This is a genomic window from Bradyrhizobium sp. BR 1432, assembly GCF_051547705.1.
Taxonomy (GTDB): Bacteria; Pseudomonadota; Alphaproteobacteria; order Rhizobiales; family Xanthobacteraceae; genus Bradyrhizobium; species Bradyrhizobium zhanjiangense.
In genome coordinates, this window is record NZ_JBPUGF010000003.1 from 2,075,247 (window position 1) to 2,132,917 (window position 57,671).

At 65.1% G+C, this 57,671-nt stretch carries 42 protein-coding genes and 12 pseudogenes (1 of these 54 only partly in view); 10 read left to right on the forward strand and 44 right to left on the reverse strand.

All coding sequences use genetic code 11. From position 1 onward, the window contains the following. From addB to ubiE, 12 genes and pseudogenes are all read right to left on the reverse strand, one after another. A protein-coding gene (gene addB / locus ACSKB8_RS09910; RefSeq protein WP_438103817.1) for a double-strand break repair protein AddB crosses the window boundary here: on the reverse strand, positions 1–705 show its 5' portion. Its footprint begins 2,442 nt before the window's first position; the window shows 705 of its 3,147 coding nt (coding positions 1–705); it begins with the start codon at positions 703–705; its stop codon lies off the left edge, out of view. A gap of 45 nt (positions 706–750) precedes the next feature. Continuing rightward, positions 751–1,590: a transposase gene (locus ACSKB8_RS09915; protein ID WP_438110479.1), complete on the reverse strand. Its 840-nt coding sequence runs from the start codon at positions 1,588–1,590 to the stop codon at positions 751–753. Between the two features lie 3 nt (positions 1,591–1,593). Then, positions 1,594–1,863 (reverse strand): annotated as a pseudogene (locus ACSKB8_RS09920) (IS110 family transposase); the annotation flags it as partial. Next, positions 1,857–1,982: a hypothetical protein gene (locus tag ACSKB8_RS09925; protein ID WP_438103818.1), complete on the reverse strand. Its 126-nt coding sequence runs from the start codon at positions 1,980–1,982 to the stop codon at positions 1,857–1,859. The pseudogene ACSKB8_RS09920 and the gene ACSKB8_RS09925, both read right to left, overlap by 7 nt. A 331-nt stretch (positions 1,983–2,313) precedes the next feature. Beyond that, on the reverse strand, positions 2,314–3,036 hold the full coding sequence (locus ACSKB8_RS09930; protein ID WP_091882291.1) for a nucleotidyltransferase family protein: 723 nt from the start codon (positions 3,034–3,036) through the stop codon (positions 2,314–2,316). Between the two features lie 124 nt (positions 3,037–3,160). After that, positions 3,161–3,478, reverse strand: a complete 318-nt coding sequence (locus ACSKB8_RS09935) for a PilZ domain-containing protein (RefSeq protein WP_438103820.1) — start codon at positions 3,476–3,478, stop codon at positions 3,161–3,163. A gap of 89 nt (positions 3,479–3,567) precedes the next feature. Continuing rightward, a pseudogene (gene tsaE, locus ACSKB8_RS09940) lies at positions 3,568–5,087 on the reverse strand (tRNA (adenosine(37)-N6)-threonylcarbamoyltransferase complex ATPase subunit type 1 TsaE). Then, positions 5,084–7,588 (reverse strand): ATP-binding protein, encoded by a 2,505-nt coding sequence (locus tag ACSKB8_RS09945; RefSeq protein ID WP_438103822.1) that lies wholly within the window; start codon positions 7,586–7,588, stop codon positions 5,084–5,086. Before ACSKB8_RS09945 ends, tsaE begins: the two are co-directional and overlap by 4 nt. Positions 7,589–7,945: 357 nt before the next feature. Beyond that, entirely contained in the window at positions 7,946–8,404 is a 459-nt protein-coding gene (gene dut, locus ACSKB8_RS09950) for a dUTP diphosphatase (RefSeq protein WP_438103823.1), read from the reverse strand. After that, positions 8,401–9,852, reverse strand: a complete 1,452-nt coding sequence (coaBC, locus tag ACSKB8_RS09955) for a bifunctional phosphopantothenoylcysteine decarboxylase/phosphopantothenate--cysteine ligase CoaBC (protein ID WP_438103825.1) — start codon at positions 9,850–9,852, stop codon at positions 8,401–8,403. Before coaBC ends, dut begins: the two co-directional genes overlap by 4 nt. Positions 9,853–9,908: 56 nt before the next feature. Next, positions 9,909–11,483 carry a 2-polyprenylphenol 6-hydroxylase gene (ubiB, locus tag ACSKB8_RS09960; protein WP_438103826.1) on the reverse strand — a complete coding sequence of 525 codons (1,575 nt, stop codon included), beginning with the start codon at positions 11,481–11,483 and terminating at the stop codon, positions 9,909–9,911. Further along, positions 11,480–12,241, reverse strand: a complete 762-nt coding sequence (ubiE, locus tag ACSKB8_RS09965; RefSeq protein ID WP_438103828.1) for a bifunctional demethylmenaquinone methyltransferase/2-methoxy-6-polyprenyl-1,4-benzoquinol methylase UbiE — start codon at positions 12,239–12,241, stop codon at positions 11,480–11,482. The genes ubiB and ubiE overlap by 4 nt, the downstream gene beginning before the upstream one ends. A gap of 81 nt (positions 12,242–12,322) precedes the next feature. Here ubiE and mutM point away from each other — a divergent pair, with 81 nt between their 5' ends. Then, positions 12,323–13,228, forward strand: coding sequence for a bifunctional DNA-formamidopyrimidine glycosylase/DNA-(apurinic or apyrimidinic site) lyase (mutM, locus tag ACSKB8_RS09970; protein ID WP_438103829.1), 906 nt, complete (start codon positions 12,323–12,325; stop codon positions 13,226–13,228). A 312-nt stretch (positions 13,229–13,540) separates the two neighbouring features. Here mutM and ACSKB8_RS09975 read toward each other — a convergent pair. Together ACSKB8_RS09975 and ACSKB8_RS09980 are read right to left on the reverse strand one after the other, a co-directional pair. After that, positions 13,541–14,285 (reverse strand): annotated as a pseudogene (locus ACSKB8_RS09975) (AAA family ATPase). Positions 14,286–14,651: 366 nt separating this feature from the next. Further along, positions 14,652–16,010, reverse strand: coding sequence for a serine protease (locus ACSKB8_RS09980; protein WP_438103831.1), 1,359 nt, complete (start codon positions 16,008–16,010; stop codon positions 14,652–14,654). Positions 16,011–16,243: 233 nt separating this feature from the next. Between ACSKB8_RS09980 and ACSKB8_RS09985 the strand changes: the two genes are divergently transcribed. Then, entirely contained in the window at positions 16,244–17,047 is an 804-nt protein-coding gene (locus ACSKB8_RS09985; protein WP_091882261.1) for a HesA/MoeB/ThiF family protein, read from the forward strand. 13 nt (positions 17,048–17,060) lie between these two features. Here the strand turns inward: ACSKB8_RS09985 and ACSKB8_RS09990 are convergent, their stop codons facing one another. After that, a complete protein-coding gene (locus ACSKB8_RS09990) occupies positions 17,061–18,062 on the reverse strand; it encodes a 2-hydroxyacid dehydrogenase (RefSeq protein ID WP_438103833.1) in 1,002 nt (333 codons plus the stop codon). Between the two features lie 338 nt (positions 18,063–18,400). Here ACSKB8_RS09990 and ACSKB8_RS09995 point away from each other — a divergent pair, with 338 nt between their 5' ends. After that, positions 18,401–18,931: an SH3 domain-containing protein gene (locus tag ACSKB8_RS09995; protein WP_370989813.1), complete on the forward strand. Its 531-nt coding sequence runs from the start codon at positions 18,401–18,403 to the stop codon at positions 18,929–18,931. Between the two features lie 104 nt (positions 18,932–19,035). Here the strand turns inward: ACSKB8_RS09995 and irrA are convergent, their stop codons facing one another. Further along, a complete protein-coding gene (gene irrA, locus ACSKB8_RS10000; RefSeq protein ID WP_438103835.1) occupies positions 19,036–19,527 on the reverse strand; it encodes an iron response transcriptional regulator IrrA in 492 nt (163 codons plus the stop codon). Between the two features lie 351 nt (positions 19,528–19,878). Between irrA and fabA the strand changes: the two genes are divergently transcribed. The 3 genes from fabA (at position 19,879) to fabI (ending at position 22,598) form a co-directional block, all read left to right on the forward strand. Then, positions 19,879–20,400, forward strand: coding sequence for a 3-hydroxyacyl-[acyl-carrier-protein] dehydratase FabA (gene fabA / locus ACSKB8_RS10005; RefSeq protein WP_091882246.1), 522 nt, complete (start codon positions 19,879–19,881; stop codon positions 20,398–20,400). 39 nt (positions 20,401–20,439) lie between these two features. Then, complete coding sequence (gene fabB / locus ACSKB8_RS10010; RefSeq protein WP_438103837.1) at positions 20,440–21,663, forward strand: beta-ketoacyl-ACP synthase I; 1,224 nt, start codon at positions 20,440–20,442, stop codon at positions 21,661–21,663. Positions 21,664–21,800: 137 nt separating this feature from the next. Beyond that, positions 21,801–22,598 (forward strand): enoyl-ACP reductase FabI, encoded by a 798-nt coding sequence (fabI, locus tag ACSKB8_RS10015; RefSeq protein ID WP_438110481.1) that lies wholly within the window; start codon positions 21,801–21,803, stop codon positions 22,596–22,598. Positions 22,599–22,710: 112 nt separating this feature from the next. Here the strand turns inward: fabI and ACSKB8_RS10020 are convergent, their stop codons facing one another. From ACSKB8_RS10020 to ACSKB8_RS10030, 3 genes are read right to left on the reverse strand one after another with little or no spacing between them, the layout of a single operon-like run. Continuing rightward, positions 22,711–23,307, reverse strand: a complete 597-nt coding sequence (locus tag ACSKB8_RS10020) for a glutathione S-transferase family protein (RefSeq protein ID WP_370989814.1) — start codon at positions 23,305–23,307, stop codon at positions 22,711–22,713. Beyond that, positions 23,304–23,768, reverse strand: a complete 465-nt coding sequence (locus ACSKB8_RS10025) for a GNAT family N-acetyltransferase (RefSeq protein ID WP_370989815.1) — start codon at positions 23,766–23,768, stop codon at positions 23,304–23,306. Before ACSKB8_RS10025 ends, ACSKB8_RS10020 begins: the two co-directional genes overlap by 4 nt. Positions 23,769–23,775: 7 nt before the next feature. Next, positions 23,776–24,702: a hydrogen peroxide-inducible genes activator gene (locus ACSKB8_RS10030; RefSeq protein ID WP_128940689.1), complete on the reverse strand. Its 927-nt coding sequence runs from the start codon at positions 24,700–24,702 to the stop codon at positions 23,776–23,778. Positions 24,703–24,815: 113 nt separating this feature from the next. Here ACSKB8_RS10030 and katG point away from each other — a divergent pair, with 113 nt between their 5' ends. Continuing rightward, positions 24,816–26,981 (forward strand): catalase/peroxidase HPI, encoded by a 2,166-nt coding sequence (gene katG / locus ACSKB8_RS10035; protein ID WP_438103839.1) that lies wholly within the window; start codon positions 24,816–24,818, stop codon positions 26,979–26,981. Positions 26,982–27,198: 217 nt separating this feature from the next. On the opposite strand, the gene pnp is transcribed toward katG, so the two are convergent. The 8 genes and pseudogenes from pnp to rimP form a co-directional block, all read right to left on the reverse strand. Continuing rightward, on the reverse strand, positions 27,199–29,361 hold the full coding sequence (gene pnp / locus ACSKB8_RS10040) for a polyribonucleotide nucleotidyltransferase (protein ID WP_438103841.1): 2,163 nt from the start codon (positions 29,359–29,361) through the stop codon (positions 27,199–27,201). A gap of 379 nt (positions 29,362–29,740) precedes the next feature. Beyond that, on the reverse strand, positions 29,741–30,010 hold the full coding sequence (gene rpsO, locus ACSKB8_RS10045) for a 30S ribosomal protein S15 (RefSeq protein ID WP_008540131.1): 270 nt from the start codon (positions 30,008–30,010) through the stop codon (positions 29,741–29,743). Between the two features lie 2 nt (positions 30,011–30,012). After that, complete coding sequence (gene truB / locus ACSKB8_RS10050) at positions 30,013–31,131, reverse strand: tRNA pseudouridine(55) synthase TruB (RefSeq protein ID WP_438103843.1); 1,119 nt, start codon at positions 31,129–31,131, stop codon at positions 30,013–30,015. Then, the gene (rbfA, locus tag ACSKB8_RS10055; RefSeq protein ID WP_091882224.1) at positions 31,128–31,559 is read right to left on the reverse strand and encodes a 30S ribosome-binding factor RbfA; all 432 of its coding nucleotides are present in this window, start codon (positions 31,557–31,559) and stop codon (positions 31,128–31,130) included. The genes truB and rbfA overlap by 4 nt, the downstream gene beginning before the upstream one ends. A 154-nt stretch (positions 31,560–31,713) precedes the next feature. Beyond that, positions 31,714–34,424, reverse strand: a pseudogene (gene infB, locus ACSKB8_RS10060) (translation initiation factor IF-2). Positions 34,425–34,494: 70 nt separating this feature from the next. Beyond that, positions 34,495–35,178, reverse strand: coding sequence for an RNA-binding protein (locus ACSKB8_RS10065; RefSeq protein ID WP_438103845.1), 684 nt, complete (start codon positions 35,176–35,178; stop codon positions 34,495–34,497). A gap of 77 nt (positions 35,179–35,255) precedes the next feature. Continuing rightward, the gene (nusA, locus tag ACSKB8_RS10070; RefSeq protein WP_438103847.1) at positions 35,256–36,863 is read right to left on the reverse strand and encodes a transcription termination factor NusA; all 1,608 of its coding nucleotides are present in this window, start codon (positions 36,861–36,863) and stop codon (positions 35,256–35,258) included. Positions 36,864–36,865: 2 nt separating this feature from the next. Further along, complete coding sequence (gene rimP / locus ACSKB8_RS10075) at positions 36,866–37,621, reverse strand: ribosome maturation factor RimP (RefSeq protein WP_130220068.1); 756 nt, start codon at positions 37,619–37,621, stop codon at positions 36,866–36,868. A gap of 357 nt (positions 37,622–37,978) precedes the next feature. Here rimP and ACSKB8_RS10080 point away from each other — a divergent pair, with 357 nt between their 5' ends. Further along, a complete protein-coding gene (locus ACSKB8_RS10080) occupies positions 37,979–39,061 on the forward strand; it encodes a DUF2336 domain-containing protein (RefSeq protein WP_438103849.1) in 1,083 nt (360 codons plus the stop codon). Between the two features lie 21 nt (positions 39,062–39,082). Here the strand turns inward: ACSKB8_RS10080 and trmB are convergent, their stop codons facing one another. The 16 genes and pseudogenes from trmB to murJ all read right to left on the reverse strand — a co-directional run bounded on the left by trmB (position 39,083) and on the right by murJ (position 54,350). Beyond that, on the reverse strand, positions 39,083–39,796 hold the full coding sequence (trmB, locus tag ACSKB8_RS10085) for a tRNA (guanosine(46)-N7)-methyltransferase TrmB (protein WP_438103850.1): 714 nt from the start codon (positions 39,794–39,796) through the stop codon (positions 39,083–39,085). Continuing rightward, positions 39,793–40,949 (reverse strand): annotated as a pseudogene (locus ACSKB8_RS10090) (M20 family metallopeptidase). The gene trmB and the pseudogene ACSKB8_RS10090 overlap by 4 nt, the downstream one beginning before the upstream one ends. Positions 40,950–41,036: 87 nt before the next feature. Beyond that, positions 41,037–41,450: a helix-turn-helix domain-containing protein gene (locus ACSKB8_RS10095; RefSeq protein WP_024338547.1), complete on the reverse strand. Its 414-nt coding sequence runs from the start codon at positions 41,448–41,450 to the stop codon at positions 41,037–41,039. A 219-nt stretch (positions 41,451–41,669) separates the two neighbouring features. Continuing rightward, positions 41,670–43,283: an apolipoprotein N-acyltransferase gene (gene lnt / locus ACSKB8_RS10100; RefSeq protein WP_438103852.1), complete on the reverse strand. Its 1,614-nt coding sequence runs from the start codon at positions 43,281–43,283 to the stop codon at positions 41,670–41,672. Continuing rightward, positions 43,280–44,397 (reverse strand): annotated as a pseudogene (locus tag ACSKB8_RS10105) (hemolysin family protein). Before ACSKB8_RS10105 ends, lnt begins: the two are co-directional and overlap by 4 nt. A 1-nt stretch (position 44,398) precedes the next feature. Then, positions 44,399–44,908 carry an rRNA maturation RNase YbeY gene (ybeY, locus tag ACSKB8_RS10110; RefSeq protein ID WP_438103854.1) on the reverse strand — a complete coding sequence of 170 codons (510 nt, stop codon included), beginning with the start codon at positions 44,906–44,908 and terminating at the stop codon, positions 44,399–44,401. Between the two features lie 60 nt (positions 44,909–44,968). Further along, positions 44,969–45,965 (reverse strand): annotated as a pseudogene (locus tag ACSKB8_RS10115) (PhoH family protein). A 64-nt stretch (positions 45,966–46,029) separates the two neighbouring features. Beyond that, a pseudogene (gene miaB / locus ACSKB8_RS10120) lies at positions 46,030–47,423 on the reverse strand (tRNA (N6-isopentenyl adenosine(37)-C2)-methylthiotransferase MiaB). 193 nt (positions 47,424–47,616) lie between these two features. After that, positions 47,617–48,297, reverse strand: a complete 681-nt coding sequence (locus ACSKB8_RS10125) for an HAD family hydrolase (RefSeq protein ID WP_438103856.1) — start codon at positions 48,295–48,297, stop codon at positions 47,617–47,619. A 79-nt stretch (positions 48,298–48,376) separates the two neighbouring features. Continuing rightward, a complete protein-coding gene (locus ACSKB8_RS10130) occupies positions 48,377–48,832 on the reverse strand; it encodes a Fur family transcriptional regulator (RefSeq protein ID WP_370989828.1) in 456 nt (151 codons plus the stop codon). A gap of 40 nt (positions 48,833–48,872) precedes the next feature. Further along, positions 48,873–49,358, reverse strand: a complete 486-nt coding sequence (gene rimI / locus ACSKB8_RS10135) for a ribosomal protein S18-alanine N-acetyltransferase (protein WP_438103858.1) — start codon at positions 49,356–49,358, stop codon at positions 48,873–48,875. Then, positions 49,355–50,050 (reverse strand): tRNA (adenosine(37)-N6)-threonylcarbamoyltransferase complex dimerization subunit type 1 TsaB, encoded by a 696-nt coding sequence (gene tsaB, locus ACSKB8_RS10140; protein ID WP_438103860.1) that lies wholly within the window; start codon positions 50,048–50,050, stop codon positions 49,355–49,357. Before tsaB ends, rimI begins: the two co-directional genes overlap by 4 nt. 157 nt (positions 50,051–50,207) lie before the next feature. Continuing rightward, positions 50,208–50,777: a NifU family protein gene (locus ACSKB8_RS10145; protein WP_438103862.1), complete on the reverse strand. Its 570-nt coding sequence runs from the start codon at positions 50,775–50,777 to the stop codon at positions 50,208–50,210. Between the two features lie 280 nt (positions 50,778–51,057). After that, a pseudogene (locus ACSKB8_RS10150) lies at positions 51,058–51,550 on the reverse strand (universal stress protein). A gap of 106 nt (positions 51,551–51,656) precedes the next feature. Then, a pseudogene (trpS, locus tag ACSKB8_RS10155) lies at positions 51,657–52,707 on the reverse strand (tryptophan--tRNA ligase). 110 nt (positions 52,708–52,817) lie between these two features. Next, positions 52,818–54,350 (reverse strand): annotated as a pseudogene (murJ, locus tag ACSKB8_RS10160) (murein biosynthesis integral membrane protein MurJ). 125 nt (positions 54,351–54,475) lie between these two features. On the opposite strand from murJ, the pseudogene ACSKB8_RS10165 reads away from it, so the two are divergent. Next, positions 54,476–55,473: pseudogene (locus ACSKB8_RS10165) on the forward strand (adenosine kinase). A gap of 271 nt (positions 55,474–55,744) precedes the next feature. Here ACSKB8_RS10165 and ACSKB8_RS10170 read toward each other — a convergent pair. After that, on the reverse strand, positions 55,745–56,941 hold the full coding sequence (locus ACSKB8_RS10170; protein ID WP_438103864.1) for a serine hydrolase domain-containing protein: 1,197 nt from the start codon (positions 56,939–56,941) through the stop codon (positions 55,745–55,747). Positions 56,942–57,287: 346 nt separating this feature from the next. Between ACSKB8_RS10170 and ACSKB8_RS10175 the strand changes: the two genes are divergently transcribed. Further along, positions 57,288–57,608, forward strand: coding sequence for a hypothetical protein (locus tag ACSKB8_RS10175; RefSeq protein WP_091898185.1), 321 nt, complete (start codon positions 57,288–57,290; stop codon positions 57,606–57,608). The last annotated feature ends 63 nt before the right edge of the window (positions 57,609–57,671 follow it).

Sequence of the window (57,671 nt, forward strand, 5' to 3'; positions counted from 1 at the left end):
TGCGGTGGCCGGCATCGAGCCGGTCGAACCGGCCGCGATCACCGGCCCGCTCGGATGCGCGGTCAACCGCCTGGCTTCCGCCGCGATCAGGAGATCGCGTCGCGCCGCTGGCTCGATCCGCTTGATCTCGGCGAGATGGCTGGGCCAGGCAATGCGCGCGATGCGCAAGAATTCGAGCGAGTGCTGCCAGTAGCGGTCGAGGTTATCAGGCACGAGCCCATCGAGCGCGCTCCAGTCGACGCCGCGCGTCACCATGTCGTCGATCAGCCGTGCAAGATCGGACGCCAGCGCCAGTGTCGAAGCTGGGCCGCCAACCACCAGCGGCGCCAGCACCGGGCCCTTGGCCCAGGCCGCCACGAGCTGCGCCAGCGTCAGCCGCCGTTCGAGCTCACCCAGCCGCGGCGGAATGTCGAGAGGTGTTGCACCTGAAAACTGCTCGCCCTCGTCGGCGAAGGCGAGCTCGTCCTCATCGATGTCACCGAGCGCGACGATGCGCGGCAGCACCACCGCGTCCGCCCTCATCTCATCGAGGAAGATCTCGCGCACCACGCGCATCGCGCGCCGGGTCGGCAGATACAGCGTGGCATCGGCAAGCCGCGCCGGCTCCTTACGCGCCTCGAAGCCATCGACGAGCCGACCGTCGAGCAGGGCCGCGACGACCGTGCGCAGGAACGGAACTGAGATGGGAACGCTGAAAACGCGCATGGGCTGCCTGATTCGGGAATCAGGCGCCAATATAGGGAGGCGAGCTCAAATGGTCATGGGTGTGGGCGAGGTCTTCCCCGCTGTTCGCGGCATCACCGCTCTCGTGCCCCGGACGCAGGTCTCGTCGCAACCATTAGAATGGTGGCTCGTCTGCGCCTGCCATGATGACGCCGTGCTCGCGTCCGTCAAGGCGTGGCCTGGCAACAGACCATGTGAGGTTCGAGCGAGCGACGGCCATCCTTGACGGACGCTGCGCGCGACGTCATGAGGGGCCGTAGGTCGGGACGAAGAAGCGCGTCCCGGTCGAACTAAGAAGCAGAAAGTGATCCTACCGGCGGTTCGCCGCACCACGGCGGTACCGCGGGCCACCACCGTGTTGGCGAAGATCAGCATCTTCCTGGCGCAGGCAACGAGCGCGCGCTTGTGTTCCTTTCCGGCTGCGGTCAGCCTCTGGTAGAGCTGGATCAGCTGCGGGTTCCATCGAAACGATGCAGCCAGTGAAGCCGTATAAAGGGCGCGACGCAGCCGCTTGCGTCCGCCCTCGATATGCCGCACCCCGACCTGGTCGCCGCTGTCGTCGTCATAGGGCGCCAGCCCGGCGAGAGCGACAGCTTGCTCCCGCGTGATCCGGCCGATCTCTGGCAGACGCACCAGGATGGCAACGGCGGTCGGCAGCCCGATGCCGTCGACGCTGTTGATCAGCGCAAGCCTCTTGGCAAGGTCGGGATGCTCGCGGAGCGAGGCGACCAGAGCCTTGAGTGCGGCCCTCTCACGTTGCTCCAGACGAGTGATATCTTTGCGCCAGAGCTGGTTAATCGCCACATTACGGCAGCTCTCGATCCTGTTCTTGAGGCGCGCAATATCCTCGCCGATCTGATCGATCATGGTCAGTTGCTCGGCGAATGGCAGCAACCGAGGATCGGGAGCGGCATGGATCTTCCGCACCGCTGCGGTGCAAGCTGCGATAAGGGCGGCATCGATCTTATCGTTCTTGGCTCGCTGCAAGTGGAATTTGGCATAGCCCCGGACCTGAGCCGGCTGAAACACCACAACCACAAACCCCTTGCGTCGCAGTTCGGCGACGACAGGCTGTTCGTAACCGCCACTCGCCTCGATGCCGATGCGTTTGACGCGCTGCTGTCGCAGCCACGTCAGCAAGCCTCATGGCCTTCCGCCGTGTTCTTCACCTGCAACTGCTCGCCGCGGCCCTCGATCGCCACATCGAGCTTCCGTTTGCCGGTATCGATCCCGGCACAGATCGTGCTATGCTTGGCCATCTTCGTCGATCCCTCCCTTGTTATGCGAACCTTAAGTTCGTTCAACCATTCGGGTCCCGATGAAGTGCCGATCGCGATCTCGCTACGTCAGACAGCCCTCAAGGCTTCGGTGGGTACCGATCCGATCGAACGGCGACCCAGCTCGGGCGGCTACCCGGGCTGGGCCATTCCTCACGGAACGGTTCAATATAACCGATCAGGCTAATACAAGGGTGGGCAAAGGCGCGCTTGCGCCGTGCCCACCACGTCTTTCACAGAGTTTCAGCTTGGGAGGTGGGCACGCTTCGCTTTGCCCACCCTACGGCACCGCGTCCGGGTCACGAGCTGCGGCTTACGCCACGCTCTCCAGAAACGCCTCTTCCGCCGCATGCACGGCATCAGGCGTGCCGACATGCATCCAGACGCCGTCGAGGCGCAGGCCGAACAGCCGCTCCTGCTCGTTGGCGCGATCGAACATTTTTGTCAGTGAGAATTCGCCCTTGGGCGCATCGGCAAAGATCGCGGGCGACATGATCGCCGCGCCGGCATAGACGAACGGAACGACCTCTTTCTCCTTGCGCTTGCGCAGGGCGCCGTCGGGCAGCATGCCGTAATCGCCACGGCCGCTATAGCCGATGCTGGTCGCGGTCGGCGCCATCAAGAGCAGAATGTCCATGCGCGCGGGGTCGAAGTTTTCCGCAAGCCGCGTCAGGTTGGAGCGCACGCCGTCGATCCACAGCGTGTCGGAATTGACGTGGAAGAACGGCGCATCGCCGAGCAGCGGCAGCGCCTTGACCACGCCGCCGCCGGTGCCGAGCACCTGGTCGCGTTCGTCGGAGATGATCACGCGCGGAGATTGGCGCGATGCGGTGTGATCGATGATTTGATCGGGCAGGTAATGCACGTTGACCACCGCCTCGGTCACGCCGGCATGACTGAGCTTGTCGAGCACGTGGTCGAGCAGCGGCTGGCCAGCCACCGGCACCATCGGCTTCGGCATCTTGTCCGTCAGCGGGCGCATGCGCAGGCCGAACCCTGCGGCAAGCACCATGGCTTTGGTCGGTTTGACGGACATTCTTCGCTTTCTCAAATCCCTTTATTTCACTTTCGCGGCAATCCTAGCATGAGCCTTGGCCCGCCGCACCGCATCCCAACCGCCTTAATCGCCCGCCGTGACGGTTATACGACGAGTGTTGCCGTCACGCCCCGATGGCTGTGGAGCGCGCCTTTTTCTTCTTGTCGCCGAGCTTGAGGAAATTGACGCCGATCTGGTCGCCATTGACCCAGGCCAGCTCGCAGCGCCGGTACGCGAGTCCGGTCGACGACAGCAGGAGAAAGAATTCCTTCAAGTGCAGGCCATCGACCGAGCCGTCGATGGTCAGCTTGGCGCCGGTCTCGGAAACGTCCTCCATGGTGCAGTCGCGCCGCCAGGTGCCGTCGATGCCCATCATCTGGGCCGGAACCCCGCGCTCGAAAACGACCCGGTTATTTCCGCGCTGATCCGCTTTCGTCGCCATCTGCCCTTGCTCCAGCCCCGTGACGATCCGGCTGCCTCGCCGCCAGAATAGCGACATCTTGGCTAACGGCCGGTAAATCGGGCCCCGGATTAGGGCTGCGGCGGCGGGACGTTGGCGAGATACCACTCGCGCAGATGGGTGAGCGCGGGATGCGCGAGCGAGCGCTGGAGATAGGTCCAGATCCGCGGCTGGTGACGCAGATAATGCGGCTTGCCGTCACGGCGATTGAGCCGGGCGAAGGTGCCGAGCAGGCGGGTGTTTCGCTGCACCGACATGATGGCGTAGAGCTCGGCGAAGCCGGCCGGATCGAAGCTGGCGTCGGCGGCGCGGCGCGCCTTGATGTAGCGCGACAGCAGCGTCAGCTCGAGGCTTTCCGGCACGTCGATGCGGGCGTCCTGGAGCAGCGACACCACGTCGTAGGATTGCGGACCGAGCACGGTGTCCTGGAAGTCGATCACGCCGACGCGTTCGATGCCGCTGCGATTGCCAAGCCAGATCAGGTTCGGCGAGTGATAGTCGCGGATGATCCACGTCCGCGGCGCCGCCAGCGGCTTCCTCAGCAGCTCGCGCCACATCGCGAAAAACTCCGCGCGCGCCTTCTCGCTCAGCGGCGCGTTGCGATCGGGCAGATACCATTCCGGCATCAACCCGATCTCGATCAGCAGCGCCTCGGTGTCGAAAGGGGGATGTCGTAGCTCTGGCCGGCCAGCGGCAAGGTTTCCGGCAGCGTCCTGCCGTGCAGCATGGCCAGCACATCGGTCGCAACCTCGTAGCGATCGGCAATCGGGCGCGGCGGATCGCCCTCGATCACGCCTTCGCTGCCGAAGTCTTCGGTGATCAGGAAGCCATGATCGAGATCGGAATGATGGATCGCGGGCGCGGAGATTCCTTGCGCGCGCAGGCCTTCGTCGATGGCGACGAACGGCTTGACGTTCTCGGCGAGATGCACCGCGGCGCTGTAGGACTTTCCGTTGTAGAGGGCCGCTCCGTCGGGCCGCTGCGGAAAGTTCATGAGGATGACGATCTCGTCGTCGCGCAGCAGCCGCGCATAGGAGCGCGTCGAGGCGTCGCCATTCATGCGCCGTCGCGTCGCGTCGATATAGCCGGATGCATCGAGGAATTCGCGCAGCGCCTGCAGCCGCGCGACCTGCGCGGCGCCCTTGCCGTAACCGGTGATGTCGGCCGCGCGTGCATTCGAGCCCAGCGCCGGCCGGTGCGTCAGCGCGATGTCGATGCGATCTTCCGGCATCGCCGACGGCGCACGCTCGGGCCATTCGATCAGAACGAGGGTGGCATCGGGGAGCGGCGACAGCCCGATCTCCTCGAGCTCGCTCTCGTCCTCGACGCGATAGAGATCGGCATGCATCACCGGGAAGGGCGGCAGCTCGTAGCCCTGCACCAGCGTGAAGGTCGGGCTCGGCACTTCCAGCGCGTCGTCGCCGGCGAGATAGCGGATCAGGCTGCGCGCCGCCGCGGTCTTGCCGGCGCCGAGATCACCGGTGAGTGTGATGACATCGCCCGGGCCGACCAGCAGCGCAAGGTCGGCCATCAATTGCGCAGTGGCCGTCTCGTTGTGAAGCGCGACGGAGAATGTGGTTGGTTCGGTCATTCGGCGGCGTCGCGATGCGCCGCCTGGTCGGTCGGGAAATCGCAGATCACGACCGTGCCCCGGCCGACGATCGAATCCACCCGCACCTTGCCGCCATGCAGCTCGACGAAGGAGCGCACCAGCGACAGGCCGAGCCCGGCGCCGCGGTGACGCGAGCCCTGCGAGCGGCTTTCGAACCAGTTGAACACCTTGTCCTTCATGTCGGCCGGTATTCCAGGCCCGGAATCTGTCACGGTGAAGACCACGCTGCGTTCGGTGCGGCGTGCGCTGATGCCGACGGTGGAATCCTGTGGAGAAAACCCGACGGCGTTGGCGAGGAGGTTATAGAGCACCTGCACCACGCGCTTCTCGTCGCCGATGAAGCTGCCGATGTCGGGCGCGATCTCGACCTTGAGGCGGATGCGGTCGGTGGCGAGGCGGTCCTGGATACCCTCGGCGGCGAGCTCGATGGTCTTGCTGACGTCGACCGGGCCGAGTTCCAGCTTCATCGCGCCGGCGTCGATGGTGGCGAGATCGAGGATGTTGTTGGTCAGCGCCAGCAGCGCGTTGGTCGATTTGGTGACGTAGTCGAGATATTCGGCCTGCTTCGGCGTCAGCGGCCCGGTTGAGGGATCGCTGAGGAAATGCGCGAAGCCGATGATGGTGGTGAGCGGCGAGCGCAGCTCGTAGGAGACGTGGTGGACGAAATCCACCTTCATCTGGTCGGCAGCCTCCAGCGCCTCGTTGCGCTCGCGCAGCGCGCGCTCGACATTCTCGGTGTCAGTAATGTCTTGGAACGTCGACATGGTCGCGCCGTCAGGCAGCGGGCGGATCATGCCATGAAGCACGCTGCCGTCCTTGCGTTCCAGCTTGAGCGGGATGTCGGCGCGGTTCTCGATCGAGGTGATGGCTTCGCGGATCTGGCGCCAGACGCCGGGGTCGTCGAACAGCTGATGACACCAGCCTTCGACCGTCTGGATATGCGGCTCGCCGCGCATGGCATCGCTGGACAGCTTCCACATCCGGGCGAAGGCCGGGTTGAACAGCTGCGCCTTGCCATTGCTGCCGAACACCGCGACGCCTTCGGCGAGGCTGTCGAGCGTCTCGCGCTGCACGCGGATCAGGCCGTCGAAGCGGCGGGCGAGGTCGAGGCTCTCGGTGACGTCGTCGAACAGATAGGTGACGCCGCCTTCCGGGTTCGGCGTGGTGACGACCGAGAGGGCGCGGCCGTCGGGCAGGAACCAGGTGTCCTTGGCGGTCTCGACCGCGCGGTAGGCCTCGTGCAGCTTGCCCTTCCAGGCGCGGAAGTCCGGCTGCTCCGGCAATTTGCGCGCGGCGCGGAGCTGGTCGAGCACGCTGGAATCATCAGGATTGGCGTCGAGGAAGGTGCGGTCGAGGTCCCACAGCCGCCGGTAGGAATCATTGTAGAAGGCAAGGCGCCGCTGACCGTCGAACACGGCAACGCCCGAGGAGAGCTGGTCGAGCGTACGGCGATGCGCCTCCGCCATGCGTACGAGCGCCGAGCTCAGCGCGTCTGCCTCGCTGGCATCGATGGCGACGCCGACGCTGCCGCTGCCGACATTGACCGCGCGCACGTCATACATGCGCCGCTCGCCGCCGATCACGATCGGCAGCCGCGAGTTGAAGTTGGCCGCGTCCTTCAGTCCCCGATCCATCGCGGTGCGGTCGGCGCTGTCGAGCAGCTCGAGCTTGCGCTCCTGAGCATCGGTGACGCTGTTCGCCTCGGTCGCGCGGACATAGGCGGGGTTGGCGTAGGTCAGTGCGCCGTTCTCGCCCTTGGCCCAGATCGGCCATGGGGAAGCGGCGGCGAAGCCGCGCAGCATCTCGGTCTCGTCGGAGAGCGCCTTGTAACGCAGATTGGTCTCGGCCAGATCGCGCCGCAGCCCAGAGAGTTCGCGAATCCTGACAATGGCCTGGCCGCCGATGGCGCGGCCGATGGCTTCCAGCGTATGGCCGTGCGCGGTGGTCAGCGTCAGTTGGAACCCGTCGCCGTGCTGGCGCAGCGCATCGACGGCGTGATCCATCTGCAGCGCGGGTTCCGGCGGCAGCCAGGTTCCGAATGCGAGCACGCGCTGCGGCGAAGAATTGCGCGGCAGCACCATCGAGATGTCGCCGGAGATCTGCGCGCGGTTGTCGCCGGCCGGCCAGGAGATCAGAACCTGCGGCTCGGCGAACAGCAGGGCGCCGAAGCGATCGGCCTGGAGTTGCAGTTCCCCGATCCGGGCGCGCAGCCGCGCCTCGTTGTCCGCCGTGCGCACGCGCGTGCGCATCAACAGGATCGCAGCCACCACCGAGAAGCCGAGCAGGGCCAGCGCGGTGGCGAGCACCGCGAGTTCCTGCCGGTTGAAATCCAGCATGATGGAGAGAGTATCGACGAGGTCGGCGGCCTCAGCCGGCGCAGCCGGCAGCAGCGCCGCGAAAGCGCTCCCCAACAAGCCGTTGCGCGCCAACGATGTGCACGACAACAGCGTCCGACGCATCGACACGATCACGCCTGACATAGTTGCCCCAAGATCGCACGGATTTGCGCGCGGCGACCCCCGTCGCGCGCGAATCAAAAGACAATACCCTCACCGCAACTCCGCCGGTAAGAGTCCAGATCGTGAACGCAAAGGCGGCCCCCCAAAAATGCCGGGCACGATGTTCCAACGCACGTAGTTCTTCGGGTGATTCAGCTGGAGCTGTCGCGCGTTAGCGGGGCAATGCGGAGTGCTTGCCTCGATGAAGGTACGCTCCCTCCCTCGCTTGCGGGGAGGGTTGGGGAGAGGGTGTCTCGACAATGGGACATTCCCCCAGAGGACAGAGCCCTCACCCGGCACTCCGTGCCGACCTCTCCCGCAAGCGGGAGAGGTGAAGAACTAGCGACCGGTGGAACCAAAACCGCCGGCGCCGCGATCGGTTGTCGACAAGGTGGCCACGGGAACCAGCGCGGCCTGCACCACGGGCGCGATCACCATCTGCGCGATGCGCTCGCCGCGCTTGATCACGAAGGGGGCTTGGCCGTGATTGATCAGGATCACCTTGATCTCGCCGCGGTAGTCCGCATCGATCGTCCCCGGCGAGTTCAGCACGGTGACGCCGTGCTTGGCGGCAAGCCCCGAGCGCGGCCGCACCTGGGCCTCATGGCCCGGCGGCAATGCGATTGCGAGGCCCGTTGGCACCAGCGCGCAGTGGCCGGGCGCAAGCGTCAACGGCTCGCTGTCCGGAACCGCAGCCATCAGATCGAGGCCCGCGGCCTCGGCGGTCTGATAGGTAGGCAGCGGCAGGCCTTCGGCGTGGGCGAGGCGTTGCAGTTCGACCGTGACTTTGGTGCTCAAGATGCCGGCTCCCGGGATTTGTCGGCCACGCTCCTTGCGACATGCGCGACCAGTTCGATGGCGACCTGTTCCTTGGTCATCACCGGCCAGGAATCAACTGCGATCTCGCCGTTCTTCTCACCATTCTTGCGGCTGATGAGGTGCACGGTGTTGCGGTCGCCGCCCATCACGCCGGTGGCCGGCGAGACGTCGTTGGCGACGATCCAGTCGCAGCCCTTGCGCGCGAGTTTTGACTTGGCGTTGTCGATGAGATGCTCGGTCTCGGCGGCAAAGCCGATCACCAGCGGCGGGCGCTTGTCGGTCAGCTTGGAGATGGTGGCGAGGATGTCGGGGTTTTCGACCAATTGAAGCGGTGGCATGCCGGCTGCGGTCTTCTTCAGCTTCTGCTCGCCCTCGTTGGCGACGCGCCAGTCGGCGACGGCGGCGGCGAAGATGGCGATGTCGGCGGGGAGCGCGGCCTGTACCTGCTCCAGCATCTGCCGCGCCGATTCCACATGCTTCACCGTGACGCCCTGGGGATCGCTGAGATCGACCGGGCCGCTCACCAAAATCACCTCGGTGCCGGCGGCCTGGGCGGCGGCGGCAATGGCAAAGCCCTGCTTGCCGGAAGAGCGATTGGCGATGTAGCGCACCGGATCGATCGGCTCGTGCGTGGGTCCTGCGGTGATCAGCACGCGTTTACCGGCGAGCGGGCGCGGCACGGGCGGTCGCAGCAGCCGCTCGGCGGCATTGGCGATCTCGATCGCCTCCGACATGCGGCCGGTTCCGGCCTCCCCGGCCTCGGCCATCTCGCCGGAATTGGGCCCGACCAACACCACGCCGTCGCGCTGGAGCTGCGCAACGTTGCGGCGCGTCGCCGCGTTGTTCCACATCAGCGGATTCATCGCCGGCGCCAGCAGCACCTTGCGACTGGTCGCGAGCAGGATCGCGCTGGCGAGATCGTCGGCATGGCCGTTCGCCATCTTGGCCAGGAGGTCGGCGGTCGCCGGCGCCACCACGATCAGGTCGCAGTCGCGCGCGAGGCGAATGTGGCCGGCGTCGAACTCGCTCTGGGGGTCGAACAGGTCGGTGTAGACGCGCTCATGCGACAGTGCGCTCACCGCCAGCGGCGTGACGAATTGCTGCGCTGCCTTGGTCAACACGCAGCGGACCTCGACGCGCCGTTCCTTGAGCCTTCGGATCAGGTCGAGCGACTTGTAGGCTGCGATGCCGCCGCCGATGATCAGGGTGACGCTGGCCTCGGGAGCGGCGCTGATACGTTGGGGTGTCGGGGCTGAGGCTGCCGCAGGCGGCACCGCAAACGGCGTCAGCGGCTCCTCGCGGCCCTCGATCAGCTCCCGCAGGATAACCCGGACCTCTTCCTCGACCGACCTGCGATTCTTGGCCGAGCGTAGCCGCAGATAGGTTTTGACGGCGTCGTCGAGCTTGCGGATGGTCAGGCTTGCCATGACGCCCTCCAGCGCGGAATGATAGCGATGCTATCATCTGTGTGATTGCAGTGCAATCATAGATTCCGGACGGCGATCAGAATGCCGATGAAGGTCGCGGCGATGATCCAGAGCGCCACGGTGCGCCCGCGGTTCTTGCGGCCCTCGCTGCGGCCCATCGCGGCGATGCTCTCCGGCGACAGCCCTATGCCCTCCCGCGTCATGGTCTCGAGCTGCTCCAGCACCTTCACCGACCGCTCGGCGATCTCCGGCAGGCGCATCAGCACGCGCGCGATGTCTCCGGTCCCCGCCAGCGCGCCCTGGACCCGGCCGATCGGCCCGAGATTGCGCTCGATCCATTCGCGCACCACGGGGTCCGCGACCTTCCAGATGTCGAGCTTGGGATCGAAGCCGCGCGCCACGCCCTCGACCACGACCATGGTCTTTTGCAGCAGGATCAGCTCGGGCCGCGTCCTCATGTCGAACAGGCCGGTGACTTCGAGCAGCAGCGTCAACAGCCGCGCCATCGAGATCTCCTCGGCGGTGCGGTTGTGGATCGGCTCGCCGATGGCGCGGATCGCTTGCGCGAAATTCTCGACCGAATGATGCGCGGGCACATAGCCCGCCTCGAAATGCACCTCGGCCACGCGGCGGTAGTCGCGGGTGATGAAGCCGAGCAGGATCTCGGCGAGGAAGCGCCGCTCCTTCATCCCGAGCCGGCCCATGATGCCGAAATCGACCGCGACGAGACGGCCGGTATCATCCAGGAACAGATTGCCCGGATGCATGTCGGCGTGGAAGAAGCCGTCGCGCAGCGCGTGCCGCAAAAAGCTCTGGATCACCTTGCGGCCGAGATCGGGCAGGTCGACCTGCGCCTCTGAAAGGCGCTTGTGATCGTTCAGCGCGATGCCGTCGATCCACTCCATCGTCAGCACGTTGTGCGTGGTGCGATCCCAGTCGACGATCGGCACGCGGAAATCAGGGTCGTCGCGCGTGTTCTCCGCCATCTCCGACAGCGCCGCGGCCTCCAGCCGCAGATCCATCTCCATCGCGACCGAGCGCGACATGGTGTTGATGACTTCGATGAGGCGCAGGCGCCGTGCCTCGGAAGAATAGGCTTCGGCCTTGTGCGCGACGAAGAAGAAGTCGGAGAGGTCGCGGCGGAAACGTGCGGCGACGTTGGGCCGGAGCACCTTGATCGCGACCGGCTTGCGGATGCCGTCGCGCATGACCTCGCCGCGATGCACCTGCGCAATCGAGGCGGCCGCGACCGGCGGGCCGAAGCTCGCAAATACATCCGTCAGCGGCCGTTCCAGCGAGGTCGTGATCGCAGCTTCCGCTTCGGCTTGCGAAAACGGCGGCAGGCGGTCCTGGAGGCTTTCGAGGTCGCGCGCCATGATGACGCCGACGACGTCGGGGCGCGTTGCCAGGAACTGCCCGAGCTTGAGGTAGGCCGGGCCCATTCGGGTGAGGGCGCGCGATATCCGCGGACCATGCTTGACGCCGCGCCGCTCGACGAGCCGCGCCAGCTTCAGCGCGAGCTGTCCCGGTGGCGGCACCAGGCTCCGATCGACCGAGCCGAACACGCCCTCGCGCGCGAACACGAACGCGGCGCGGATCAGGCGCGCAATGTGGCTAATGGCAGAGATCACAAACGCCAGCCTGAATGCAGTGCGACGATGCCGCCGCTGAGTGTCTGCCAGCTGACGCGGGAAAAGCCGGCGTCGCGAATCATGTCGGCGAAGACGCCCGGCTTTGGAAACCTGCGGATCGACTCGACCAGGTACTGATAGGACTCGGCGTCGCCCGTGACCATGCGGCCAAGCGGCGGGATCACCTTGAACGAGAACAAATCATAGAGGCGATCGAGGCCCGGCATCTCGACGGTCGAGAATTCCAGGCACAGGAAACGGCTGCCGGGCTTCAGCACGCGATAGGCCTCGCGTAGCGCAAGGTCGATCTGCGGCACGTTGCGGATGCCGAAGGCGATCGTATAGGCATCGAAGCTGCGATCGGCGAAGGCGAGCGTCTCGGCATTGCCCTCCACGAAATCAACCCGGGTCTCGAGATGCTGCTTTATGGCGCGCTCGCGGCCGACCGCCAGCATGTCGGTGTTGATGTCGCAGACGGTGGCATGGAAGCCGGATCCTGCCGCCTTGGCGGCGCGGAACGAGATGTCACCGGTGCCGCCGGCGACGTCGAGCAGCGCGAACGGCCGGCCGCTCCTCGGCGGGTCGAGCGCGTTGATCATGATGTCCTTCCAGACCCGGTGCAGGCCACCGGACATTAGGTCGTTCATCAGATCATAGCGCGAGGCCACGCTGTGAAACACATCGTTCACCAGCGTCTGCTTGTCCCCTAAGGGGACGTCCCTGAAGCCAAAATGCGTGGTTTCGCCCGGCCGATCCATTACTCTACTCCACGAGGCGGACCATAGCGCGCCCGCCGCAATGGCGCTATCACACCGCCCTCATAAGGTGAATGCCCGACCATGCCTGAATTGCCCGAAGTCGAGACCGTCCGCCGCGGCCTTCAGCCCGTCATGGAGGGCGCGAAAATCCTCAACGCCGAGGCCCGGCGGCCGGATTTGCGCTTTCCGTTCCAGCCAGACTTCGTGGCGCGGCTCAAGGGGCAGGTCGTCACCGGGCTCGGCCGCCGCGCAAAATATCTCATGGCCGATCTCGCCTCCGGCGACGTGCTCCTGATGCATCTGGGCATGTCGGGCTCGTTCCGCGTCATCAAGCCGGACAACGATGCCGCGCCCGGCGCGTTTCACTATCGCCGCGGCAAGGACTCAGCGCACGACCACGTGCTGTTTCGGATGTCCTCGGGCGCCGACATCGTCTTCAACGACCCGCGCCGCTTCGGTTACATGAAAGTGATTGCGCGCAATGCGCTTGATGAAGAGCCGCTGCTGCGCGGGCTCGGTCCCGAGCCGCTCGGCAACGAGTTCGATGCCGCGATGCTGGCGCGGTCCTGTGCCGGCAAGACCACCAGCCTGAAGGCGGCGCTGCTCGACCAGCGCGTGGTGGCGGGGCTCGGCAACATCTATGTCTGCGAGGCGCTGCACCGCTCGCATCTGTCGCCGCGCCGGATCGCCGCGACGTTGTCGACCAAGGCCGGACAACGCAAGGGCGTTGCCGGGGGCGAGCCGACAGACCATGCCAAGCGATTGGTCGGCGCGATCCACACCGTGCTGAACGATGCCATCAAGGCCGGCGGCTCCAGCTTGCGCGATCATCGCCAGACCTCGGGCGAGCTCGGCTATTTCCAGCACTCGTTTAGGGTCTATGACCGCGAGGGCGAGAAATGCACGACGCCGGGCTGCGGCGGCACGATCAAGCGGTTTACGCAGAACGGCCGGTCGACCTTCTGGTGTCCGAAATGTCAGAAATGAGGATCAGGCGAGCGGTCCAACGGCGTCGAGTCCCGACGAGGGCGACCAGTCCACCACGCGCGTCATTGCGAGCCAACGGGTCCGCGCGAAGCGCGGGCCGATGACAGGCTCAGCGAAGCAATCCAGAATCTTTCCGAGGACATAGCCTGGATTGCTTCGTCGCAAGGGCTCCTCGCAATGACGGATGGATGGAGCTTCCCAAAAAAACGCGAAGCGAAGCAACCCGGCCGGGCTGGTGGCCGGATTGCTTCGTCGCTTGGGCTCTTCAACCGGATAGTGAAGAGCCCGTTGCCGTCCGAGCGATCGCCCCGCTCACGACGCCAGTATCTTGGTCTTGTCCGCCGAAAGCTCGGCGCTGACATGCAGCATGCCGTCCGCAGCCGTCATCATCTGGCTGGCCAGCAGATGGCTCGTGGCGGAGAGTTCGAGCCGGGTCTCGATCCACTGCCAGAGGCCGCGGATCTCGTCCGCCGATTTGCCGTTCGGCGCGAATTCGCTGACCGCGAGACCGTTCGCGAGTGAAGTCCTGGTGATCGTTGCGCATCACGATCAGCGGACGCGCGAGCACCTCGGCAAGATCGAGCGCGGCTTCCTCGGCCAGGGTGCTGGCGGCATTGTCGATGCGCTGGCCGCGGATCGGGGTCTGGTTCAGCACGAAGGCAAAGTGGCGCTTCCAGGCGCGCGCGACGCTGAGCGTCGAAGCGGTCGCCTCGATGTCGGCGACGCTCGGGCGGGCCGGGATCAGGCAGAGATCGGAATGGCGGATCGCAGCTGTGGTGGCGGCGCTAAGGCCGGCCGCGGTGTCGACGATCGCGAGTTGGAGACCGCTGTCGGCCAGCATTTTCAGGCGCGGGGCGATGTCGGCGGCGTGATAGATCGGCTCGACGACGAGATCCTCGGTGGTGCGGCGGCGCTGCCAGCTGGATAGGGTGCCCTGCGGGTCGGTCTCGATCAGGCGGACGGTGAGGCCGGCCTGCTTGGCGGCGAGCGCGAGGCCGATGGCAAGCGTGCTCTTGCCGCTGCCACCCTTTTGGGTGGCCAGTACGATCGTGTGCATTGAAGATCAATCCTTTGGAATGCTTGGGTCAGGAATACGCCACGCGAACGTGCATCGATCTCGATGCTGAGCTCTTCTCGCTCAGGACGTGCCGGCCCGATCCAAAGGGGATCGCGGAGGTCCGAATCAACGGTAACGATGATGGCGGAATAGCGAATGCCAGCGAATCCGTACCATTACCGGACCCGTAGTCGTACGTAAGGCGGTGCTCCGATCGATCCGAGCTCGTGCCCCGGACGCAGCGCAGCACGCAGTGATGCGCTGCTGAGCCGGGGCCCAGAAACTCTTGCACAGGATTTGTAGTGGCCTGGGTCCCGGCTCTGCGCAGCAACGCTGGGGCGTTGCAGCGCGTCCGGGACACGAGACTTATTTGCGCACACAGATCACGCGCACGACGGCGGCTTTGGCATCCGTCGTCGTGCCGTTCGCCGTGACCTGGTTGGCCTTCAGGAAATCGCGCACGGCGTCCGCGGCGACCATCACCGCCTGTGACGCCGGCATCGATGTTGCGGGGCCCGCGACCATCGCCGGCTTCAGCAGCGCGACGCCCGCGAACTTGCCGTCGGCGTCGATGGCCGGGCTGCCGGAAAATCCCGCCGACGGCGGAGGCGATAGCGCGAAATCGCTGCTCGTGACCGGCGCCAGCGCAGCCTTGAGGCTCGATACGCCGGCCGCGCCGCCCTGGCTCTGCGGATCGGCGATACCGACGACATCGACACTCGTCTTTGCCGTACCGCCGGCGAGGCTGAGCGGCTTCAGGCCGCGCGCGCCGTAGATGTGCAGGAGCGCGAGATCGTGCTCCTTGTCCTCGGCGAGACGGTCGGCGCTGCCATAGCCCGCGATCGTGATCGCGAGACAGCCATCGGTGACGAGGCGGTCGGTGACGATCGCACCATCGTCGCTGACGACGATGCCGGTGCCGTATTCGACGGTCTTGCGCGGCGGCGGCCCGGCTTGCGGTCCCGACGGAAACGCATTGAACGCGCTCGACATCGCGATCACGACCGGCTCTACCGTGTTCTCGGTCGCCTGGTCGTAGAGGATCGTCATGGTGCGGACCTCGTCGCCTTTGAAGGTGCCGCGGACATAAAACTTCTTCAGGCCTTGCAATCCCGACAGCACGAAGAAGTCCGGCTTCACCACGGTGTAATCGACCTTGCGCCCGGACGGCTCCTTCTCCAAGTCGGCGAGTTTCGCCGAGGTCGGGTTCGCTTCTTTGCGGCGGCTGAGCAGCACCTGAACCGTGCCGGTCGGCGAAGTCCATTTCGAGCCGTTGGCGTCGCTCGCCTGCTGCGGTACCAGCTTGCCGGGGATGCCGAGCCGGGCGCCGCTGGTCGGCTCCGTCACGATCTTCCAGCCGACGCTCTCCTGTTTCTTTCGTGCCGTCTCGGCAAGCGCGGCGCGCTCCTGCGGATTGAGCACGCCAGTCGGCTTGCCGCCCTTGGCCTTCTGGTACTCCTTGATGGCGTTGACCATGCGCTCGCTGACGTCGCCGGTGATGGCGCCGTTATACTGGCCGACCCAGGCGAGGTCGGACTGGAGCGCCAGCCGCTCAGCTCTTGCCATGGCATCCACTGTGGCCGACGGCGTCCGCATCGCCGGAGGCTGGATCGGCACGGTCTGGACCGCCTTCTGCCTGGTGCCGGGGACCTGAGGCGCCGTCATCTGGGCGTTCGCGCCTGTGGCGGCTGCAAACATCAGTGTTGCCGCAAGCATCGATCTCATGACAAATCCAGCCAGCCCATTGAACGCCATGTCATTGAAGCACATCTCCTTGGTCGCGACCAATGATGGGGTGGTTCAGGTGGCGATAGAGGCCACGAACCCAAGTCCTCATCCTGAGGAGCGGCCTCAAGGCCGCGTCTCGAAGGATGGCCACAGGCGAGATCGGGGCCTTTCATGGTTCGAGACGGCGCTTTGCGCCTCCTCACCATGACGGGTGAGAGGAACGAAGGACGATGCTGAGCCCGGATGAACTCGAACGCTATGCCCGCCATATCGTGCTGCGCGATGTCGGCGGTCCCGGCCAGGCTGCGCTGAAGCGGGCTTCCGTGCTGGTGATCGGTGCCGGCGGGCTCGGCGCGCCCGCTTTGATGTATCTGGCCGCCGCTGGCGTCGGCACGCTCGGCGTGGTCGATGACGACGTGGTGTCGCTGTCCAACCTGCAGCGCCAGGTGATCCATACGACGCCCGATATCGGACGGCACAAGGTCGAAAGCGCCGCCGAGCGGATCGCCGCACTCAATCCGCATGTCCGTTTCGTCGGCCACGCCACCTGGCTCAACGCCGACAATGCGCTCAGCCTGATCGGCGACTACGACCTCGTGCTCGACGGCTCCGACAATTTCTCGACGCGCTATCTGGTCTCGGACGCCTGCTTCTTTGCAAAGCGGCCGCTGATCACGGCGGCGCTCGGCACTTTCGACGGCTCGCTCACCACCATCCGCGCACATGAGAAGAACGAGCAGGGCGAATTCAATCCGACCTATCGCTGCTTGTTTCCGGAGGCGCCGCCGCCCGGCACGGTGCCGGCCTGTGCGGAGGCCGGCGTCATGGGGGCGCTGGCGGGGGTGCTCGGCTCGATGATGGCGCTGGAGGCGATCCGCGAGATCGTCGGCTTTGGTGACGGACTCATCGGCCGCCTCCTGATGATCGATGCGCGCGCGATGCGCTTCGAGACGCTGCGCTATGGGCGAGATCCGGCCAATCCGCTCAATGGCGACGGGCCCGTCGTCACCGACCTCAGCGCCCATCGCACCTGAGCGCCGCACGCGATCAGAGCATGCTCGGCAGCACGCGATCCGGCGGCTTGTGGGCGTCGAGGAAGGTGCGGATGTTGATGATCACCTTCTCGCCCATCTCGACACGGCCTTCGATCGTGGCCGAGCCCATGTGCGGCAGCAGCGTGACCTTGCCGGCCTTTGCGAGTCGCACCAGTTTTGGATTGATCGCGGGCTCGTGCTCGTAGACGTCGAGGCCGGCGCCGCCGATATCGCCGCCTTCGATCAGCTTGATCAGCGTATCCTCGTCGGTGACCTCGCCGCGCGCGGTGTTGACGATGTAGGCGTCTTTCCGGATCAGCTTCAGCCGCCGCGCCGAGAGCAAATGATAGGTCGCCGGCGTGTGCGGACAGTTCACCGAAATGATGTCCATCCGCGCCAGCATCTGGTCGAGGCTTTCCCAATAGGTCGCGCCCAGCTCTTCGGCGATCTTCGGCGCGACGGGACGGCGGTTGTGATAGTGGATCTGCAGGCCGAAGGCGCGGGCGCGGCGCGCCACGGCCTGGCCGATGCGGCCCATGCCGATGATGCCGAGCCGTTTGCCGCCGATTCGATGTCCGAGCATCCAGGTCGGCGACCAGCCCGGCCAAGGTTTTCCTTCGGTCAGGATCGAGGCGCCTTCGATCATCCGCCTGGGCACGGCGAGGATCAGCGCCATGGTCATGTCGGCGGTATCTTCGGTTAGAACTTTTGGCGTGTTGGTGACGGTGATGCCGCGGGCATGCGCGGCTTCGACGTCGATATTGTCGACGCCGTTGCCGAAATTGGCGATCAGGCGAAGCTTGCAGTCGGGCTGATTGACGACATCGGCACTGATGTGGTCGGTCACGGTCGGAACCAGCACGTCGGCGGTGCGCGCGGCTTCCGCAATCTGCTCGGCCGACATCGGCGTGTCGTCGAGATTGATCCGCGCGTCGAACAGCTCGCGCATCCGCGTCTCGATCGAATCCGGCAGCTTGCGCGTCACCACGACGAGGGGCTTTTTCTTCACCGACATGTCCTGCCTCATGAGGTGCCGCAGGCCGCCTCTGTCACCAAAGGCCGGCCGTTGAGGCCTCATTAACCCGGTTGTTCGACACTGCCCTTGCCGTGTCGTCCCCGGCGTTTCCTTCAAGCTCTCCCGATATTTCCGGCCGGAAAATCGGGCAAACTGGTTGTTCAAGCGTCCGTCCTCTCTAGCAGAAGGCCGGGCCAAGACAAGAACCACGGGTTAGGGCTTGCGGACCTGGCTTTGGGGAACACCCGCGTGGGGCGGGACAGGGGCCGACGCGGCAGGGTTTTGGATTTTGGGGTGAGGACCCGGCTCGGGCGGGTCTTCGACAGGAGACGGGTTTGATGGCGTTGGGGCGTTTTTGTTCGGTGATGGCGCTCGTTTGTACCTGGTTGAGCGCCTCGGTCAGCCCCTCGCATTCGGCGAAGGACAACACCCCGCAGACCGCCAGCGGGCTGCCGGTGCCGCGCTATGTCAGCCTCAAGTCGGATCACGTCAACGTTCGCGCCGGCCCGACCAAGGACAATGACGTGGCCTGGGTCTATACCCGCGCCGGCCTGCCGGTCGAAATCACCGCTGAATTCGAGAACTGGCGCCGGGTGCGCGATTCCGAAGGCGCCGAGGGCTGGGTCTATCACTCGCTGCTGTCGGGTCGCCGCACCGCGGTCGTCACCATGAAACACAAGGACGACCTCGCGCCGATTTACGACCGTCCCGATCCCGACAGCGCGGTTGCAGCCAAGCTCCAGGTCGGCGTCGTCACGCAGGTGAAGAAGTGCACCACAAACTGGTGCCACGTCACCGGCAACGGCTTTGACGGCTGGATCCAGCAGGAGCGCCTCTGGGGCGTCTACTCGGACGAGCAGGTGAACTGACGTCGCAGGCTCATCCCGGGTGGCGCTAGCGCACCATCCCGGAAACGAAAATGGCCGGGGCAAGCCCGACCATGACGACTAAATATAAGCGATTTAGGACGATCTCAGCGCTTCTTGCGCAGGCGCACGACCATGTCGATGCGCGAGATCTCGTAACCCTCGGGCACTTCAGGCATCTTGGACAGCACCAGATGCGGATCCTCGATATCGACCAGCTCATGGCTGTTCTCGAGGTAGTAGTGGTGGTGGGTGGTGACGTTGGTGTCGAAATAGGTCTTGGTGCCGTCGACGCTGACTTGGCGCAGCAGGCCGGCATCGGTGAGCTGGTTCAGCGTGTTGTAGACGGTCGCCAGCGACACCGGAACCTTGGCCAGGGTCGCTTCCTCATAGAGCATTTCAGCCGTGAGGTGGCGCGCACCCTTGCCGAACAAGAGCCAGCCGAGCGCCATGCGCTGGCGCGTCGGGCGGAGCCCCGCGGACTGGAGCATTTCGTTGACGTCGTGCCACGGGCAGCCGGTCAGGGCCGGCTGGCGGCCCGACAAGAGGGCCGCTGAATGGACGTCGTCGTCGTGATGGGGCGCGGTATTCTCGCTCATTTCCAGATTTCGGGCACGCGTGAACAATATCTCCCTGCAATATAAGAACAGAAAGATGCAGATGCAAGTTTCTCGCAACTAGAGAGGTTCTAATCAGACTTGGAACCGGGCGAGGGGAGCGGTCATTTTACCTTCATGGACGCGCTTTGCGACCCGAAATGCCTGTGTTAGAGAGCGCGCGGTTCCGCTTAGCCGATTTTGGCGCAGCCAGGCATGGCGGCCCGTCCGCAGTCCATCGGGGCTTGCGGCAGGTGCGCCTGACGATGGCAATTGGCGTTGCTCTCCGACCGAGACGGGGCCCATTTTCGCCAAAAAACGTCGCTCAATCGGGATTAGAACAGAGGCTCGTGCATGCTGAACAGGCGCAACGGTTACGAATACGAAGATCTGCTGGCGTGTGCCCGCGGCGAGATGTTCGGCCCGGGCAATGCCCAGTTGCCGCTGCCGCCGATGCTCATGTTCGACCGCATCACGGAAATTAGCGACAATGGCGGGGAGTTTGGCAAGGGCCTGGTGCGCGCCGAGCTCGACGTGAAACCCGACCTCTGGTTCTTCGGCTGCCACTTCAAGAACGATCCGGTGATGCCCGGCTGCCTCGGCCTCGATGCGCTGTGGCAGATGGTCGGCTTCTATCTCGGCTGGATCGGCGGCGAAGGTCGCGGCCGCGCGCTCGGCCTCAGCGAGCTGAAGTTCGGCGGCCAGGTGCTGCCCGAGGCCCGCAAGGTTGTGTACAACGTCGATATCAAACGCGTGATGCGTTCAAAGCTCGTGCTCGGTATCGCCGACGGGTGGCTTTCGGTCGATGACCAGATTATTTATCGCGCCAAGGACCTGAAGGTCGGCCTGTTCAAGCAGGGCACGAGCCTGGGCTGAGCGCATCACCAAGAAGGCAACGATTTAGGCGAGGCTGTCATGAGGCGGGTTGTGGTCACCGGGATGGGCATTGTCTCGTCGATCGGAAACAACACCCAGGAAGTGCTTGCGAGCCTGCACGAGGCGAAGTCGGGCATTTCGCGGGCTGAGAAATATGCCGAGCTCGGCTTCCGTTCGCAGGTGCAAGGCGAGCCGACGCTCGATCCTGCGACGGTGGTCGACCGCCGTGCCATGCGTTTCCTCGGTCAGGGCGCGGCGTGGAATCACGTCGCGATGGAGCAGGCGATCCAGGATTCCGGTCTGTCGCCTGACGAAGTCTCCAACATCCGCACCGGCATCATCATGGGCTCCGGCGGCCCCTCGGCGCGCACCATCGTCGAATCCGCCGACATCACCCGCAGCAAGGGACCGAAGCGCGTCGGACCGTTTGCCGTGCCGAAGGCGATGTCGTCCACCGCCTCCGCAACGCTTGCGACCTGGTTCAAGATCAAGGGCGTGAACTATTCGATCTCCTCGGCCTGTGCGACGTCGAACCATTGCGTCGGCAACGCCTATGAGACGATCCAGATCGGCAAGCAGGACGTCATCTTCGCCGGCGGCTGCGAAGAGCTGGACTGGTCGCTGTCGGTGCTGTTCGACGCCATGGGCGCGATGTCCTCGAAATACAACGACACGCCCGCCACGGCCTCGCGTCCCTACGACGTCAATCGCGACGGCTTCGTCATCGCCGGCGGCGCCGGCGTGCTGGTGCTGGAAGAGCTCGAGCATGCCAAGGCGCGCGGCGCGCGCATCTATGGCGAGATCGTCGGTTATGGCGCGACCTCGGACGGTTACGACATGGTCGCACCGTCGGGCGAAGGCGCCGAGCGCTGCATGCGCATGGCGATGTCGACGGTGAAGACCAAAGTCGACTACATCAATCCGCACGCGACCTCGACGCCCGCGGGCGACCCGCCGGAGATCGATGCGATCCGCAGAGTTTTCGGCGTTGGCGAGAAGTGTCCGCCGATCTCGGCGACCAAGGCGCTGACCGGCCACTCGCTGGGCGCCACCGGCGTGCAGGAGGCGATCTATTCGCTGCTGATGATGAACAACAGCTTCATCTGCGAGAGCGCGCACATCCAGGAGCTCGATCCCGTATTCGCGGACATGCCGATCGTGCGCAAGCGCATCGACAACGTCAAAATCGGCACCGTGCTGTCGAACTCCTTCGGCTTCGGCGGCACCAACGCCACGCTGGTGTTCAGCCGGCTGGATGCGTGACGGCGTTGTTGGCGCACCGTTGATTTTCCCGTCATGGCCGGGCTTGTCCCGGCCATCCACGTCTTGGCCTCAGGTTTCGAAGGGCGTGGATGCCCGGGACAAGCCCGGGCATGACGAAAGCGGAAGGTGATCGTGAGATGGAAGGATTGATGAAAGGCAAGCGCGGTCTGATCATGGGCATCGCCAATGATCATTCGATCGCCTGGGGCATGGCGAAGATGCTACATGCCCACGGTGCCGAGCTCGCCTTCACCTTCCAGGGCGAGGCCCTCGGCAAGCGCGTCAAGCCGCTGGCCGAGCAGCTCGGCGTCGATCTGGTGCTGCCGTGCGACGTCGAGGACATCGCCAGTGTCGATGCGACTTTCGCTGCGCTCCGCGACAAGTGGGGCCAGCTCGACTTCGTGATCCACGCGATCGGCTTCGCCGACAAGAACGAGCTGAAAGGCCGCTACGCCGACACCAGCCGCGAGAATTTCTCGCGCACCATGGTGATCTCCTGCTTCTCCTTCACGGAGGTCGCAAAACGCGCTGCCGAGCTGATGACAGAGGGCGGCAGCATGATCACGCTGACCTTCGGCGCCTCGGAGCGCGCGATGCCGAATTACAACGTGATGGGCGTGGCCAAGGCGGCGCTGGAAGCCTCGGTGCGCTATCTCGCCGCCGATTTCGGGCCGCGCGGCATCCGCGTCAACGCGATCTCCGCAGGCCCCATCCGCACGCTCGCCGGCTCCGGCATCGGCGAGGCGCGGGCGATGTTCGCGTTCCAACAGAAGCATGCGCCGCTGCGCCGCGGCGTCACGCTCGACGAGCTCGGCGGCTCGGCGCTGTATCTGTTGTCGGATCTCTCCGGCGGCGTGACCGGCGAGATCCACTACGTCGATTCCGGCTACAACATCATCCTGATGCCGAGACCTGACGACTTGAAGACGGAATAGCTGAGATTCTGTAGGGTGGGCAAAGGAGCGCAAGCGACGTGCCCACCATCTTTCGACAATTCGAAACAGAGGGTGGGCACGCTTACGCTTTGCCCACCCTACGAGAGCTCATTTACCCCGCCGCGATCTTCTCGGCGCGCTGGAATGCCGGCCGCGCCATGCAGCGCGCGAGATAGGCGTCGAAGGCCGGGCGCGACGGCACCATCTTGAACAGCCGCACCGCGAAATTCAGGCCGGAGCCGATCGTGATGTCGGCGGCTGAGAACTCCTCGCCGAGAATCCACGGTCCCTTCGCGAGTGCGGCTTCCAACACGTCGAAGACCTGCGTCGCGCTGCCCCAGGCCGCGGTCGAGGTCGGAATCTCGATCTTGGTGTAGATCTGGATGATGGCGGGCTCGATGCAGCCCGGCGAGAAGAACAGCCATTGCAGATAGCGCGCGCGGCGCGGATCGGTCACAGCGGGAGCGAGCTTGGTCCCGGGATAGCGATCGCCAATGTAGGCGCAGATCGCGGCGGCCTCGCCGAGTGCGGCGTCGCCGTCGGTCAGCGCCGGCACCTTGCCCATCGGATTGATCTTCAAATAGTCCGGCGCCTTTTGCGCGCCGGTCGAGATGTCGGTCAGCACGCGCTCATAGGGAAGGCCGCTCTCCTCCATCAGCCAGAGCGTCGTGAACGAGCGCGAGCGGGGCGACCAATAGAGCTTGATCATGGCGCGTTTCCCTTGTTCTTCCACCGATAATACTTCATCACGAACCCGTTCGACGGCTCGATCTCTTCCTTCTCGAACACGAAGCCCTCGCGCTCGTACCAGCGCCAGGCCTTCTCGTTCTCGCGCACGCAGCGCAGGTACATCTCGTCAGGCAGTTGCGTGCGTGTGAAGGCGAGCAATTGCCGGCCGAGCGATTGGCTCTGATAGGCGGGCGCGACGAAAAGCATGTCGAGATAGCGCTTCGGCAGATGCAGCGCCAGCATCGCGGCGATCGTGCCGTTGTCGTCGGCGACGAACAGGCTCCAGCCGGTCTCGATCTCGCGCCGGACGCGCGCGCGCAGATTAGCCAGCAGGAAGTCGCTGGCCTCGGCGAGGCCGGTCGAGACCCAGCTCTCCATCCAGACGCGGCCGACCTCGTCATGTTCGTCGGCGCGCGCAGGGCGGATGATCGGATGCGACATCCGGCGCTCAAGCCCGCTGACTGCGCGCAGCCTGACGCGGGCGCGCCTTGCCGGCCGACAGGCACACCACCTCGGAGATCTGCAGCAGCTGTCGCGCCAGCGGATTGGTCTTGCGCCAGACCATGCCGATGGTGCGCGAGGGTTGGGGGTCACGGAAGCGCGCCAGCGAGACCGAAGCCGATCGCGTCTCCACCGGCACCGCCATCTCCGGGATCAAAGTGACGCCGATGCCGGCACTGACCATCTGGACCAGCGTCGAGAGGGAATTCGCATCCAGCATCTCGCGCGGCGGCGCCGATTGCATGTTGCAGAAGGACAGCGCCTGATCGCGGAAGCAGTGCCCCTCCTCGAGCAGCAACAACCGCATCTCCCGCATCATCTCGCGCGACGGCACCGGGGTTCCCTCGTCCGCGCCCGGCCGCACCAGCAGGAATTTCTCGTCGAACAGCGCGACTTCGGTGAGCGAGGGCTCGGACACCGGCAGCGCGACGATGGCGGTGTCGAGCCGGCCCTCGACCAGCTCCTGGATCAGCCGCGGCGTCATGGTCTCGCGCACGCGGATATCGAGCTCCGGATGCATGCGCGTCAGGTTCTTGGTGATCTTGGGCAAGAGATAGGGCGCGATGGTCGGGATCATGCCAATGCGCAGGCGGCCGGCAAAGCGGTCCCGTGATGCCCGGGCGAAATCGCCGAGCTCATCGACCGAGCGCAAGATGTCGCGGACGCGTTGCGCGAGCTCCTCGCCGAACCGGGTCAGCGCGACCTGCCGCGCGCTGCGCTCCAGCAGCAGGCCGCCGAGGGTCTCTTCCAACTCCTTGATCTGCATCGACAAGGCCGGCTGCGAGATCGAGCAGGCCTCGGCTGCGCGGCCGAAATGGCCGTGGCGCGCCAGCGCATCGAAATAGCGGAGCTGCCGCAGCGTCAGGTTTATCATCAGAAAATCCTATCGCAGCGATCATTAAAGTCAACTTCACCTGATGGGAGGCGACGCTTAGAGTGGTTCTACCTGGTCAAAGGCGCCGTCGGACGCCACCAGAGGAGGTAATCATGGATGACACTTCGAAGTGCCCGTTTACGGGCGGAAAACCAACGCGCGTGAACCGCGACTGGTGGCCAACCCAGCTCAGCATCGAGATGCTGCACAAGAATTCCGACCTGTCCGATCCGATGGGCAAAGAATTCGACTATGCCAAGGAGTTCAAGTCGCTCGACCTGAACGCGGTCGTCAAGGACCTGACAGCCCTGATGACGGATTCGCAGGAATGGTGGCCGGCCGACTTCGGTCATTACGGCGGCCTGATGATCCGCATGGCCTGGCACAGCGCGGGCACTTACCGCATCACCGATGGCCGCGGTGGCGCCGGCGCCGGTCAGCAGCGCTTCGCGCCGCTCAACAGCTGGCCCGACAACGCCAACCTCGACAAGGCACGCCGCCTGCTCTGGCCGATCAAGCAGAAATACGGCCGCAAGATCTCCTGGGCCGATTTGATGGTGCTGGCCGGCAACGTCGCGCTGGAATCGATGGGCTTCAAGACGTTTGGTTTTGCGGGTGGCCGCGCCGACGTCTGGGAGCCGGAAGAGCTCTATTGGGGTCCCGAAGGCACTTGGCTGGGCGATGAGCGCTACAGCGGTGAGCGTCAGCTCGCCGAGCCGCTCGGCGCGGTGCAGATGGGCCTCATCTACGTCAATCCGGAAGGCCCGAACGGCAAGCCGGATCCGATCGCGGCGGCCAAGGACATCCGCGAGACCTTCTTCCGCATGGCGATGAACGACGAGGAAACCGTCGCACTGATCGCCGGCGGTCACACATTCGGCAAGGCCCACGGCGCGGGCGATCCGTCGCTGGTTGGTCCGGAACCGGAAGCGGGCGAGCTGGAAGATCAGGGCCTCGGCTGGAAAAGCAAGCACGGCACCGGCGTCGGCGCCGATGCGATCACCGGCGGCCCGGAAGTCACCTGGTCGCAGACGCCCACCAAGTGGAGCAACTACTTCTTCGAGAACCTGTTCAAGTACGAATGGGAGCTGACGAAGGCGCCGTCGGGTGCGCAGCAGTGGAAGGCCAAGAACACCGAGGCCGTCATTCCCGATGCCTTCGACAAGTCCAAGAAGCATGTGCCGACCATGCTGACGACGGACCTCTCGCTCCGCTTCGATCCGGCCTATGAGAAGATCTCGCGGCGCTTCCTCGAGCATCCCGATCAGTTTGCGGACGCCTTCGCCCGCGCCTGGTTCAAGCTCACCCATCGCGACATGGGCCCGATCCAGCGCTATCTCGGACCGCTGGTGCCGAAGGAGACGCTGATCTGGCAGGATCCGATTCCGAAGGTCGATCACGAGCTGGTCGGCGAGCAGGATATTGCTTCGCTGAAGACCAAGATCCTGGCCTCGGGTCTGTCGGTGTCCGAGCTGGTCTCGACCGCGTGGGCGTCGGCTTCGACGTTCCGCGGCTCGGACAAGCGTGGCGGCGCCAACGGCGCTCGCATTCGCCTCGCGCCGCAGAAGGACTGGGAGGTCAACCAGCCGGCTCAGCTCGCCAAGGTCCTCGGCAAGCTCGAAGCGATCCAGAAGGACTTCAACGCGTCCTCAGGCGCGAAGAAGGTCTCGCTTGCGGACCTGATCGTGCTCGGCGGCACCGCCGCGGTCGAGAAGGCCGCCAAGGATGCCGGCGTCGACGTCAAGGTCGCCTTCACGCCGGGCCGCATGGACGCCTCGCAGGAGCAGACGGATGCGGCCTCCTTCGCGCCGCTGGAGCCGCGGACCGATGGTTTCCGCAACTACACCGGCAAGAAGCATCAGTTCATGATGCCCGAAGAGGCGCTCGTCGATCGCGCGCAGCTGCTGAAGCTCACCGGGCCCGAGCTAACCGTGCTGGTCGGCGGCCTGCGTGTGCTCGGCGCCAACGCGAACGGTTCGAAGCACGGCGTCCTCACCGCGAAAGTGGGAACGCTGAGCAACGACTTCTTCGTCAACCTGCTCGACATGAGCACGCAATGGGCGCCGGTTGCCGACGGCAGCTATGAGGCCCGCGACCGCAAGACCAACGCGGTGAAGTGGACCGGCACGCGCTCCGACTTGATCTTCGGCTCGCACTCGCAGCTCCGCGCCTTCGCCGAGGTCTATGCCACCTCGGACTCCAAGGAGAAGTTCGTGAAGGACTTCGCCAAGGCCTGGACCAAGGTGATGAACCTCGACCGCTACGACATCGCGGCGTGAGGCTGGTTCACCTCTCCCATAGGGAGAGGTCGGCGCGAAGCGCCGGGTGAGGGGTTACGCTCCTCGCGGGACCAAACCCCCTCACCCGATTTGCTTCGCAAATCGACCTCTCCCCATTGGGGAGAGGTGAAAAGCAGCGCGTTGATCGATCGAAGCAATAAAACAAAAAGGGCGGCCTTTCGGCCGCCCTTCGTGTTTTTGACCGTGTAGCGAGAACTTACTCGCCGGCTGCTTCGCGCGGGGCCTTGTCGCCCTCGGCGGCCTTCTCCTTGGCTTCGAGGTCTTCGCCGGTGGTCTGGTCGACTACCTTCATCGACAGGCGGGTCTTGCCGCGGTCGTCGAAGCCGAGCAGCTTGACCTTGACCTTGTCGCCTTCCTTGACGACGTCGGAGGTCTTCTGCACGCGGCTGGCCGCGAGCTGGCTGATGTGGACGAGGCCGTCCTTGGAACCGAAGAAGTTCACGAAGGCGCCGAACTCCATCACCTTGACGACGGTGCCGTCATAGATCTGGCCGACTTCCGGCTCGGACGCGATCGACTTGATCCACTTGATCGCGGCCTTCATCGCCTCGCCGTCGCTGGAGGCGACCTTCACGGTGCCGTCGTCCTCGATGTTGACCTTGGCGCCGGTCTTCTCGACGATCTCGCGGATCACCTTGCCGCCGGTGCCGATCACTTCGCGGATCTTGTCAGTCGGGATCTTGAAGGTCTCGATGCGCGGCGCGTATTCGCCGAGCTCGGCGCGGGCCGCGGTGAGGGCCTTGGCCATCTCGCCGAGGATGTGGATGCGGCCTTCCTTGGCCTGGCCAAGGGCGACGCGCATGATCTCTTCGGTGATGCCCTCGATCTTGATGTCCATCTGGAGCGAGGTGATGCCCTGTTCGGTACCGGCGACCTTGAAGTCCATGTCGCCGAGATGGTCCTCGTCACCGAGGATGTCCGAGAGAACCGCAAAGCGCTTGTCCTCGAGGATCAGGCCCATCGCGATGCCCGCGGTCGGCCGCTTGAGCGGCACGCCGGCATCCATCAGCGCCAGCGAGGCGCCGCAGACCGAAGCCATCGAGGAGGAGCCGTTGGACTCGGTGATCTCCGACACCACGCGCGTGGTGTAGGGGAACTCGTGATGCGGCGGCAACACCGGGTGGATCGCGCGCCAGGCGAGCTTGCCGTGGCCGATCTCGCGGCGCTTGGTGCCGCCGAGGCGGCCGGTCTCGCCGACCGAGTAGGGCGGGAAGTTGTAGTGCAGCAGGAACGTTTCCTTGTACGTCCCCGACAGCGCGTCGATGTACTGCTCGTCCTCACCGGTGCCGAGCGTGGTCACGACCATCGCCTGGGTCTCGCCGCGGGTGAACAGCGCCGAGCCATGGGCGCGGGGCAGCACGCCGACCTCGGCGACGATGTTGCGCACCGTCTTGACGTCGCGGCCGTCGATGCGCTTGCCGGTGTCGAGGATGTTCCAGCGAACGATCTTGGCCTCGAGCTCCTTGAACACGCCGGCGACACGGAGCTTGTCGTATTTCGGCTCCTGCCCTTCCGGGAAGTAGTGGGCCATCACCTTTTCCTTGGCGACGCCGACCGCGGCATAGCGCTCCTGCTTGATCGGAATTGCATAGGCAGCGCGCAGCTCCTGCTCGATCAAGCCGAGCATTTCCTTTTCGAGCGCCGAATTGTCGATCGCGGTGACTTCGCGCGGCTCCTTGGCGGCCTTCTCGGCGAGCTCGATGATCGCGTTGATGACCGGCTGGAAGTGGCGGTGACCGAACATCACGGCGCCGAGCATCACGTCTTCGTTGAGCTCCTTGGCCTCCGACTCGACCATCAGCACGGCGTCGGCGGTGCCGGCGACGACGAGGTCGAGCTGGGTGTCGACCATCTCGTCGAGCGTCGGGTTGAGGACGAATTCGTCATTGGCAAAGCCGACACGCGCCGCGCCGATCGGGCCCTTGAAGGGCGCGCCGGACAACGTCAGCGCGGCGGAGGCCGCGACCATCGCCACGATATCGGGATCGTTTTCCATGTCGTGCGAGAGCACGGTGACGATCACCTGGGTCTCGTTGCGCCAGCCGTCGACGAACAGCGGGCGGATCGGACGGTCGATCAGGCGCGAGACCAGCGTCTCCTTCTCGGTCGGACGACCCTCGCGCTTGAAATAGCCGCCGGGAATGCGCCCCGCAGCGTAGGTCTTTTCCTGGTAATCGACGGTCAGCGGCAGGAAGTCGACGCCTTCGCGCGGCGCCTTCGCCGCGACGACCGTGGCAAGCACCACGGTCTCACCATAGGTGGCGATGACGGCGCCGTCGGCCTGACGGGCGATCTTGCCGGTTTCGAGCTTGAGAGGGCGTCCGCCCGAGTCGATCTCGACTGAATGCTTATTGAACATAGAGGTCTTCTTTCATGGGTTCTCGAAAGAAGGGACACGCTTCGAAAAACAAAAACCATGCGCAAGATTGCGGGGCGCTGATCGGAGCGGGTGATCAGCGTCCTGCGATCCTGCCATGGTTTTTGGATGTCGGATGGCGTCCATCCTTTCGGGTCATACGGGCGCCTTGCCCGTTGTGCCCAGCCGCCGGATTGCTGCTGGACTGTCAGTCGGCACGAACGCGAACACCGAACCTTGGTCTTCGCTCATCATGCCCCGGATGTTCGCCGTCAACGGCTCGCATCCGACGCGCACGCAGCCTCGATCAAAAACCTTTAAGGAAGCGCTTTCGTTCGAAACCACGCGCGAAAACGCGCGCCAGTGGCGCGCGCAGGAACTCTTAACGACGAATGTTGTGCTTCTCGAGCAGCGCCTTGTACCGCGCCTCGTCCTTCTTCTTGAGGTAGTCGAGGAGCGAGCGGCGGGTCGAGACCAGCTTCAAGAGGCCGCGACGCGAATGGTTGTCCTTCACGTGGGTCTTGAAATGGTTGGTGAGGTTGTTGATGCGTTCCGACAGGATCGCGACCTGAACCTCGGGCGAGCCGGTGTCGCCGGCCTTGGTGGCATTCGTCTTGATGACTTCCGCTTTGCGTTCTGCGGCAATCGACATCGTCAATTTCTCTCGTTGCGACCGGGGTTGGCAGTCAGGCCGGTCAGGTTGAACACACGCTTGGGGATGATTTCGCCATTGCCAACTTCGGCAAGCGCCAAAAGACGGCCTGCCACCGTGACATAGACTGTGCCGCTACAAGTGGGCGCATCCCGTCCGCGCAACAAAACGGCCTGGCCCCGGTGGAGCCTTGCCGCATCAGCCCGAGTGACGGCCAGTGCCGGGATGTCGTCCAGCGCGGTCTCAACGGGCAAAAGCGCGTCGGCGAGGCTGCCCTCGCCGGACGCGGCTCTATCGCACAAAGCCTCCAGCTGATCCAGCGGAATCATGTCGTTTTCGCCAAATGGGCCGACCAGGGTCCGCCGCAGCGCGCAGATATGGCCATAAGTGCCGAGAATCCGGCCCATATCGCGGGCCAGCGCCCGGACATAGGTGCCCTTGCCGCACTCGGCCTCGAACACGGCCCGGTCGTTATCCGGTTGATCCACAAGGGTTAAATGGTGAATCTCGACGGGGCGGGGCGCCAGCTCCACGACCTCGCCGTCGCGGGCGAGGTCATAGGCGCGCTCGCCCTGGACCTTGATCGCGGAATAGCGCGGCGGGATCTGCTCGATCACCCCGGTGAAGCGGGGCAACAGGGCCAGGATGGCCTCCCGGGTCGGGCGCTGGTCGGAGGTCGCGGTGACCCGACCCTCGATATCGTCGGTGTCGCGTTCCTCGCCCCAGCATACGGTGAACTGGTAGCGCTTGCGGCCGTCCATCACGAAGGGAACGGTCTTGGTGGCCTCCCCGAGTGCGATCGGCAGGCCGCCCGAGGCGAGCGGATCGAGCGTGCCGGCATGTCCCGCGCGCTTGGCGTTGAACAGGCGCTTGAGCACGGCGACGGCCTGGGTCGAGGTCATGCCGATCGGCTTGTCGAGCACGACCCAGCCGTGGACGTCGCGCCGGTCGCGGCGCGGCTGGTTGCCCTTCTGCTGCTTGGTACGCGGATCGTTATTGACGCGGCGCTGCTCCTGGTACGATTGAGAATTGCTGCCCAGATCCGCAAAATTATTTGTCTGCACGTCGCGTTGATCGGCCTGTTCGCCGCTGATCGTGTCGTGAGCCGGGTCCATCGTCATCGTTCTTCTTCCCGATCCGAATCCGGATCCTGTTCCAAGTCCTTCTGCACCGCAGGTGTTCGCAAAAGCTTCTCGATCCGTTCCGCCTCGTCGAATCGTTCGTCGACGCGGAAGCGAATGTCAGGTGCAAATTTCAGGTTAACGCGCCGCGCGACTTCGCCGCGCAGGAATTTCTTGTTGCGCTCGAGCGCAGCGATGACGATCTCGGTGTCGCGGCCACCGAGCGGCATCACGTAGATTGTCGCGAGCTTCAGGTCCGGCGACATCCGCACCTCCGGCACGGTGATGATGTGACCTTCGAGATCCGCATCATGCACGTTGCCTTGCGCCAGAATCTCGGCCATCGCATGGCGAACCTGCTCGCCGACGCGCAACTGACGTTGCGAGCCTCCGGCTGGCGAACTCTTCTTTTGATGGTGGCGGGGCATTCTCGAAAATCACCTCGTCATGCCCGTGTTTGGGACACGGGCATTGTCATTTGTCCTGTTGAAACGAAGAGAGGTGGATGGCCGGAAAAATCCGGCCATCGCACTCCCGCAATTTCAGTTCAAAAAGATCCGAACGCTTCGGTAAGATTTGGACTTACAGGGAGCGCTGGATCGTCTCCACGCGATAACACTCGATGACGTCACCGGCACGCATGTCGTGATAGTTCTCGAAGGCCATGCCGCATTCCTGGCCGGACTGGACTTCCTTCACTTCGTCCTTGAAGCGCTTGAGCGTCGACAGCTTGCCTTCGTGCACGACGACGTTGTCGCGGATCAGGCGCACATTGGCGCCGCGTTCCACGGTGCCGTCAGTGACGCGGCAGCCGGCGACCTTGCCGACCTTGGAGATGTTGAAGATCTCCAGGATCTCGGCATTGCCCAGCATGGTTTCGCGCAAGGTCGGCGCGAGCAGGCCGCTCATCGCCTTCTTCACGTCGTCCACGAGGTCGTAGATGATGTTGTAGTAGCGGATCTCGATGCCGTTGCGCTTGGCGGCCGCGGCGGCCTCCTTGTTGGCACGGACCGAGAAGCCGATGATCGCGGCGTTGAAGCCTTCCGCGAGCGTCACGTCGGATTCCGAGATGCCGCCGACGCCGGCATGCAGGATGCGGGCGGCGACTTCGTCGGTGCCGAGCTTCTCCAGCGAGCCGAGGATCGCTTCCAGCGAGCCCTGCACGTCGGCCTTGACGATCAGCGGGAATTCCTTGCGGCCCGCCGTCTTCAATTGCGACATCATCTGCTCGAGCGAGCCACGCATGCCGGAGATCGAGGCCGCCGCGTTCTCGCGCTTCTGGTGCGCGCGGTAGCTGGTGACCTGGCGGGCGCGGGCTTCGTTCTCGACCACGGCGAGACGATCGCCGGCCTCCGGCGGACCGTTGAAGCCGAGCACCTCGACCGGCACCGAGGGACCGGCCTCCTGCACCGTCTCGCCCTGATCGGAGATCAGCGCGCGGACGCGGCCCATCTCGGCGCCGGCGACGATGATGTCACCGACACGGAGCGTGCCGCGCTGGACCAGCACGGTCGCGACCGGACCACGGCCGCGATCGAGCTTGGCCTCGATCACGGTGCCTTCGGCCGGACGCTCCGAATTGGTCTTCAAGTCGAGGATTTCGGCCTGCAGCGCGATCATCTCGAGCAGCTTGTCGAGATTGGTCTTGTTCTTGGCGGACACTTCGACGTCGACGACTTCGCCGCCGAAGGATTCGACCTGCACCTCGTGCTGGAGCAGCTCGGTGCGGACGCGCTCGGGCTTGGCGTCGGGCTTGTCGATCTTGTTGATGGCAACGATGATCGGCACGCCTGCCGCCTTGGCGTGATTGATGGCCTCGACCGTCTGCGGCATCACGCCGTCATCGGCCGCGACCACCAGCACGACGATGTCGGTGACCTTGGCGCCGCGGGCACGCATCGCGGTGAACGCGGCGTGGCCGGGCGTGTCGATGAAGGTGATCTTCTTGCCGCTCTCGGGCGACAGCACCTGATAGGCGCCGATATGCTGGGTGATGCCGCCGGCTTCGCCGGAGACCACGTTGGCATGGCGCAGCGCGTCGAGCAGCGAAGTCTTGCCGTGGTCGACGTGACCCATCACGGTCACGACTGGCGACCGCGTCTCGGTGTCGGTGGAATCGTCGACCTGGTCGAACAGGCCTTCTTCGACGTCCGAGGCGGCGACGCGCTTGACGGTGTGGCCGAGCTCTTCGGCGATCAGCTGCGCGGTGTCGGCGTCGATCACGTCGGTGATCTTGTGCATCGCGCCCTGCTTCATCAGCATGCGGATGACGTCGACCGCGCGCTCGGACATGCGGTTGGCGAGTTCCTGGATGGTGATCGCTTCCGGAATCGTCACCTCGCGGACGAGCTTTTCCTTGGGCTCGTTCGAGGCATGGCCCTTGAGGCGCTGGGTGCGGCGGCGGAACGAGGCGATCGAGCGCTCGCGCACGTCATCGGCGTTGAGCGCGGTGACGACGGTGAGGCGGCCGCGTTCCTTCTGCGGGCCGGGCTTGTGCGTGGTCTTGGGGGCTGCCGCGGGACGCATGGCGCCGCCGGGACCGCGACGGATCTGGCGCGGAGCCTCTTCCTCGTCGGGCTCGGCCGCAACTGCGGGGCCGCGGCCAGCCGGTCCACCCGGACGCTGCGCGGTCGTCGTTGCAGGCCGCGCCGTCGTGGTTCCCGGACGTGCCGTCGTGGGGGTGCCGGGCCGCGCCGCGGGGGCGCCGGGCCGCGGCGCAGGAGCGGACGGAGCTGCCGTTGCGGGCCGTGCGGCAGAAGGCTGCTCGCCTTCGCCAAAACGCTTCTTCGGCCTCGGTCTCGGCCTTCCGCTTGGCTTCGTCCTCGTGGCGATGACGCTCGTCCTCGGCCTTGCGGCGGGCCTCGGCGGCTTCGCGCTCGGCGCGTTCGGCGGCCTCGCGGACCGCGCGGCGCTGGGCCTCTTCCTCGGCCTGGCGGCGCTCCTCGACCTCGCGCAGCTTGGCATCGGCCAGCGCGCTGGCACGGGCGAGAACGTTCGTCCTCGGTCAGGGTACGCAGCACCACGCCGGAACCGGCGTTGCGCGGCGAGGCGGGCGGTGGCGCCGGGCGCGACGGCGCGGGCGCGGCCGGTGCCGGCTTCGCCGTCACCTCGGGCGCGTGCGGCTCGGGGCCGTCGCCAATGCGGCGCTTGCCGCGCTTCTCGACCACGACCTGCTTGCTCCGGCCGTGGCTGAAGCTCTGGCGCACGGTGCCCGTCTCGACGCGCGGCTTGAGCGATAGCGTCTTGCTCGGAACGCTCAGCTTCTTGTCGCCAGGGGTCTTGGTATCAACCATTCAGCAGTCCTAATCCTGATCTGTTGTCGTTGTGCGTTGCCGCACCGTCATATCGGTTCGTCGTTGTCTCTCAGAAATCCTGGCCGTGCTTTTCGGCAGTCTTGTCATCGTCCGCCATCCGGTATCGGACCAGCATCTGGCTACGTGACAGGAATGACCTGCTCGCCGGGCCCGCGAGCAGCGCAGCATGTATCACATTTGACCGGGTCAGTGCCAAATCCAATTCTATCGATTTCAGCGCGGTGATGACGGGAAGCGGCGGCCTGGCGCCGCGATTTCCGGCATTTTGACGCGCCAGCATGTCCAATTTGCGGATTCCGTCCGCGGCCCCGTCGCTGGCGTGGATCAGGACCTCGACCGTGCCTTCCCGAAGGGCGCTCTCGACCTTGCCGAAACCGGCCACGACCTGGCCCGCCTTGGCGGCGATCCCAAGGGCTTCCGTCACGCTCCGAACCAGGAGCGTCTCGATGTCGGCGGGAAGCGTCTGGGGGGTGTGCAGCTCGCGCTTGAAGGCCTTGCTAAATTGGTGACGCCGCACGGCTTCCGCAACCACCTGCCGTGAGGCGGTGATCCACATGCCGCGTCCGGGCAGCTTGCGCTTGAGATCGGGAACTATGTCGCCTTGGGGCGATACGACGAAGCGGATCAGCTCGTCGATCGGCCGGACCTCGCGGCTGACCGCGCACATCCGCATGGTCGCGGACTTTTCGGTCCGCGGCCCATGGTCGAGTTCGCTGTCAGTGCTGACGAGCATCCGGTCGACATCCTCCTTCGCCTTCTAAGTCGCGTGTTCTTTACGCAAAACCGGTCTCCACTTTTGCTGAACACGCCTTAAGCCGGCTGATCTTCGGTCGCCTCGGCCTCTTCGGGCTTGGCAAGATCGGCCTCGGTGATCCAGCCGGCCTTGACGCGGGCCTGCATGATCATGGCTTCGGCATCGTCACGGGAGATGTCGATGCCGTCGAGCGCACCAGCATGCTTGGTCGGCTCGCCGCCTTCCTTGCGCTCGGTCCAGCCGACCAGATCGTCGGTGGCGCAGCCGGCGAGGTCGTCGACGGTCTTGATGTCATTCTCGCCGAACTTCACCAGCATTTTCGAGGTCACGCCGGGCACGTCCTTGAGCGCGTCCTCGACGCCGAGTTCCTTGCGCTTGGCCTCGAGCTCGGCTTCCAGCTGCTCGAGATATTCGCGGGCGCGGTTCTGGAGCTCCTGCGCGGTCTCCTCGTCAAAACCCTCGATGCTGGCGAGTTCCTTGACGTCCACCATCGCGAGTTCCTCGACCGAGGTGAAGCCTTCGGACGCCAGCAACTGACCGACCACTTCGTCGACGTTGAGCAATTCCATGAAGACGCGGGTGGAGTTCTCGAAGTCCGCCTGGCGGCGCTCCAATTCCTCCTGCTCGGTCAGGATGTCGATGTCCCAGCCAGTGAGCTGCGAGGCCAGACGCACGTTCTGGCCGCGGCGGCCGATCGCGAGCGAAAGCTGGTTGTTGGTATCGGGGACGACGACCTCGATGCGCTCGCGATCTTCGTCGATGACGACCTTGGAGACTTCCGCCGGCGCCAGCGCGTTGACCACGAAGGTCGCGATGTCGGGCGACCAGGGAATGATGTCGATCTTCTCGCCCTGCAATTCGTTCACCACCGCCTGCACGCGCGAGCCGCGCATGCCGACGCAGGCGCCGACCGGATCGACCGAGGAATCGCGGGAAATCACGCCGATTTTCGCGCGCGAGCCCGGATCGCGGGCGACCGCCTTGATCTCGACGATGCCGTCATAGATCTCCGGCACTTCCTGCGCGAACAGCTTTGCCATGAACTGCGGATGGGTGCGGGAGAGGAAGATCTGCGGGCCTCTCGTCTCGCGGCGGACGTCGAAGATGTAGGCGCGGACGCGGTCGCCGTTGCGGAACACTTCGCGCGGCAGCATCTCGTCGCGGCGGATGATGGCTTCACCACGGCCGAGATCGACGATCACGCTGCCATATTCGACGCGCTTGACGACGCCGTTGACGATGTCGCCGATGCGGTCCTTGAACTCCTGATATTGCCGGTCGCGCTCGGCCTCGCGCACCTTCTGCACGATCACCTGCTTGGCCGACTGCGCGGCGATGCGGCCATATTCCAGCGGCGGCAGCGTGTCGGCGATGGTGTCGCCGACCTGGGCACCGGGATTGGCGCGCTGCGCATCCACCAGCGAGATCTGGTTGGAATGGTTTTCGACCTTCTCGACCACCAGCATGTGGCGCGACAGCCGCAGCTCGCCCTTCTTCGGGTCGATCTCGGCGTGAACGTCAGTCTCGCTGCCGTAACGGGCCCGCGCCGCTTTGGCGATGGCGTCCTCCATCGCGGCGATGACGATGCCGCGGTCGATCGATTTCTCCCGCGCAACGGCGTCCGCGATCTGGAGCAATTCAAGTCGATTGGCGCTGACTGCCATGGCTAGTCTCCTTCGTCAGGCTCGATCTCGCCGCGCCGCGCGCGTTCGGCGGCCAGGCGATGTTTCTTCGTATTGGTCGGTGCCGGCTTCTTCTTCGGCTTGGTGTTCTTGGTGGTCTTCTCGCTGATCTTGGCGTGCGGCGCCGGCGGCGGCTCGAGACCGAGATTGCGGCGCATCTCGCGCGCCTCGGCCTTGCCGCGACGCATCGATTCGGCGATCAACTCGTCAGTCAGCACCAGCCGTGCCTCGCCGATATCCTCCATGGTCAGGAGAACGTCGGGATCATCACCCGCCTTGACGTCGTCGCGATGCAGATGCACGCGATCGCCTTCGACAGCGCCGAGCGTGCCGCGGAACCGCTTCCGCCCCTCATGGGCGACCGCCATCTCGATCTTCACCAGATGTCCGGCATACCGCTCGAAATCGGAGCGTCGCACCAGGGGACGGTCGATCCCCGGCGAGGAGATTTCCAGCCGATAGGCGCGATCGATGGGGTCGGCGACGTCGAGCACAGGCGACAGCGCCCGCGAGATCGCCTCGCAATCCTCGATCTGCATCGAGCCGTCCGGCCGCTCGGCCATGATCTGCACGGTGCAGCCGGCCTCTCCGGAAATGCGGATCCGCACCAGGCGATAGCCCATGCCCTGGAGCACGGGAGCTGCAACCGCGGACACCCGGGCCGCGACGCCCGGCTCGACCACGAGCCGCGGCTCGGCCAGCAATTCGGCATCCGTGGAACCAGAGTTCGGTTCGGTCATAGCAGGGGTCAGGCGCTCGATGGTTAAGGCTTGGTTAATTTCAAAGCCCGCTTCGGAACTCTCCCGACAACGCGTCGGGCCGCATCTTCCGCCAAGCCGCGTTCAGGTAATAAAAAGAGCGGGTCCTTTCGGGCCCACTCTCACTACGCGGATCGTATGAGAAGATGAATTGGCGCTGATATAGCCTTTTCTACCCTCCCGGACAAGGCCCATTGCAGGGCAGAGAAGGCTTTTTGCGCCCGATCTAACGGCCCGCCGCGCAACGCTTCCTTCATCAAGCAGGCCTAGATTCTCCGATTGTGGGGCGGCTTGATCTATGGCGCGCCCACGGCGTGCCAAGATCCCGAGTTGCGTTTCATGACCGTTGCCACGTCGCTGATTCCTGGACTGGACGATATCGTCAAACGCGGCGATCCGCGGCGTCGCGGCGAGATCGCGCGGGCCATCTCTGCATTGTTTTTCCGGGATGCCGAAAAACTCGGCCCCGAACTGATCGATCTGTTCGACAATCTCCTGATTGATCTCGTCCCGCATGCCGAGCTCGCCTCGCGCATCGATCTTGCCGAGCGCTTCTCGCGCGTCGGCAACGCGCCGCCGCATCTGGTGAACCAGCTCGCGCGCGAAAACGAGATTATGGTCGCGGGCCCCGTGCTGCGCCGCTCGCCCGTGCTCGACGAGGCCGCCCTGGTCGAGATCGCGCGGTTGAAGGGGCAGGGTCATTTGCTGGCGATGACAGAGCGCCCCATCTTGCCGGCTGTCGTCACCAACGTGCTGGTCGAGCGCGGTGATCGCGACGTGGTGCGTCGCGCCGCGGGCAATGCCGGTGCGGTGTTCTCGCCCGGCAGCTATTCCGAGCTGATCAAGCGCGCCGCGCAGGACGGCGTGCTGACGCTCAAGATCGGTCAGCGCAACGATCTCTCGGGCGAGCAATTGAAGGAGCTTCTCGACGGCACGCTCGACGTCATCCGCCGTCGCCTCTCCAGCGTGGTCAATCCCGCGCGCCAGATCGAGATCAAGCGCACGATGGCGGCAATCGAGGAGGCGGCGCTGCCGCCGGGGCCGCGCCGCGATTTTTCGGCGGCACAGCGCACGGTGCTGACCCTGCATCGTGATGGCCATCTCGGCGAGAGCGCGCTGCTCGGTTTCGCCAAGGCGCACAAATACGAGGAATCGATCGCCTCGCTCTCGGCGATGTCCGGTGTCCGCCTTTCGATGCTCAACCGCCTGATCGCCGGTGATCGCTGCGATCCGATTTTGATCCTGGGGCGCGTGCTCAATCTCGGCTGGCCCACGGTGCGCGCGCTCATCCTGCTCTGGTACGGCCCGCACCGCACCCCGGCCGATGCCGACATCGAGACCGCGCGCATGAACTTCACGCGCCTGATGCCGACGACCGCCGAACGCGTCGTGAATTTCTGGCGCAACCGGCAGACGATCTAGCTTCGCGCTCCGCAATGACGGCTAACCGACCCGCCCGAACCGCAGATAGGCCGCCTTGCGCCCTTCGCGCGCGGCTTTCCGGCCGTAGCGCGTCATAGTGTAGCCCGCCCAGGGCTGCCGGAAATCGTCGGCGCGTTCGGCAAGCCATTTGAAGTCCGGAGAGCGCGCAAGATGCGACAGCGTCCAGGCGCAGTAATCGTCGATGTCGCAGACGAAGCGGAATTCGCCGCCAGGCTTCAGCACGCGCGCCATTGCGGCAATGGTCCTGTCCTGCACGAAGCGCCGCTTCCAGTGCCGCCGTTTCGGCCAGGGATCGGGATGGATCAGGTCGATCCGCGACAATGAGGCTTGCGGAAGCCAGGCCAAGAGCTCCGCTGCATCGCCCGCGAACAGGCGGATGTTGCCGATATTGGCCGCCTCGATCTGCGCGAGGATTTTTGCCATGCCGTTGACATAGGGCTCGCAGCCGATGAAGCCGGTCGCGGGAAAGTTTTGCGCCTCGGCCGCGAGATGCTCGCCGCCGCCGAAGCCGATCTCGAGCCGCACCTCGCTCGCCGCGGGGGCGAAGATCTCGCCGGCATTCGCCGGCGCGTCACCCGCGATGTCGAGCGCAAGATGCGGCAGCAGATGATCGATCAGCCCGGCCTGGTGCTGCCTGAGCTTGTGGCCCTTGCGGCGCCCGAAGAAGGCGCGCTCGCTGTCATCGCGCTCGGAATCTGATTTGCGTTCGCTCATCGCAGCGTCTGATACAGGCGATGGAGCAGCCGCGCGCGCGGCTCGAGCGACGAGACATAGAGCTGCTCATAATGGGTGTGCGCGCCCTTGCCGTCGACGCCGAGCCCGTCGAGCGTCGCAGTGTGCGCAGCGGTGAAATTGCCGTCCGAGCCGCCGCCGGTGTGGGTGTCGATCAGCTCGAAGCCGATCTCGGCGGCAAGCGTCTTCGCATGCTCGTAGAGCGCGGCGCCTGCATTGCTCTTCTCGTAAGGCGGACGATTGAGCTCGCCGGTGATCTCAACGGTGACGCCGTCGGTCTTCGACGTGAGCGCGAGGATCTTGCCGACGAACTCGTCGGCGTCGTTGAGGCTCAGCACGCGCAGATCGACTTCGGCATAGGCCTCTTCCGGCGTCACATTGGGGCGCGTGCCGCCGCGCACCACGCCGACATTGACGGTGACGCCGCGCTTCAGGTCGTTCATTCCCTCCAGCGCCAGGATCACGTTGGCGAGCTCGCGGACGGCACTTCGGCCGTCCCGGGTCGCGTGCCGGCATGAGCGGGGACGCCCTTGATGAAGACTCGGAAGCGTCCGACGCCCTTGCGCCCCGTGACGATCCTGCCGCCGTCGCGCGCCGGCTCCGTCACCAGCACGTATTTGGCCTTGCGCCCTTCCCGCTCGATCAGCGCACGCGAGGTCGGGCTGCCGATCTCCTCGTCGGAGGTGAACATGTGGGTGATGCCGAGCGGCGAACGATCGCCGGTGGCGCAGAGCGCGCCAAAGGCGTGATGGGCGATGTAGGCGCCGCCTTTCATGTCGTAGATGCCCGGACCGAACGCACTGTCGCCTTCGATCTTGAACGGCAGGCGCTCGATGAAGCCCATGGGATGAACGGTATCGAGGTGGCTCAGCACCAGGATGCCCGGCTCGTCCTGGCCCCAGGTCGAGCGCGCCACGAGATGATCGCCGCAGCCGCCGACGCCGGCGACGCGCTCGAGCGTCACGGGCAGATCGCGGTATTGCTCCGCGACCACGGAGATCAGCTTGTTGACCTGTTCAGGTGCATCCGTCGGCGTCTCGATCTCAACCCAGCGCCGGATGCCATCGAGAATGGTTTGGGAATCGAACCAATTGGAGCTGGCCATGAACGCATCTATGCCTTTGAATCGCATCATCGGAAAGGACGCGCATCGAGGGCGCGGCCGCAAATGACGACATAGGCCAGATTTGGGGCAGTCTCAAATCGCCATTGCGATGACGCGTCAGCGCTTGTCGGGGCCTTCGCGGGCGGCGATCTGCTCGACGAGATCGACGATGGAGCGGCGCATCTTGGAATCGGTGATTCGGGTGAACGCCTTGGTCAAGGCGAGTCCCTCCGATGTCGCGAGGAAATCCGAGACGTAAGATGGCGAGGCGCCTTCGCTGAAGCCTTCCGGGCCCGGCACACCGCTCGGCCCGCCCTCGAACAGGAACGACACCGGCACCTGGAGAATCTCGGCGATCTGCTGGATGCGGCTCGCGCCGACCCGGTTGGTGCCCTTCTCGTATTTCTGGATCTGCTGGAAAGTCAGGCCCAAAGCTTCACCGAGCTTTTCCTGGCTCATGCCCAACATGATGCGGCGCATACGCACGCGACTGCCGACATATTTGTCAACAGGGTTGGGCGCTTTCGACATTTCCTCAGCCCTCCAAACATCACCCTCGGCGCAATCAACAAGCGTGCCTCGGGTGTCAGCACCGTCAAATCAGACCCTCTTATTGGGAAACATTGCGGAGAAATTTAGCAACGCACCGCTGTCTTTTGCAGCTGTTGCAGAATGGGGAGCCCGCGTGCAGTCTGTCAACCGTGGGACTACGGTTGTCAAAGGATTCCGGCTAAGTCCGCGGCGAGGCGATCAGAGGTGCCGTTTGGCGACACGTCGGCGGATCGCCACAATCACGGCGAGCGCGACGAGCATGGCTGCGGGCACGTCGCCCACCCGCGCATAGATCGTCGGCGGGATCGCGGCGGGCAGACCTGCATCCAAAATGCCTTCGATTCCGAGGCCGAGACTGGCGATGGTGCGCCCCACCGGATCGATCACTGCGGAGATGCCTGTATTGGCGGAGCGGACCAGCGGCAAGCCGAGCTCGATCGCGCGCATCCGCGCCTGCTCCAGATGCTGATAGGGACCGGTCGAGATGCCGAACCAGCCGTCATTGGTGAGGTTCACGATCCAGCCCGGACGTTCGCTGCGTCCGCCCACCTCGCCGGGAAAGATGGCTTCGTAACAGATCAGCGGCAGCGCGGGCGGCGCGCTGGCGACCGGCAGCGCATGGCGCACGGTGCCGGGAATGAAGCCGCCGCGCACGCGCGTCAGCTGCTCGAAACCGAGCTTCTCCATCAGCCCCTGGTAGGGAAGAAATTCGCCGAACGGCACCAAATGCAGCTTGTCGTACACAGCGAGCACGCTGCCGTCGTGATCGATCACGTAGATCGAGTTATAGGCACGCGTGATCGGTGTGCCCCGCGGCAGATCCGGCGCGCGGACCGAACCCGTGATCAGCACCGTGCCCTTCGGCAGAAGGTCGGCGATCTCAGCCATCGCGTCGGCTTCGCGAGTCAGGAAGAACGGGAAGGCGGATTCGGGCCAGATCAGGATGGTGGCATCGCGCACGCCGGTCGATTGCGGGCCGGAGGCGCGGTCGGACAGCGCCAAATATTTCTTCATCACCTCCGCTTTGGCGGCGTAGTTGAATTTCGCGTCCTGCTGGAGGTTCGGCTGCATCAGGCGCAGCTTGGCGCCCGCAACCATCGTGGTCGGATGCAGCGACAGGCGGATCGCGCCGAAGATGCCCATGACGATCAGAAGCGCAATTGCGGCGGCCGGCGCGCGCCATTGCAGTCGGCGATCGGGCGCGCGATCGAACAGCGTCGCTGGGCTCGCGAAGATCGTGACTGTCAGGAACGTCATGCCCCACAGGCCGATCAGCGATGCCGTCTGCGCCAGCGGCAGCGGCTCGGACAGCGCGTAGCCGAACGCGTTCCAGGGAAAGCCGGTCAGCGCGTGGCCGCGCAGCCATTCGCTGATGGTGAGGCTTGCTGCGAGCGCCAGCACGCGCGTGGCGTTCTTGGTCCAGAGCAGGCGCGCCAGCGCAAAGCCGATTGCCGTGAAGATCGAGAGATAGGCCGGCAGGCCCAGCACGGCGAATGGTGTCAGCCAGGCGAACACGTCGGCCTCGACGAAGAAGGCGTAGCCGATCCAGTAGAGGCCGGGCACGAAATAGCCGAGCCCGAACCAGTAGCCGGTCAGCGCCGCGGCAGGAACGCCGCCATATCGTCCGCCGCCGGCACCGTCGATCAGCCAGACCAGCACCGGAAAGGTGACGAACAGCACCGGGAAGAGGTTGAACGGCGCCAGCGCCAGCACCGACAGCGCCCCGGCGGCCATGGCGATGACGGCGCGCTTCCATCCCCAGCTGAGGATGATGGCAAGCGCAATCTGCCGAAGTCGCTGGAGCGGGCTCACTGCGGACCGGCCCCGTCGCTCGGCGGCGGGGTCGGCGTGTCACTGGCCGGCGGTTGACCGCTCTCCGGCGCCGCTTCGCGGCGGCGGCTCTCGCGCTGGGTGCGGGGCGCGGGACGCTCCTTCCGCGTCGAGATGCGCAGCCGCTTGACGCGACGCGGATCGGCGTCGAGCACCTCGACCTCGTAAGTGCCGGGGCCCGGATCACCTCGCCGCGCACCGGCAGGCGCCCGACGAAGCTGACGAGATAGCCGCCCAGCGTCTCCACCTCCTCGCCGGCCTCGCCGGTGACGAAATCCTCGCCGATCACCGAGCGGACGTCGTCGAGGCTGGCGCGGGCGTCGGCGATGAAGGCGTTGTCGGGCAGGCGCACGATCGAGGGCGGCTCGTCGCTGTCGTGCTCGTCGTCGATCTCGCCGACGATCTGCTCGACGATGTCCTCGAGCGAGACCAGCCCGTCGCTGCCGCCATATTCGTCGACAACCAGCGCGAGGTGGATGCGCGTGGCCTGCATCTGCGCGAGCAGGTCGATCGCCCGCATCGACGGCGGCACGTAGAGCAGCTTGCGGATGATGCGCGCCTCGTGAAGCGGCAGCGCGAGATCGACGGCGCGCAAATCGAGCCCGGCCGGCAGCGGCTTCTTGCGCTTGGTCTTGGTGGCCTCCGACACGCGCGCACGCGCGGTCATGAAGGCGAGCAGGTCGCGGATGTGGACGATGCCGACGGGATCGTCCAGCGTCTCGTTGTAGACGACGAGCCGCGAATGGCCGGCGCTCTCGAAGCGGTCCATCAATTCGCCGAGCGGGATGTCGCGCTTCACCGCGACGATGTCGGCGCGATGGACCATGACGTCGGCGATGCGGCGCTCGTGCAGGCCGAGGATGTTGCGCAGCATGGTGCGCTCGACCGCGGAGAAGCCGGTGTCGTCAGGCGTCGACGCGTCGAGCACGACCTGGAGGTCGTCGCGCACCGATCCCGCCTTCCAGCCGAACAGCGTCCGGATGGCGCGCAAGAGCCAGCCTTCTGCGGTCGGGCGCATCACCTCGCCCTGGGTCACGACGGCGGGCAAATTGCGCGTGTTGCGCGGGTTGTCCTGGATTGGATCGGAATCCGGCATCTCAATTCGTCCCCGGGCGGTCTGCATAGGGATCGGGAATGCCGAGATGCGCCAGGATCTGCGTCTCCAGCGCCTCCATCTCCTCGGCGTCGTCGTCGTTCTCGTGGTCGTAGCCGATCAGATGCAGGAAACCGTGCACGGCGAGATAACTCAAATGATGATCGAACGGCTTGTGTTCCTCGTCCGCCTCGCGCCGCATGGTCTCGTAGGCGATCGCGATGTCGCCGAGCATGCGCGGCGCATCGCCCGGCTTCCACTCGCCCTCGGGCTGGAGCGCAGGAACGACGAGCACGTTGGTCGGCTTGTCGATGCCGCGCCAGTTGCCGTTGAGGGTGCGGATGCCGGCGTCATCGGTCAGCATCACAGCCACTTCGGCGTCGGCGACGTCTTCGTCGACGTTCTCGGCGGCGGCCGCAACCGCGCGCTGGATCACGGTTTCGGAATCGGGCTCGCGTTGCCAGCAATCGGCGACGACGAGAACCTCGGTTGTGGGTAGGTTGGAATGGGACATTGTGCTGTCTGGGACGAAAAGGCGCGCTGTACGCGCCCGCTTGGTCCGGCTGTTGCCTCGTCAGGATTGACCGGTGGCCGGCCGCTGCGGCGACCCTTCGTAAGCGGCGACGATCCGCGCCACGAGCTCGTGGCGGATCACGTCCTCGGCTTTGAAATGCACTTGCGCAATCCCCTCGACGCCGTTCAGGAGCCGGGTTGCTTCCGCCAGACCCGAGGTCTGGCCGTTCGGCAGGTCGATCTGCGAGGGATCGCCTGTCACGATCATGCGGCTGTTCTCACCGAGGCGGGTCAGGAACATCTTCATCTGCATCGACGTGGTGTTCTGCGCCTCGTCCAGGATGATGGCGGCGTTGGTGAGCGTGCGGCCGCGCATGAAGGCGAGCGGCGCTATCTCGATCTCGCCGGTCTGGAGCGCCCGCTCGACGATGCGCGCGTCCATGAGATCGTAGAGCGCGTCGTAGATCGGGCGCAGGATAGGGATCGACCTTCTCGCGGAGATCGCCGGGCAAAAAGCCGAGCCGCTCGCCTGCTTCCACCGCCGGACGCGACAGGATGATCTTGTCGACCTCCTTGCGCTCGAACAGCTGCGCGGCATACGCGACCGCGAGCCAGGTCTTGCCGGTGCCGGCGGGGCCGATGCCGAACACCAGCTCGTGGCGCTTCAGTGCGCGGATGTCGAAATCCTGCGCGGCCGTGCGCGCGCGCACCGGGCGCTTGCGCAAATTGATGCTGTCGAAGGTTGATTTGGCCGATTTGGCATCGAACTCGAACAGCGAGCCCTGGGCGATCACGGCGCGGATCGCGCCCTCGACCTCGCCCTGGTCGAGATCCTGTCCCTTCACGGCTTGCGCGTAGAGCATCTCCAGCACGCGGCGTGCGGCGTCGCAGCCGTCGCGCGTGCCGCCGATGGTGATGTGGTTACCCTTGGAGTCGACGATCACGCCGAGCCGCCGCTCGATCTGCGCGAGATGCTGGCCGTACGGGCCGACCAGCGCGGAGGCGGCACGGTTGTCGTCGAAATCGATGACGACCTGGGTCTCGGGCGGTACTTGCATGTCGCGGTCAAATTTGCGGCTGGGAGCGAACGAAGACGAATCCGATGCGCTTTTTGGCAAGGGTTCAGGCTCCAGTGGCTTGCGATAAAGCGGGCTCGCGCGCGTTGCGCGGTGTCACGAGCTCGCCGAGAAAGCTGTAGCGCTCGAGGCTGTCGATCCGGACCGGCAGGATTTGTCCGATGATGTCGGGCGAGGCCATCACATGCGCGGGCTGGAGGTAAGCGGTGCGGCCAACGATCTGGCCTTCCTTGCGAGCCGGACGCTCGAACAGCACATCGATCGTTCAGCCAATCGCAGCCTTGTTGAAGGCCGATTGCTGGCTGTCGATCAGTTCCTGGAGCCGCTCCAATCGCTGGTCCATCTCGGCGGGGGACACCGTCTCCTGCATGTCCGCGGCCGGCGTTCCCGGCCGGGCGGAATATTTGAACGAATAAGCCGCAGCGTAGCCGATTTGCGTGACAAGCGCGAGGGTGGCCAGAAAATCTTGCTCACTCTCGCCGGGGAAGCCGACGATAAAATCTGATGAAAAAGCAATGTCTTGGCGTGCGGTGCGGAAACGGTCGATGACCCGCCGGTAATCATCGGCGGTATGTTTCCGGTTCATGGCGGCCAGAATCCGGTCCGAGCCCGACTGCACCGGCAGATGCACGAACGGCATCAGGGCACCGAGATCGCGATGGGCCGCAATCAAACTGTCATCGACATCGCGGGGATGGCTGGTCGAATAGCGCAGCCGGGCGATGCCCGGGATTTGCGCCAGATGCTCGAGCAACCGGCCGAGCGGCCAGCTTTTCCGCCCGGCCCCTCGCCGTGATAGGCGTTGACGTTCTGCCCGATCAGCGTGAGCTCGCGCACGCCGTTCTCAGTGAGCCGCTTCACGTCGTCCACGATCTTCGCCACGGGACGCGACACCTCGGCGCCGCGGGTATACGGCACGACGCAGAAGGTGCAGAACTTGTCGCAGCCTTCCTGCACCGTGACGAAGGCGGAAATGCCGCGCGCGCGGATCGCATCGGGCTTCGGTTGGGCCAGGTAGCCGAACTTGTCGGCCGCGGGAAACTCGGTCTCGATCGCACGGCCCTCGTCGCCGGCGCGTTTCAATAGCTCGGGCAGATGATGATAGCTCTGCGGTCCGACCACGACGTCGACGACAGGCGCGCGGCGCACGATCTCCTCGCCCTCGGCCTGTGCCACGCAGCCCGCGACCGCGATCTGCATCGCGCGGCCCGCGCGAGCGGCCTCGTCCTTGGCAACGCGCAGGCGGCCGAGCTCGGAATAGACCTTTTCCGAGGCCTTCTCGCGGATATGGCAGGTGTTGAGGATGACGAGGTCGGCGTCCTCAGCGCTGGCCGTCTCCACGAATCCTGCCGGAGCCAGCGTGTCCATCATGCGCTGGGCATCGTAGACGTTCATCTGGCAGCCATATGATTTGATGTGCAGCTTGCGCGGCGGCGTCATGGAACCCGAAAATGGAGCTGGAGGACGCCCCTCAGATATAGGCTGGAGGCGCGAAAATCCAGCGAATGGGGCCATTTGGGGCCGTCATTCCGGGGCGCAACGCAGTCGCTAACCCGGAATCCAGAGGTTCTGGCGCGAATTCCGGGGTCGCCCGCGTCGGGCGTGTCCCGGAATGACGGTGAGAGGGCGAAAATCAGCCCGCCAAGGCGTCCGCCTCGACCCGCCGGACCAGCTCCGGCAGCTGATGCATGTCGGCAAAGAGCAGGTCGGCGCCGGCCAGGCGCAGGGTTTCGGCATAGCCATCGCGGCAATGGCTGCCCCCGTAAAAGCCGAACACGGGCATCCCGGCAGCTCGCGCGCCGGCAATGCCGGCCAGGCTGTCCTCGATCACGACGCAGCGCTCGGGCGGCACGCCCATTTCGTTGGCCGCGAACAGGAACAGCTCCGGCGCCGGCTTGCCGTTCTTCACCTGCGAGGCCGAGAAGATATTTGGTGCGAGGCGCTCGTAGAGGCCCGTGCTCCCCAAGCTCACGCGCATGCGCTGATGCGAGCCGCTCGAGGCGACGCAGACGCGTTGGGTGACGACATCGAGCACATCATGGATGCCGCGGATTGCTTCGAGGTCGGCCTCGAACGAGCGGAACAGCTCGTCCTGCAGATCGCCGTGATAGGCCTCGGGCAGCTTGCGGCCGAGCTCGGTCTCGATCTCGAGATTCGCCTGCCGCGTCGAGCGGCCGAGAAAACGTTCGAACACCTGATCCGACGTGATCGGATAGCCGTGCCTCGTCAGCACATCGGCATGTGCGCGACAGGAGATCACCTCGCTGTCCACGAGCACGCCGTCGCAGTCGAAGATGATGAGGTCGATGGGCACTAAGGCATGATCCGGAAAAGGTGGAGCGGTTTTCCCGCGCGACAAACGCGGGCCGCGTTTGCGCGGAGATCATGCCCAACTAAGACGTCGGCTTGTCGTCGTCGAGCGGGACGCAATAGAGCTCGAGGCGGTGATCGACCAGCTTGTAGCCGAGCTTGCGGGCGATTTCGGCCTGGAGCTTCTCGATCTCTTCGGAGGTGAACTCGATCACCTTGCCGTCGCGCAGATTGATGAGATGGTCGTGATGGCTGTCGCGCATCTGCTCGTAGCGCGCGCGGCCCTCGCGGAAATCGTGGCGTTCGATGATGCCGGCATCCTCGAACAGCTTCACCGTTCGGTAGACCGTCGAGATCGAGATCTTGTCGTCGACGGCGACGCAGCGCCGGTACAGTTCCTCGACATCGGGATGGTCGACCGCCTCCGCGAGCACGCGGGCGATGACGCGGCGCTGCTCGGTCATGCGCATGCCGGTGGCGGCACAACGCGCCTCGATGCCGGATGCCTTGGATGCGGAAGTAGGTTTCAGTGCGGTCATAGGATTGTCTGCCTGGCGGAGGCGCTTTCTGCCATCAATGTTACGACAAGTCACGTCGCATCAGAAGGGCGTTCAATTGTTCCCCGTTCGGCTGCTTATAGTAGCGTTCGCGGCGCCCGACCACCATGAATCCGGCCCGATCGTAGAGGCGGCGCGCCGGCTGGTTATTTTCCTCGACTTCGAGAAATATTATGCGCACGCCGCGCCCGGCGAGGTGGCCGAGATGGGTCATCAGCAGCGTGCGGGAGAGGCCGCGGCCGCGATAGGCCTGATCGACTGCGATCGAGAGGATTTCCGCTTCGTCCGCGCCGATCCGCGACACCGCAAACCCGATCGTCTTGCGACCGAGGCGCAAGCGATGCACCAGCGTGTTGCGCTCACCGAGCATGCTCTCGAACTCGCCTTCGCCCCAGCCGCGCGCGAAGGAGGCGCCGTGAAGCTGCGCCAGCCGCGCGGCGTCGCGCGCAGACGCGGGCTCGACGGCGGCAGTGCTGCCGCGCCACCATTGCGAGAACCATCCCATCATGAGCTTGCAGCTTGTGCTGCGAGCTGTGGCTGCGCGGCCGGCTTGGCATCGGGCGTGCGCAGATAGAACGGCCGCGCCGGGGTCGTGTCGGGATTGGCCGCGGCGCCGAGCCAGGCGACCCAGCCGATATCGGGCGCGGGCTGCGCGTCGACCGCAATGGGTTGCGGCGCACCCTTCGGCCAGCGCTCGGCGAGGATGTTTGCGGCATTGCCGACCAGATGCGGCGCGCCGAATTGCGAAGCCGCGATCGCCTCGTCGATGCTGGCGACCTTCGGTCGCACCAGCTGGCTGCCGTCGCCGGCGACGATCTGGAAATAAACGTGGTCGTGCCGCGCATCGATCGCGGACATCACGGGCGCCGATCGGCTCTGGCCGACGATGGCGGCAGCATAGGCGGACAAGGTGGTCAGGCCGACGGCCGGCCGTTTCGCCGCGAGCGCAAGGCCGCGCGCGGCCGAAATACCGACGCGCAGGCCGGTGAAGCTTCCAGGACCGACGGTGACCGCGATGCGGTCGAGCGCGGTGAAGCCGAGCTCCGCCGATTGCATCACCCGCGCGATCAGCGGCATCAAGGCTTCGGCATGCCCACGCTTCATCGGCAGCGATTCCTGCGCGCGCAGCTCGGCCGTTTCGGTGTCGAGCACGGCGGCGGAGCAGGCGTCGAGCGCAGTATCGATGGCGAGGATCAGCATGACGTGATCATAGCATTGGCAATTGGATGATATCTAAGGTTCTCGCCGTCATGGCCGGGCTTGCCCCGGCCATCCACGACTTTGCGGCCCCAAAAGCGTGGATGCCCGGGACAAGCCCGGGCATGACGGAAGGAAATCGGTGCGCAGACCGTGCAATTCACATCGGCCGGACTTCGACCACGTCGGGCACGAAATGCCTGAGCAGGTTCTGGATGCCGTGCTGGAGCGTCGCAGTCGATGACGGGCAGCCCGAGCAGGCGCCCTTCATGTTGAGATAGACGACGCCGTCCTTGAAGCCGCGGAAGGTGATGTCGCCGCCGTCATTGGCGACGGCCGGCCGCACCCGGGTCTCGATCAGATCCTTGATCATGTCGACCGTCTCGGCATCGGCCTCGTCGAAGAATTCATGGTGGTCGTCGAGTTCGGTATCGCTTTGCGCCGTGCCGTCGGCGAGCAGCGGCGCGCCGGACATATAGTGCTCCATGATCGCGCCGAGAATCGCGGGCTTGAGCTGCTGCCACTCACCGCTCGCTTTGGTCACGGTGATGAAGTCCGATCCGTAGAACACGCCGGTGACGCCGGGCACGTCGAACAGCTTTTCGGCGAGCGGCGAGCGGCTTGCGGCTTCGCGGCTCGAAAACTCCACCGGGCTGCCGTCGACCACGACGCGGCCGGGAATGAACTTCAACGTGGCGGGATTGGGGGTGGCTTCGGTTTGAATGAACATGGTTTTCTCCAGACGTCGCCGGTTCAAGGCCGGCGCGTGCTCTATCCAGTAGCAGATGGCGACGGGGAACGCACGATCAAGGGGTGTGGGAGCTGTTTCGTTGTTATATCAGCGAGTTAGGACGCCTCTTCTCCCTCTCCCCGCTTGCGGGGAGAGGGTTGGGGTGAGGGGGAGTCTCCACGAGGACGGTGAGAGTTGGACGCGCGGAGGCTCCCCTCACCCGGAATTCAAGCGGCGCTTGAATTCCGGCCTCTCCCCGCAGGCGGGGAGAGGCGAGAAGCTAAGACAGCGAATCCACGCTTTGGTCGCTCAGCGCGCCGGAGATGATCGTCACCGGAACCGGAAACGTGCCGAGCGCATGCGCGAGCAGCGAGACCAAGGGCCCCGGTCCCTCCGCACCAGGGCTCGCGGCCAGCACCAGCATGGCGATATCAGGATCCTCGTCGATCACCGCGAGCAGTTGTTCCATCGCGGCGCCTTCCCGGATCACCCGCTCCGGCGTGATCGCGGCGATGCCGTTGGCGCGGCCGGCGGCGCGGTCAAGCGCGGCTTCCGCCGCTTCCTGCGCCTCGGCGCGCATGATGTCGGCGACACCAAGCCATTCCTGCGTCTGCTGTTCGGGCTCGATGATGCGCAGCATCACCACGCCGCCGCCGGCGCGGATCGCCCAGCGGCTGGCGATACACCGCGCGATCCCATTCGGCGGTGTCGTCGACGATGACGAGGCATTTGGGCTTGTGACCCGGCTCGAAGCAAAGGCGCTTGCTGGTCATGCATGTCCCGGCGTGTGCACGGCCGGCATGCTGCCACACTCTCTTCCGCTTTGGGAGAGGGGGCGGCCGGTGCGGTGGCACCAGCCAGATTTCGCTGACGCGATGATCAGCGCCGGTGGATGAAGCCGACGATGTCCTTCGAGAGCTTCATGGTCTCGTCGGCGATAGTGCGGGCCCGGTCGGAGCCCTCGTTCAGGATCGCGTCGATATGGCCGGGGTCGGCGACGAGGCGCTTCATCTCGCCGGCGATCGGCGCGAGCTTGGTGACGCACAGCTCGGCCAACGCGTTCTTGAAGCTGGAGAACTGGCCGCCGCCGAAATCCCTGAGCACGTCGGCCTTGGAGCGGCCGGAGAGCGCGGCGAAGATGCCAACGAGATTGTCGGCTTCGGGACGCGCTTCCAGGCCCTTCTCTTCGCTCGGCAGCGGCTCCGGATCGGTCTTCGCCTTGCGGATCTTCTGCGCGATGGTGTCGGCATCGTCGGTGAGGTTGATGCGCGAATTGTCCGACGCATCCGACTTCGACATCTTCTTGGTGCCGTCACGCAAGCTCATCACGCGCGTCGCCGGACCGGTGATTAGCGGTTCCGGCAGCGGGAAGAACAGGCCGTCATTGTGTCCCTGAGCGCGAATGGAATCGCCGAAATCGTTGTTGAACTTCTGCGCGATGTCACGCGAGAGCTCGAGATGCTGCTTCTGGTCCTCGCCGACCGGCACATGAGTGGCGCGGTACAGCAGGATGTCCGCCGCCATCAGCACGGGATAGTCGAACAGCCCGACCGAGGCGTTCTCGCGGTCCTTGCCGGCCTTCTCCTTGAACTGGGTCATGCGGCCGAGCCAGCCCATGCGCGCGACGCAGTTGAAGATCCAGGCGAGCTCGGCATGGCCGGAGACCTGGCTCTGGTTGAACACGATGTGCTTCTTCGGATCGATGCCGGCAGCGATGAACGCCGCGGTGACCTCGCGGGTGTTGCGCGTGAGCTCGGCCGGCCCGCCCAGACATCGACGCCTTGCGTGATCGCGTGCATGTCGACGACGCAATAGATGCAGTATGCGTTTCCTGCATCTTCACGAAGTTGACGATCGCGCCGAGGTAGTTGCCGAGATGCAGATTGCCCGTCGGCTGGACGCCCGAAAAGACTCGTTCAACGAATGGCATGGTCAGCTTTCCTGGAAGATACGGCCGTCGTTTCCAACAGCGGCGCAGCCCCGTCAAGGGCAATTCCACCTCTCCCATCGGGAGAGGTGAAGAGCCTGGCGCCGAGCGCTCTAATGGCCCGGCCGTTTCAACGCGTTAGCCGCCTCGCGCCAGGAGGCTGCACCGAGGATTTGCAGGAGCAGGCCGTAGACGGCGATCCCGGCCGCGATCTGCACACCCAGTGCGACGAATTTGATCAAGCCATGGGTCTCGGCAGGCACGAGACCGGCGGTCAGCCAGAGCAGGGCGCCCATGGCGATCGCGGCCAGCACGATTCGCGGCAATCGCGTGCGGGCCGCTGCGTCGACCGAGAAGCCGAATTCGGTCGTGCCTTTCCGAAGCAGCGAGAGCGCGCTGCTCCAGGCGCCGGCCGCGATGCTCGCGGCGATCCCGCTCGCGCCAAAGACATGACCGAGCAGAACCGCGAGCGCGACCGTCACCACGAAACCTTTGGCGGTCGCGAGCAACGGCGTCATCGTGTCGCTGCGGGCGTAGAAGGCCGGCGACAGCGCCTTGATCAGCACGTGCGCCGGCAGGCCCAGCGCCAGCCACATCAGTGCGTGCGCGGTAGCCGCGCTGTCCTCGACGCTGAACGCACCGTGCTCGAACAGCAGCCGTACGATCGGATCGGCCAGCACGATCAGGCCGAGCGTGGCCGGCAGCGCCAGCCCGGTCGCCAGCTCCAGCGCGCGCGATTCGGCATGCGCCACCGCGACGCGGTCGCCGCTACCGACCGCACGCGTCAGCTCCGGCACCAGCACCGTGCCCATGGCGACGCCGACGATGCCGAGCGGCAGCTCGATCAGGCGGTTGGCAAAATAGAGCCAGGACACAGCGGAGGGCGTCGTCGAGGCGATGATCGCGCCGGCGACCATTAACCATTGCGGGCCCGAGCTTGCGATCATGCCGGGAATGGCCTTGGCAAAAAAGGCCCGCATCTCCTTGTCGAAACTCACGCGCAACGGCGTCGCAAGGCGTGCGCTTCGCTGCGACAGCAGCATCAGCAATTGCAGCAGGCCTGCGACGCCGACGGTGGCGGCCAGCATCCACGCAGCGAGAACCGCATCGGCATGCCCAGCAACAGCACCGCGATCGCGGCGATCAGCGCGATGTTGAACAGCAGCGGCGAGAACGCCGTCAGCGCAAAGCGCCCTTGTGCGTTGAGCAGTCCCATCAGCACGGTGACGGGGCCGGCGAAGGCGAGATAAGGCAGCATCAGCCGCGCGTTCTGCACGGCGAGATCGAGCGTGCTGCTACCGAGAAAGCCCGGGCGATCACCGTGATGATCAGTGGCATCAGAAGCGCAATGCCGATCGAGATCGCGACCAGAGCCGCGCTGACCGTGCCGAGCACGCGTCCGGCGAATGCCGCCGCAGCGATCTCGCCATCGCGGTCGCGGATACGCAGCCAGGCCGGGATCAGCGCCGCATTCAGCGCCCCCTCGCTCAGCAGCCGCGCACGACGTCGACGAGCTGAAATGCCGCCAGGAACGCATCCGCTACGGCGCCGGTGCCGAGCAGCGCCGCGATCAGGGAATTGCGGGCAAAGCCCAGTAGCCGCGAGGCTAGCGTTCCCGTCGAGACGGTCAGGAAGGAGCGGATCATCGGCCCTTTATAATACCGTTGCTTGCCCGCGCGGGTCCGGTCGTGATAGGCCGCGAGCCAGATTTCAAGCTGACAGGAAGCGGATTTCCGCGGGGATCGCAATCCGCCAAACAGGATCAAGGTGAATGGCTGACGTGAAATATGACGTTCTCGGCATCGGCAACGCGCTGTTCGACGTGCTGGTCAGGACCGACGAGGCCTTTTTGGCCAAGCATGGCATGACCAAGGGCAGCATGTCCCTGATCGACGAGGCACGGGCGGCCGCCATCTACAAGGACATGGGCCCTGCGACGGAAGTCTCGGGCGGCTCGGCCGCCAACACCATCGTCGGCATCGGCAGCTTAGGGGCCCGCGCCGCCTATGTCGGCAAGGTCAAGGACGACCAGATCGGCAAGCTCTATGTCCACGACATCCGCGCTGCCGGCGTCGCCTTCAACACGCCCGCCGCAACGGACGGCCCCGCCACCGGCTGCTCCTACATCCTGGTCACGGGCGACGGCGAGCGCACCATGAACACCTATCTCGGCGCGGCGCAGGATCTGTCGCCCGCCGACATCGATCCGGTCGAGGTCGCCGGCGCCGGCATCGTCTACCTCGAAGGCTATCTCTGGGACCCCAAGAACGCCAAGGACGCCTTCGTCAAGGCGGCCAAGATCGCCCATGATGCCAAGCGCAAGGTCGCGCTGACGTTGTCGGATTCCTTCTGCGTCGACCGCTATCGCGACGAGTTCCTGTCCTTGATGCGCAACGGCACTGTCGACATCGTCTTCGCCAACGAGGCCGAGCTGCATTCGCTCTACATGACCTCGGACTTCGACACCGCGCTGAAGCAGCTGCGCAACGACGTCAATCTCGGCGTCGTCACCCGCAGCGAGAAGGGCTGCATGGTGGTCTCAGTGGAAGACGCCGTCGCGCCGGCATTCCCGGTCGACAAGGTCATCGACACCACTGGTGCCGGCGACCTCTTCGCCGCCGGCTTCCTGTATGGCCTCGCGCGCAACTTCGCGTACAAGCAGTGCGGCGAGCTCGGCGCGCTTGCGGCGGCCGAAGTGATCGCAGCATATCGGCGCGGCCCCAGGTGTCGCTGAAGGAGCTCGCCGAGCAGCGCGGGCTGACGGGGTAGGGCTCGCTCTCCTCCGTCATTGCGAGCGAAGCGAAGCAATCCAGTATTGCATCTTTCCGCGGCAGCAGACTGGATTGCTTCGCTACGCTCGCAATGACGATGTGGATTCAGGTGCGCGCCAAACTCTCAACTGTCATCGCCCGCGAAGGCGGGCGATCCAGTATTCCGAGACGGCAGTGATTGAACCGAGAGGCCGCGGCGTACTGGATCCTCCGCCTTCGCGGGGATGACAGTCGTCGTGTGCTGAGAGCTGCGCGGCCGTGCGCGCCCCTCACGCCGCCTTCTGCCCGCTCCCGGCAGCATCGAGCCCGGCATAAACCCCGCGCTCGAAGCCCGCGAACGTCTCCAAACACTTCGCGTCGGCGAACGGCAACAGCTGCATCAGGATCACGCCGGTGACGTCGCGCGACGGGTCGATCCAGTAATAGGTGTTGGCGAGGCCCGCCCAGGCGAGACTGTTCGGGCTGCGCCCTTCCGCGGTCTTGGCGGTGTTGATGAGGAAGCTCAGCCCCCACTTCTTCACCTGCTCCGGATAGAGATCGACGTCGTTGGTGTACATCGGCGCCGCCGTCGTCATCTTGCCCATGGCGAGATCGCCGATGTGGTTCTGTCCCATCGTCGCGACCGTCTCCGCCTTCAGCACCTGGTTGCCGTTGCCGCGGCCCTTGTTGAGAATCATCTGGGTGAACTTGATGTAGTCGCCCGCGGTCGAGTAGAGGCCACCGCCACCCATGTGGAATTCCGGCTCCTGCTCGAGCTCGAACGGCATCGATGCGAGCTGGCCGTCCTCGCCGCGCGCATGCATGCCGACCAGACGCTTGCGCATGCTATCGGTGATCTTGAACGCGGTGTCGCTCATGCCGAGCGGCGCGAATAGATTGTCGCGCAAATACGCATCGAGCCGCTTGCCGCTGACGGCCTCCACCGCCTTGCCGACGAAATCGATATTGGTGCCGTATTCCCAGCGCGTGCCGGGATCGGTCATGATTGGCGTCTTCAGCGCCGCATTCTGGCAGGTGGTGATGGCGGGGATCCCCGTCTTCTCCAGATACATCGCGAGATCGCCGTTCCACATGTTGTAGCAGAAGCCCGCAGTGTGGGTCATGAGGTGGCGCAGCGTGATTGGCCCCTTCGCAGGCCGCAGCTTCGGCTCGCCCTTGGCATCGAAGCCTTCGAGCACCTGCGGCGTGGCGAGATCGGGCAGCACTTCACCGATCGGCGCATCCAGCGACAACTTGCCCTGTTCGACCAGCTGCATCGCGCCGGCTGATGTCACCGCCTTCGTCATCGAGGCGATCCAGAACACGCTGTCCGCGGTCATCGCATCGGGCTTGGACAGGTCGCGCTTGCCGAACGCACCCTGATACAGCACTTCTTTACCGCTGGCGGCGATGGCGACGACTCCGGGAATTTCCTTTGCGTCGCTCTTCTGGCGCAGAAGTTCGTCGATCTGGGCTCGGCTTTGCATGCGTGTTTCCTCCGGTTTGATTATTGTTGGAAGTGATTGATTGTCCTCCCGCATGCTCGGCGCGGCAAGCGCATCCATGTACCTGCGCCGGTCGCGATGTCGTGACTTGACGGTCGGCGTTCCACGCAGGACGACAACGGAGCTGAACTGCAACACTCTTTCACAACCTGCGGTGGATGGCTGCATCTCGCCGTGGCCATGAATGGGCGCTGGCGGTATGTTTCGCGTGTTTGACTCACTTGAAACATTTTGTGCGTTGCGGCGCTTCAGCACGCGGCCAATTGGCCGGTGACGTTAAGACTTGATGCAAATTGGCGGCTGCTGATCGGCCGCGAGGGGACCTCAAATGATTTCGACCTGGAGTGAATGGAAGCGCTATCCCCGTCCCGGACGGGGCGACAATTTGGAGGCGCCGATCTCGCCGGGCATTTACGAGGTTCGCATCGCCGGCACCGGCGCGCTGTACTCCTTCGGGGCGGTCGACAATCTGGCGCAGGCGCTGGCATTGCTGCCGGTCGGTTCGAAGTCATGGTTCGGCCGGCGCGACACTTCGGACGTGCCCGATCTCGAATACCGCACCTGCGCGACCTCCTCGAAGGCCGACGCCAAGGCCGCCGCCGAGCGCATGATCGGGCGCCGCGAGACCTATCTGAGCGGCGCGGCGTAGCTGCTTCCTCGATCGCGATGCCAAACCTCTCCCATAGGGAGAGGTCGCGCCGCAGGCGCGGGT

Excerpts from the sequence above, each read along its gene's own strand:
- ACSKB8_RS10145 (WP_438103862.1), bottom strand. The coding sequence starts at position 50,777 with ATGTTCATTCAAACCGAAGCCACCCCCAATCCCGCCACGTTGAAGTTC.
- ACSKB8_RS10020 (WP_370989814.1), bottom strand. The coding sequence starts at position 23,307 with ATGATCAAGCTCTATTGGTCGCCCCGCTCGCGCTCGTTCACGACGCTC.
- ACSKB8_RS10170 (WP_438103864.1), bottom strand. The coding sequence starts at position 56,941 with ATGCAAAGCCGAGCCCAGATCGACGAACTTCTGCGCCAGAAGAGCGAC.
- ubiE (WP_438103828.1), bottom strand. The coding sequence starts at position 12,241 with ATGGATCGGCCGGGCGAAACCACGCATTTTGGCTTCAGGGACGTCCCC.
- pnp (WP_438103841.1), bottom strand. The coding sequence starts at position 29,361 with ATGTTCAATAAGCATTCAGTCGAGATCGACTCGGGCGGACGCCCTCTC.
- ACSKB8_RS09990 (WP_438103833.1), bottom strand. The coding sequence starts at position 18,062 with ATGTCGGTGAAGAAAAAGCCCCTCGTCGTGGTGACGCGCAAGCTGCCG.
- ACSKB8_RS10025 (WP_370989815.1), bottom strand. The coding sequence starts at position 23,768 with ATGTCGCATCCGATCATCCGCCCTGCGCGCGCCGACGAACATGACGAG.
- fabB (WP_438103837.1), top strand. The coding sequence starts at position 20,440 with ATGAGGCGGGTTGTGGTCACCGGGATGGGCATTGTCTCGTCGATCGGA.
- ACSKB8_RS09925 (WP_438103818.1), bottom strand. The coding sequence starts at position 1,982 with ATGGCCAAGCATAGCACGATCTGTGCCGGGATCGATACCGGCAAACGG.
- ybeY (WP_438103854.1), bottom strand. The coding sequence starts at position 44,908 with ATGTCCCATTCCAACCTACCCACAACCGAGGTTCTCGTCGTCGCCGAT.
- ACSKB8_RS09945 (WP_438103822.1), bottom strand. The coding sequence starts at position 7,588 with ATGTCAGGCGTGATCGTGTCGATGCGTCGGACGCTGTTGTCGTGCACA.
- ACSKB8_RS10065 (WP_438103845.1), bottom strand. The coding sequence starts at position 35,178 with ATGCTCGTCAGCACTGACAGCGAACTCGACCATGGGCCGCGGACCGAA.
- rimP (WP_130220068.1), bottom strand. The coding sequence starts at position 37,621 with ATGACCGAACCGAACTCTGGTTCCACGGATGCCGAATTGCTGGCCGAG.
- rbfA (WP_091882224.1), bottom strand. The coding sequence starts at position 31,559 with ATGCCCCGCCACCATCAAAAGAAGAGTTCGCCAGCCGGAGGCTCGCAA.
- ACSKB8_RS09985 (WP_091882261.1), top strand. The coding sequence starts at position 16,244 with ATGCTGAGCCCGGATGAACTCGAACGCTATGCCCGCCATATCGTGCTG.
- truB (WP_438103843.1), bottom strand. The coding sequence starts at position 31,131 with ATGACGATGGACCCGGCTCACGACACGATCAGCGGCGAACAGGCCGAT.
- rimI (WP_438103858.1), bottom strand. The coding sequence starts at position 49,358 with ATGATGGGATGGTTCTCGCAATGGTGGCGCGGCAGCACTGCCGCCGTC.
- ACSKB8_RS09995 (WP_370989813.1), top strand. The coding sequence starts at position 18,401 with ATGGCGTTGGGGCGTTTTTGTTCGGTGATGGCGCTCGTTTGTACCTGG.
- fabA (WP_091882246.1), top strand. The coding sequence starts at position 19,879 with ATGCTGAACAGGCGCAACGGTTACGAATACGAAGATCTGCTGGCGTGT.
- ACSKB8_RS10130 (WP_370989828.1), bottom strand. The coding sequence starts at position 48,832 with ATGACCGCACTGAAACCTACTTCCGCATCCAAGGCATCCGGCATCGAG.
- ACSKB8_RS09980 (WP_438103831.1), bottom strand. The coding sequence starts at position 16,010 with ATGAGATCGATGCTTGCGGCAACACTGATGTTTGCAGCCGCCACAGGC.
- ACSKB8_RS10030 (WP_128940689.1), bottom strand. The coding sequence starts at position 24,702 with ATGATAAACCTGACGCTGCGGCAGCTCCGCTATTTCGATGCGCTGGCG.
- fabI (WP_438110481.1), top strand. The coding sequence starts at position 21,801 with ATGGAAGGATTGATGAAAGGCAAGCGCGGTCTGATCATGGGCATCGCC.
- nusA (WP_438103847.1), bottom strand. The coding sequence starts at position 36,863 with ATGGCAGTCAGCGCCAATCGACTTGAATTGCTCCAGATCGCGGACGCC.
- mutM (WP_438103829.1), top strand. The coding sequence starts at position 12,323 with ATGCCTGAATTGCCCGAAGTCGAGACCGTCCGCCGCGGCCTTCAGCCC.
- coaBC (WP_438103825.1), bottom strand. The coding sequence starts at position 9,852 with ATGGCAAGCCTGACCATCCGCAAGCTCGACGACGCCGTCAAAACCTAT.
- trmB (WP_438103850.1), bottom strand. The coding sequence starts at position 39,796 with ATGAGCGAACGCAAATCAGATTCCGAGCGCGATGACAGCGAGCGCGCC.
- katG (WP_438103839.1), top strand. The coding sequence starts at position 24,816 with ATGGATGACACTTCGAAGTGCCCGTTTACGGGCGGAAAACCAACGCGC.
- ACSKB8_RS09935 (WP_438103820.1), bottom strand. The coding sequence starts at position 3,478 with ATGGCGACGAAAGCGGATCAGCGCGGAAATAACCGGGTCGTTTTCGAG.
- ACSKB8_RS09915 (WP_438110479.1), bottom strand. The coding sequence starts at position 1,590 with ATGATCGATCAGATCGGCGAGGATATTGCGCGCCTCAAGAACAGGATC.
- rpsO (WP_008540131.1), bottom strand. The coding sequence starts at position 30,010 with ATGTCGATTGCCGCAGAACGCAAAGCGGAAGTCATCAAGACGAATGCC.
- ACSKB8_RS10080 (WP_438103849.1), top strand. The coding sequence starts at position 37,979 with ATGACCGTTGCCACGTCGCTGATTCCTGGACTGGACGATATCGTCAAA.
- ACSKB8_RS10175 (WP_091898185.1), top strand. The coding sequence starts at position 57,288 with ATGATTTCGACCTGGAGTGAATGGAAGCGCTATCCCCGTCCCGGACGG.
- irrA (WP_438103835.1), bottom strand. The coding sequence starts at position 19,527 with ATGAGCGAGAATACCGCGCCCCATCACGACGACGACGTCCATTCAGCG.
- ACSKB8_RS10095 (WP_024338547.1), bottom strand. The coding sequence starts at position 41,450 with ATGTCGAAAGCGCCCAACCCTGTTGACAAATATGTCGGCAGTCGCGTG.
- tsaB (WP_438103860.1), bottom strand. The coding sequence starts at position 50,050 with ATGCTGATCCTCGCCATCGATACTGCGCTCGACGCCTGCTCCGCCGCC.
- ACSKB8_RS09930 (WP_091882291.1), bottom strand. The coding sequence starts at position 3,036 with ATGTCCGTCAAACCGACCAAAGCCATGGTGCTTGCCGCAGGGTTCGGC.